General features: G+C 67.0%; 50 protein-coding genes, 1 tRNA gene and 1 pseudogene (1 of these 52 only partly in view). 31 read left to right on the top strand and 21 right to left on the bottom strand.

Translation table 11 applies throughout. The features are described from left to right. Positions 1-558: the 5' portion of a hypothetical protein gene (locus ACILRJ_RS17565; protein WP_395684511.1), read on the bottom strand. Its footprint begins 30 nt before the window's first position; the window shows 558 of its 588 coding nt (coding positions 1-558); it begins with the start codon at positions 556-558; its stop codon lies beyond the left edge, outside the window. A 188-nt stretch (positions 559-746) separates the two neighbouring features. Here ACILRJ_RS17565 and ACILRJ_RS17560 point away from each other — a divergent pair, with 188 nt between their 5' ends. Continuing rightward, positions 747-1,802, top strand: coding sequence for an NADH:flavin oxidoreductase/NADH oxidase (locus ACILRJ_RS17560; protein WP_395684510.1), 1,056 nt, complete (start codon positions 747-749; stop codon positions 1,800-1,802). 13 nt (positions 1,803-1,815) lie between these two features. On the opposite strand, the gene ACILRJ_RS17555 is transcribed toward ACILRJ_RS17560, so the two are convergent. The 5 genes from ACILRJ_RS17555 to mfd all read right to left on the bottom strand — a co-directional run bounded on the left by ACILRJ_RS17555 (position 1,816) and on the right by mfd (position 9,096). Further along, the gene (locus tag ACILRJ_RS17555; protein WP_395684509.1) at positions 1,816-3,063 is read right to left on the bottom strand and encodes an MFS transporter; all 1,248 of its coding nucleotides are present in this window, start codon (positions 3,061-3,063) and stop codon (positions 1,816-1,818) included. 180 nt (positions 3,064-3,243) lie between these two features. Continuing rightward, the gene (locus ACILRJ_RS17550) at positions 3,244-3,774 is read right to left on the bottom strand and encodes a GNAT family N-acetyltransferase (RefSeq protein WP_395684508.1); all 531 of its coding nucleotides are present in this window, start codon (positions 3,772-3,774) and stop codon (positions 3,244-3,246) included. 108 nt (positions 3,775-3,882) lie between these two features. After that, the gene (locus ACILRJ_RS17545) at positions 3,883-4,842 is read right to left on the bottom strand and encodes an Hsp33 family molecular chaperone HslO (protein ID WP_395684507.1); all 960 of its coding nucleotides are present in this window, start codon (positions 4,840-4,842) and stop codon (positions 3,883-3,885) included. A gap of 182 nt (positions 4,843-5,024) precedes the next feature. Further along, the gene (locus tag ACILRJ_RS17540; RefSeq protein WP_395684506.1) at positions 5,025-5,369 is read right to left on the bottom strand and encodes a hypothetical protein; all 345 of its coding nucleotides are present in this window, start codon (positions 5,367-5,369) and stop codon (positions 5,025-5,027) included. A 175-nt stretch (positions 5,370-5,544) separates the two neighbouring features. Further along, positions 5,545-9,096: a transcription-repair coupling factor gene (mfd, locus tag ACILRJ_RS17535; RefSeq protein WP_395684505.1), complete on the bottom strand. Its 3,552-nt coding sequence runs from the start codon at positions 9,094-9,096 to the stop codon at positions 5,545-5,547. A gap of 226 nt (positions 9,097-9,322) precedes the next feature. On the opposite strand from mfd, the gene ACILRJ_RS17530 reads away from it, so the two are divergent. Beyond that, the gene (locus ACILRJ_RS17530; RefSeq protein WP_395684504.1) at positions 9,323-10,414 is read left to right on the top strand and encodes an efflux RND transporter periplasmic adaptor subunit; all 1,092 of its coding nucleotides are present in this window, start codon (positions 9,323-9,325) and stop codon (positions 10,412-10,414) included. 24 nt (positions 10,415-10,438) lie between these two features. After that, the gene (locus ACILRJ_RS17525; protein WP_395684503.1) at positions 10,439-13,576 is read left to right on the top strand and encodes an efflux RND transporter permease subunit; all 3,138 of its coding nucleotides are present in this window, start codon (positions 10,439-10,441) and stop codon (positions 13,574-13,576) included. A 93-nt stretch (positions 13,577-13,669) separates the two neighbouring features. Here the strand turns inward: ACILRJ_RS17525 and ACILRJ_RS17520 are convergent, their stop codons facing one another. Then, positions 13,670-14,269, bottom strand: a complete 600-nt coding sequence (locus ACILRJ_RS17520; RefSeq protein WP_395684502.1) for a GNAT family N-acetyltransferase — start codon at positions 14,267-14,269, stop codon at positions 13,670-13,672. Between the two features lie 146 nt (positions 14,270-14,415). Here ACILRJ_RS17520 and ACILRJ_RS17515 point away from each other — a divergent pair, with 146 nt between their 5' ends. The 7 genes from ACILRJ_RS17515 to ACILRJ_RS17485 all read left to right on the top strand — a co-directional run bounded on the left by ACILRJ_RS17515 (position 14,416) and on the right by ACILRJ_RS17485 (position 23,324). Next, complete coding sequence (locus tag ACILRJ_RS17515; protein WP_395684501.1) at positions 14,416-14,769, top strand: MmcQ/YjbR family DNA-binding protein; 354 nt, start codon at positions 14,416-14,418, stop codon at positions 14,767-14,769. A gap of 91 nt (positions 14,770-14,860) precedes the next feature. Beyond that, the gene (locus ACILRJ_RS17510) at positions 14,861-15,433 is read left to right on the top strand and encodes an ECF-type sigma factor (RefSeq protein WP_395684500.1); all 573 of its coding nucleotides are present in this window, start codon (positions 14,861-14,863) and stop codon (positions 15,431-15,433) included. 5 nt (positions 15,434-15,438) lie between these two features. Further along, a complete protein-coding gene (locus ACILRJ_RS17505; protein ID WP_395684499.1) occupies positions 15,439-18,279 on the top strand; it encodes a protein kinase domain-containing protein in 2,841 nt (946 codons plus the stop codon). 59 nt (positions 18,280-18,338) lie between these two features. Continuing rightward, positions 18,339-19,247, top strand: coding sequence for a cation diffusion facilitator family transporter (locus ACILRJ_RS17500; protein ID WP_395684498.1), 909 nt, complete (start codon positions 18,339-18,341; stop codon positions 19,245-19,247). Next, positions 19,214-20,371, top strand: coding sequence for a sensor histidine kinase (locus ACILRJ_RS17495; RefSeq protein ID WP_395684497.1), 1,158 nt, complete (start codon positions 19,214-19,216; stop codon positions 20,369-20,371). Before ACILRJ_RS17500 ends, ACILRJ_RS17495 begins: the two co-directional genes overlap by 34 nt. Continuing rightward, complete coding sequence (locus tag ACILRJ_RS17490) at positions 20,368-21,138, top strand: LytR/AlgR family response regulator transcription factor (protein WP_395684496.1); 771 nt, start codon at positions 20,368-20,370, stop codon at positions 21,136-21,138. The genes ACILRJ_RS17495 and ACILRJ_RS17490 overlap by 4 nt, the downstream gene beginning before the upstream one ends. Positions 21,139-21,368: 230 nt before the next feature. Continuing rightward, positions 21,369-23,324, top strand: coding sequence for a pyrroloquinoline quinone-dependent dehydrogenase (locus ACILRJ_RS17485; RefSeq protein WP_395684495.1), 1,956 nt, complete (start codon positions 21,369-21,371; stop codon positions 23,322-23,324). A 135-nt stretch (positions 23,325-23,459) separates the two neighbouring features. Here the strand turns inward: ACILRJ_RS17485 and ACILRJ_RS17480 are convergent, their stop codons facing one another. Then, entirely contained in the window at positions 23,460-23,951 is a 492-nt protein-coding gene (locus ACILRJ_RS17480; protein WP_395684494.1) for a Slp family lipoprotein, read from the bottom strand. Between ACILRJ_RS17480 and ACILRJ_RS17475 the strand changes: the two genes are divergently transcribed. Continuing rightward, positions 23,950-24,399, top strand: coding sequence for a GNAT family N-acetyltransferase (locus ACILRJ_RS17475; protein WP_395684493.1), 450 nt, complete (start codon positions 23,950-23,952; stop codon positions 24,397-24,399). The genes ACILRJ_RS17480 and ACILRJ_RS17475 overlap by 2 nt on opposite strands. Here ACILRJ_RS17475 and ACILRJ_RS17470 read toward each other — a convergent pair. After that, positions 24,372-27,068 (bottom strand): protein kinase domain-containing protein, encoded by a 2,697-nt coding sequence (locus ACILRJ_RS17470; RefSeq protein ID WP_395684492.1) that lies wholly within the window; start codon positions 27,066-27,068, stop codon positions 24,372-24,374. The genes ACILRJ_RS17475 and ACILRJ_RS17470 overlap by 28 nt on opposite strands. A 1-nt stretch (position 27,069) precedes the next feature. Beyond that, the gene (locus ACILRJ_RS17465; RefSeq protein WP_395684491.1) at positions 27,070-27,660 is read right to left on the bottom strand and encodes an ECF-type sigma factor; all 591 of its coding nucleotides are present in this window, start codon (positions 27,658-27,660) and stop codon (positions 27,070-27,072) included. A 127-nt stretch (positions 27,661-27,787) separates the two neighbouring features. Here ACILRJ_RS17465 and ACILRJ_RS17460 point away from each other — a divergent pair, with 127 nt between their 5' ends. Further along, positions 27,788-29,911 carry a choice-of-anchor Q domain-containing protein gene (locus ACILRJ_RS17460; protein WP_395684490.1) on the top strand — a complete coding sequence of 708 codons (2,124 nt, stop codon included), beginning with the start codon at positions 27,788-27,790 and terminating at the stop codon, positions 29,909-29,911. Here the strand turns inward: ACILRJ_RS17460 and ACILRJ_RS17455 are convergent. Further along, entirely contained in the window at positions 29,908-31,116 is a 1,209-nt protein-coding gene (locus ACILRJ_RS17455; RefSeq protein WP_395684489.1) for a cation:proton antiporter, read from the bottom strand. The genes ACILRJ_RS17460 and ACILRJ_RS17455 overlap by 4 nt on opposite strands. A gap of 282 nt (positions 31,117-31,398) precedes the next feature. Here ACILRJ_RS17455 and ACILRJ_RS17450 point away from each other — a divergent pair, with 282 nt between their 5' ends. The 9 genes from ACILRJ_RS17450 (at position 31,399) to ACILRJ_RS17410 (ending at position 38,612) form a co-directional block, all read left to right on the top strand. Further along, complete coding sequence (locus ACILRJ_RS17450; RefSeq protein ID WP_395684488.1) at positions 31,399-32,931, top strand: wax ester/triacylglycerol synthase family O-acyltransferase; 1,533 nt, start codon at positions 31,399-31,401, stop codon at positions 32,929-32,931. 128 nt (positions 32,932-33,059) lie between these two features. Then, a complete protein-coding gene (locus ACILRJ_RS17445; protein WP_395684487.1) occupies positions 33,060-33,377 on the top strand; it encodes a hypothetical protein in 318 nt (105 codons plus the stop codon). 130 nt (positions 33,378-33,507) lie between these two features. Further along, positions 33,508-35,133, top strand: a complete 1,626-nt coding sequence (locus ACILRJ_RS17440; RefSeq protein WP_395684486.1) for a hypothetical protein — start codon at positions 33,508-33,510, stop codon at positions 35,131-35,133. 98 nt (positions 35,134-35,231) lie between these two features. Continuing rightward, complete coding sequence (locus tag ACILRJ_RS17435) at positions 35,232-35,726, top strand: cupin domain-containing protein (RefSeq protein WP_395684485.1); 495 nt, start codon at positions 35,232-35,234, stop codon at positions 35,724-35,726. Positions 35,727-35,833: 107 nt separating this feature from the next. Further along, a complete protein-coding gene (locus ACILRJ_RS17430; protein ID WP_395684484.1) occupies positions 35,834-36,340 on the top strand; it encodes a hypothetical protein in 507 nt (168 codons plus the stop codon). A 97-nt stretch (positions 36,341-36,437) separates the two neighbouring features. Next, positions 36,438-36,710: a hypothetical protein gene (locus tag ACILRJ_RS17425; protein WP_395684483.1), complete on the top strand. Its 273-nt coding sequence runs from the start codon at positions 36,438-36,440 to the stop codon at positions 36,708-36,710. Between the two features lie 226 nt (positions 36,711-36,936). Beyond that, a complete protein-coding gene (locus ACILRJ_RS17420) occupies positions 36,937-37,308 on the top strand; it encodes a DUF4398 domain-containing protein (protein ID WP_395684482.1) in 372 nt (123 codons plus the stop codon). Continuing rightward, complete coding sequence (locus ACILRJ_RS17415; RefSeq protein WP_395684481.1) at positions 37,305-38,090, top strand: hypothetical protein; 786 nt, start codon at positions 37,305-37,307, stop codon at positions 38,088-38,090. The genes ACILRJ_RS17420 and ACILRJ_RS17415 overlap by 4 nt, the downstream gene beginning before the upstream one ends. Before the next feature lie 42 nt (positions 38,091-38,132). After that, positions 38,133-38,612 carry a hypothetical protein gene (locus ACILRJ_RS17410; protein ID WP_395684480.1) on the top strand — a complete coding sequence of 160 codons (480 nt, stop codon included), beginning with the start codon at positions 38,133-38,135 and terminating at the stop codon, positions 38,610-38,612. Between the two features lie 22 nt (positions 38,613-38,634). Here ACILRJ_RS17410 and ACILRJ_RS17405 read toward each other — a convergent pair whose 3' ends face one another. Next, complete coding sequence (locus tag ACILRJ_RS17405; RefSeq protein ID WP_395684479.1) at positions 38,635-39,120, bottom strand: putative metal-binding motif-containing protein; 486 nt, start codon at positions 39,118-39,120, stop codon at positions 38,635-38,637. A gap of 224 nt (positions 39,121-39,344) precedes the next feature. Here ACILRJ_RS17405 and ACILRJ_RS17400 point away from each other — a divergent pair, with 224 nt between their 5' ends. Together ACILRJ_RS17400 and ACILRJ_RS17395 are read left to right on the top strand one after the other, a co-directional pair. Further along, positions 39,345-40,163 carry a sel1 repeat family protein gene (locus ACILRJ_RS17400; RefSeq protein ID WP_395684478.1) on the top strand — a complete coding sequence of 273 codons (819 nt, stop codon included), beginning with the start codon at positions 39,345-39,347 and terminating at the stop codon, positions 40,161-40,163. A gap of 113 nt (positions 40,164-40,276) precedes the next feature. After that, positions 40,277-42,097 (top strand): DUF885 domain-containing protein, encoded by a 1,821-nt coding sequence (locus ACILRJ_RS17395; protein ID WP_395684477.1) that lies wholly within the window; start codon positions 40,277-40,279, stop codon positions 42,095-42,097. 100 nt (positions 42,098-42,197) lie between these two features. Here ACILRJ_RS17395 and ACILRJ_RS17390 read toward each other — a convergent pair whose 3' ends face one another. Next, on the bottom strand, positions 42,198-42,569 hold the full coding sequence (locus tag ACILRJ_RS17390; protein WP_395684476.1) for a YciI family protein: 372 nt from the start codon (positions 42,567-42,569) through the stop codon (positions 42,198-42,200). A gap of 209 nt (positions 42,570-42,778) precedes the next feature. Here ACILRJ_RS17390 and ACILRJ_RS17385 point away from each other — a divergent pair, with 209 nt between their 5' ends. Both ACILRJ_RS17385 and serS read left to right on the top strand, forming a co-directional pair. After that, the gene (locus tag ACILRJ_RS17385; RefSeq protein ID WP_395684475.1) at positions 42,779-43,687 is read left to right on the top strand and encodes an acyltransferase; all 909 of its coding nucleotides are present in this window, start codon (positions 42,779-42,781) and stop codon (positions 43,685-43,687) included. 187 nt (positions 43,688-43,874) lie between these two features. Beyond that, complete coding sequence (serS, locus tag ACILRJ_RS17380; RefSeq protein ID WP_395684474.1) at positions 43,875-45,152, top strand: serine--tRNA ligase; 1,278 nt, start codon at positions 43,875-43,877, stop codon at positions 45,150-45,152. Between the two features lie 29 nt (positions 45,153-45,181). On the opposite strand, the gene ACILRJ_RS17375 is transcribed toward serS, so the two are convergent. Continuing rightward, complete coding sequence (locus ACILRJ_RS17375) at positions 45,182-46,438, bottom strand: RNA polymerase sigma factor (RefSeq protein ID WP_395684473.1); 1,257 nt, start codon at positions 46,436-46,438, stop codon at positions 45,182-45,184. A 97-nt stretch (positions 46,439-46,535) separates the two neighbouring features. Then, positions 46,536-46,964, bottom strand: coding sequence for a YciI family protein (locus ACILRJ_RS17370; protein ID WP_395684472.1), 429 nt, complete (start codon positions 46,962-46,964; stop codon positions 46,536-46,538). 244 nt (positions 46,965-47,208) lie between these two features. On the opposite strand from ACILRJ_RS17370, the gene ACILRJ_RS17365 reads away from it, so the two are divergent. Further along, a complete protein-coding gene (locus tag ACILRJ_RS17365) occupies positions 47,209-48,141 on the top strand; it encodes a hypothetical protein (RefSeq protein WP_395684471.1) in 933 nt (310 codons plus the stop codon). A gap of 11 nt (positions 48,142-48,152) precedes the next feature. On the opposite strand, the gene ACILRJ_RS17360 is transcribed toward ACILRJ_RS17365, so the two are convergent. The 6 genes and pseudogenes from ACILRJ_RS17360 to ACILRJ_RS17335 all read right to left on the bottom strand — a co-directional run bounded on the left by ACILRJ_RS17360 (position 48,153) and on the right by ACILRJ_RS17335 (position 51,303). After that, the gene (locus ACILRJ_RS17360) at positions 48,153-48,521 is read right to left on the bottom strand and encodes a hypothetical protein (RefSeq protein ID WP_395684531.1); all 369 of its coding nucleotides are present in this window, start codon (positions 48,519-48,521) and stop codon (positions 48,153-48,155) included. A 120-nt stretch (positions 48,522-48,641) separates the two neighbouring features. After that, positions 48,642-48,854 (bottom strand): annotated as a pseudogene (locus ACILRJ_RS17355) (DUF924 family protein); the annotation flags it as partial. Beyond that, positions 48,788-49,066 (bottom strand): DUF2188 domain-containing protein, encoded by a 279-nt coding sequence (locus tag ACILRJ_RS17350; protein ID WP_395684470.1) that lies wholly within the window; start codon positions 49,064-49,066, stop codon positions 48,788-48,790. The gene ACILRJ_RS17350 and the pseudogene ACILRJ_RS17355, both read right to left, overlap by 67 nt. Before the next feature lie 229 nt (positions 49,067-49,295). Continuing rightward, positions 49,296-49,382 (bottom strand) — tRNA-Leu (locus tag ACILRJ_RS17345). Positions 49,383-49,463: 81 nt separating this feature from the next. Next, entirely contained in the window at positions 49,464-50,042 is a 579-nt protein-coding gene (locus tag ACILRJ_RS17340; protein ID WP_395684469.1) for a cysteine dioxygenase, read from the bottom strand. Between the two features lie 160 nt (positions 50,043-50,202). Next, a complete protein-coding gene (locus tag ACILRJ_RS17335) occupies positions 50,203-51,303 on the bottom strand; it encodes a homoserine O-acetyltransferase (protein ID WP_395684468.1) in 1,101 nt (366 codons plus the stop codon). Between the two features lie 464 nt (positions 51,304-51,767). Between ACILRJ_RS17335 and ACILRJ_RS17330 the strand changes: the two genes are divergently transcribed. The 5 genes from ACILRJ_RS17330 (at position 51,768) to ACILRJ_RS17310 (ending at position 55,358) form a co-directional block, all read left to right on the top strand. After that, on the top strand, positions 51,768-52,385 hold the full coding sequence (locus ACILRJ_RS17330; RefSeq protein ID WP_395684467.1) for a CDP-alcohol phosphatidyltransferase family protein: 618 nt from the start codon (positions 51,768-51,770) through the stop codon (positions 52,383-52,385). Beyond that, on the top strand, positions 52,382-53,335 hold the full coding sequence (locus ACILRJ_RS17325; protein ID WP_395684466.1) for a phosphatidate cytidylyltransferase: 954 nt from the start codon (positions 52,382-52,384) through the stop codon (positions 53,333-53,335). The genes ACILRJ_RS17330 and ACILRJ_RS17325 overlap by 4 nt, the downstream gene beginning before the upstream one ends. Before the next feature lie 51 nt (positions 53,336-53,386). Next, on the top strand, positions 53,387-54,028 hold the full coding sequence (locus ACILRJ_RS17320; RefSeq protein ID WP_395684465.1) for a lysophospholipid acyltransferase family protein: 642 nt from the start codon (positions 53,387-53,389) through the stop codon (positions 54,026-54,028). 379 nt (positions 54,029-54,407) lie between these two features. Beyond that, on the top strand, positions 54,408-54,818 hold the full coding sequence (locus ACILRJ_RS17315; RefSeq protein WP_395684464.1) for a hypothetical protein: 411 nt from the start codon (positions 54,408-54,410) through the stop codon (positions 54,816-54,818). A 120-nt stretch (positions 54,819-54,938) separates the two neighbouring features. After that, a complete protein-coding gene (locus ACILRJ_RS17310) occupies positions 54,939-55,358 on the top strand; it encodes an SHOCT domain-containing protein (RefSeq protein ID WP_395684528.1) in 420 nt (139 codons plus the stop codon). Positions 55,359-55,518 lie beyond the last annotated feature (160 nt).

The following is a 55,518-nucleotide window of genomic DNA, read 5'->3' as shown; positions in this document are numbered from 1 at the left end:
GCCGTCGACCTGGGCGAGCGCCGGCGACGCCACGCAGCGACCGTCGCGACGAAGCTCGAAGTTGCGATAGCGCTCGAGCATGCCGCCGTACACGTGCAGTGTCACCGCTGCGCGGCGCGCGGACAGGTTGGTGCAGCGATGCGCGTGGCCTTCGGTGCCGAGGAACGCGCACGACTGTCCTTCCTCGAGCACGCTGGTGCCGACATGGTGCAATCCTGCATCCTCTACGAGTGCGTAGTCCTCGACGCTCAGCGCACCCTGCAACACCATCTCGATGCCCCACAGTCCGGAATGATCGTGGATCGGGGTCGAGTAGCCGGCCGGCCAGACCATGATCAGGCCGGTGTAGCGGCCATCGCGTTCGCGCTCGTACAGCCAACGCGTGAACTGCTGCGGATGCTCGTCGCAGATCGCGCGCAGCAGGCGCCGATCCTTGGCCGAATACCACGCCGCGTCGCGCAAGCCCTCATGCACGCGCTCGAGCGAGAACTCGCCGTCGAGACAGGTCGCCATGTAGGCGCGGATGCTGCGGGTGACGTCCAGATCGATCGGCAACATAGGTGGCGCTTCCCGTGGTCCAGCCCTGTGCGCGAACTGCATCACAGTTTCCGTTAATTCCGTGCTAAGAAGAGCCGATGGAGTCGGCCCGTTCACAGAGTCGACTTCAAGACAACGTCGCATCCCGTTGAACGTAATGCACACTTGGCGATCGAACATTTCGACCGCGTTGACCCGGAGCGTATCCGATGCATCTGTTCGACCCGTTGGCCATCGGCAATGTCGTCCTGCGCAATCGCATCGCGATATCACCGATGTGCGAGTACTCGTCGGTCGACGGCCTGCCGAACGACTGGCATCTCGTGCATCTGGGCAGTCGCGCCGTCGGTGGCGCCGGCCTGGTATTCACCGAAGCGACCGCGATTTCGCCCGAAGGGCGCATCTCGCCGGCCGACACCGGCATCTGGAACGATGTGCAGCGCGATGCGTGGTCGCGCATCGCCGCATTCGTCGCGGCGCAGGGAGCCGTGCCCGGCATCCAGCTCGCGCATGCGGGACGCAAGGCGAGCACCGATGCGCCGTGGCGCGGTGGCAAACCGCTGCACGCCGAGCACGGGTGGACGCCGCTGGCGCCGAGTGCGCTCGCGTTCGACACCGGACATCCGATCCCGCACATGCTCGATGCGCGCGGCATCGACGCGGTGGTCGCGGATTTCCGGGCGGCGGCTCGGCGTGCCGCCGCCGCCGGTTTCGAGCTCATCGAGATCCACGCCGCGCACGGCTATCTGCTGCACGAGTTCCTGTCGCCGCTTTGCAACCTGCGTGACGACGACTGGGGCGGTTCGCTTGCCAACCGTGCACGCCTGCTGCGGCGCGTGGTCGGTGCCGTGCGCGATGCATGGCCGCGCCCGCGCCCATTGTTCGTGCGCGTGTCGGCGACCGACTGGGCGCTCGGCGGGTGGGACATCGACGAATGCGTCGAACTCGCGCGCTGGCTGAAGCAGGACGGTGTCGACCTGATCGACTGCTCCTCCGGCGGCGCGGTCCCGCATGCGAAAGTGCCGGTCGCGCCGGGCTACCAGGTGCCGTTCGCGGAGCGCATCCGGCGCGAAGCCGGTATTGCCACGGGTGCAGTCGGCCTCATCACCGATGCGCGCCAGGCAGACGCGATCATCGCACGTGGCGATGCCGACCTTGTGCTGCTCGCACGCGAAACCCTGCGCGATCCGTACTTCGCGCGGCGCGCTGCAGCGGAGCTCGGCGTGAAGATCGAACCGCCGCCGCAGTACGCACGCGCCTGGTAGCCGGGCGCCCCCGCTAGGCGTGGGCGCGCTTCCCGACCGGCGGGAGGAACCATGCGAGCAGGCCGATCGCAGGCAACCACGCGCACAGCGCGTATACCGCCTCGATGCCGATGTGATCGGCGAGTTCGCCGAGCACGGCGGCACCGAGGCCGCCCATGCCGAACGCGAAGCCGAAGAACAGGCCGGCGATGACGCCGGTGCGCCCGGGTACCAGTTCCTGTGCGTACACGATGATCGCGGAGAACGCGGAGGACAGGATCAGGCCGATCACGATGGTCAGCACCGTCGTCCACAACAGGTTCGCGTGCGGCAGCAGCAGGGTGAACGGCAGCACGCCGAGGATCGAACCCCAGATCACGTAGCGGCGACCGATGCGATCGCCCAGCGGGCCACCGATCAGCGTACCGGCCGCGACCGCGCCGAGGAATGCGAACAGGTGCAGCTGCGCATTGCTGGCGTCGAGCTGGAATTTCTGCATCAGGTAAAAGGTGTAGTAGCTGCTGATGCTGGCCAGGTAGAAATACTTCGAGAAAATCAGAACGCCGAGCACGAGCAGGGTCACGACGACGGTGCGGCGTGGCAGGCCGCTGCCGCGCTGCGCCCTCGCAGCGACGCGGTGCGCGCCGATGTGCGCGCCATACCAGCTGCCGATGCGCGTCAGCAGCGCTATCGCGACCAGCGCTGCGGTTGCGAACCATGCGATGCTGCCTTGCCCGCGCGGCATCACGATGAAGGCGGCGAGCAGCGGGCCGCTGGCCGAACCGATGTTGCCGCCGACCTGGAACACCGATTGCGCGAAGCCGTGGCGGCCGCCGGACGCCATGCGCGCGACGCGCGAGGATTCGGGGTGGAACACCGACGAACCGGAACCGATCAACGCCGCCGCGCACAGCAGCAGCGGGAAGCTGTCCGCATGCGCGAGCAGGAGCAGCCCGCACAGCGTGAAGCCCATGCCGGTTGCGAGCGACCATGGCATCGGATGGCGATCGGTCCAGATTCCGACGACCGGCTGCAGCAGCGACGCGGTGAGCTGGAAGGTCAGGGTGATCAGTCCGATCTGGCCGAAGTCGAGCGAAAAGTTCTGCTTCAGCAGCGGATAGATCGCCGGCAGCAACGACTGCATCAGGTCGTTGAGCAGATGGCAGACGCTCAGCATCACGAGGATCGGCAACGCGGTCTGCGTGGTCGATGCGACGGTCGAAGGTGTCGTCGGCAGCGCCGAGGGTGCGTCGACAGCGCGGGAGGCGAGGGTGTCGGTCATTCGGGTCGGCAGTCAAAGGGGAGCGCGTCCGTCATTGTCGATCCGTTGATGCTGCGGTGCAACGCGCGACGGGGATGGTTGCGGTTGCGCAGGCGCCGGACGGCGCAATGCCTTGATCGAGGGCCGGGCGATGGCGGGCCCGCGGCCGCGTTTCGACCCGCCTGTGCCGACTCGCGTCCGTCAGGCGCCGAGCGGCGCGATCATCACGCGGTCGGTCTGGCGGTCGCCACCGACATCAAACAAATGGGCGCCGACATCGACGAAGCCGGCCTTTCGGTAGAACGCGATCGCGCGCGGGTTGCGTTCCCACACGCCGAGCCACAGATGGCGCGCGCCGAATTCGCGTGCAACGGCGCGAACCTGCTCCATCATGCGCTGGGCGATGCCGAGGCCATGCGCCGGTCGGTCGACGTAGAAGCGATGCAGCTCGATGGCATCCGCCTCCATGACGCATGCGGGCGCTGATCCCTGCCTTACCTGTGCGTAGGCGACGAGCGTGTCATCGAGGGTCGCGAGCAGGGTGGCGAAGTCGGGATCGCGCAGTTCGGCCGACTGCTGCGCGATTCCGTACGCCTCCGCGAGGTGTGCCTGCATGTGCGTGGGGTCGTTGTCGGCGCCGAATGTCTCGAAAAACGTGCGTGCGGCGAATTCAGCGAGCGCAGGCGCGTCGCCCGCGAGGCCGCGACGAAATTGCAGGTGGGTGGTTCGCATCAAAGTCCGTCCGGGTTGTCGGCGGGATGAAGTTTCGGCCTCGTGCCACCCGCATCACAGGTCCAATCAGCGTCGCTGCGATGGGACTTGCGCGCCGAAGTCCTTCGCTCAATGTCGCGTCGACGAAGGGTCGGCGGGCTCGCCCGCGAAAACATCCGCAATGTCCTTGTCGTCGAATACGTAGCGGCGATTGCAGAACTCGCAATGCACTTCGACCGAACCCTGTTCGGCGAGTGTCTCGTCGCTTTCGGCGCGCCCGAGCGAACGCAGCATCGTCTCGACCCGTTCGCGCGAACACGTGCAGGCGAACGCGATTGGTTGCGCCGGCTGCAGCCGCACCTCTTCCTCGTGGAACAGGCGCAGCAACAGCACTTCGGGCGGCAGCTCCAGCAGTTCGCGTTCGCTCATCGTCGCGAGCAGATGGCCGACGCGGTTCCATCCGTCTTCGTCGGCCGCTCCTGCGCATCCTGCGCCCGCGGCACTAGCGCCTCCATGCGCGTCGGTCAGGCCAGCACCGCCTTCGCGCGCGACCTTCTGCAGCAGCAGGCCGCCGCAGCGTCCGCCGGACTCGGCCAGCACGATGCGCGTCGGCAACTGTTCGGAGCGCTCGAAGTAGTGTTCGAACGCACTGGCGAGATCGTTACCTTCGAGAGGCACCATGCCCTGGTAGCGCGTGTCGGTGATGCTGTTTTCGATCGTGATCGCGAGGTGTGCGTCGGGCTCGAGGCGGACGCGCGTACCCGGCACCGCTTCGTCGCAGCGCGCGATGCCGCGCACGAAGCCGTCGTGGGTGCATTCGGCGAACAGCAGGCGCAGGCTGCCGCTGCCCTGCAACTGCACCGATAGCCGGCCATCGAACTTGATGCCGCTGGTGAACAGCGCGCTCGCCGCGACGGCCTGGCCGAGCAATTCAGCGAGCGCGCCTTCGTAGTCGCCGTTCGAGCGCAGGTCCTGCCAACTGCGTGCGAGGCGCACGAAGGCGCCCCGCACGCCTGCGCGTCCGAGCTGGAAGGTGTGGAGGACATCGAGGGCAAGCGGCTGCCCGGGGGCGTGGGAGGTCTGGTCCATGCGTGAATGATCCGCTAGTTCGGACCCTGCATGGAAGCGCATGCGGCCGGACGCCCGATCGGGCCTCCATTCGCATTGCTGCACATCGGCCAGATGCGCTCACCGCACGCGTCGGCGTTCCAGAATGATTCCAAAGAAGACGGCGGCCGCTGGGCCGCCGTCGTTGCAGTCCTCATGCCGCATCAATCGCGGTCGTGGTGCTTGTAGTGCTTGATGACCCATTCGTTGCGCTCGTACGGCTGTTCGGTGTCGAGTTCGATGTCGACGCCACCGTTGGTGATGTAGGAGCGGAACGTTTCCGGCAGCTCGGCGCCGGATGTCCAGGTGTCGCCGTCGCGCCAGTAGTACACCTTGGTCTCGGGAGCGAAATAGATGTCGTGATCGCCGTAATAGACGTAGCGATGGTTGCCCTTCTTGACCACGGTCGTGGTCGTGGTCTCCGTCGTTTCGGTCTGCTGGGCGACCGCCGGCAGCGCGGTCAGCGCGATCGAAGCAGTCGCAATGATCAAGCTGGTACGAAGGTTCATGTGTGCTCCTCGTTGGCAATCGGAAGAACTCCAGTGGCAAACCACCGTTGTCCGTCGATCGAGCCTACGCCGCGCGGCTGAACGCGGACGGCGATGCGGCATGAACGGGACAGGCCGCATTCACGCGCCTGAACCGACGCAAGGGTTGCGCGGCGGTGCGCGGCGCGCCCGCCTGCTAGGCCGCGACCCGCGCGCCGAGCGCGCGCAGGAGGTCGTTCGCCGCGCGAAGGCGTTCGTCCGCGCCTTCAAGCGGCATCTTGAACTTCAGCTTGTCCTGGCCGTCGAGCGCATACACACGCGGCTGCGACTGGATCAGCTTGATGATCGTCAGCGGCTCGACCGTCGGCTGCGGACGGAAGATCACGCGTCCGCCGTTCGCTCCGAGTTCGAGCTTGCGGATGCCGAGTGGCGTCGCCGCGAGCTTGAGCGCGGTCACCGCGAACAGGTTCCGGACCGGATCGGGCAGCAGGCCGAAGCGGTCGATCATCTCGACCTGCAACTCCCCGAGTTCATCGGCATTGCGCGCGCTGGCAATGCGCTTGTACAGGGTCAGGCGCGTGTTGACGTCGGGGAGGTAGTCGTCAGGGATCAGCGCCGGGATGTTCATCACGACCTCTGCTTCGTGCTCGCTGGTCAGCTCGAAGTCGGGCACCTTGCCCTGCTTGAGCGCGCGCACCGCGCGATCGAGCATCTCGCTGTAGAGCGAGAAGCCGACTTCCTCGATCTGCCCGCTCTGGTCCTCGCCGAGCAGTTCGCCGGCACCGCGGATCTCTAGGTCGTGGGTGGCCAGCGTGAAGCCGGCGCCGAGTTCGTCGAGCGAGGCGAGTGCTTCGAGGCGCTTCTCCGCGTCGGCGGTGATCGTGCGGCCTTCCGGCAGCATCAGGTAGGCATAGGCGCGATGGTGCGAACGCCCGACGCGCCCGCGCAGCTGATGCAGCTGGGCAAGGCCGAAGCGGTCGGCGCGGTTGATGACGATCGTGTTCGCGCTCGGCACGTCGATGCCGGATTCGATGATCGTGGTCGCGACGAGCACGTTGAAGCGCTGGCGATAGAAGTCGAGCATGATCAGCTCGAGTTCGCGGTCCGGCATCTGCCCGTGCGCGATGCGGATGCGCGCCTCCGGCATCAGTTCGGCGAGTTCGCGGGCGGTCTTCTCGATCGTCTCGACGTCGTTGTGCAGGAAATAGACCTGGCCGCCGCGCGCGTGCTCGCGCTGCATCGCCTCACGGATGGTGGCCGTGTCGTACGGCCCGATGAATGTCTGCACGGCGAGCCGATGCGCCGGTGGCGTGGCGATGATCGAGAGGTCGCGCAGCCCGGCCATCGCCATGTTCAAGGTGCGCGGGATCGGCGTCGCAGTCAGGGTCAGCACGTCGACCTCGGCGCGCAGTTTCTTCAGCGCTTCCTTCTGGCGCACGCCGAAGCGCTGTTCCTCGTCGATGATGACGAGGCCGAGGTCCTTGAAGCGCACGTCGGGCTGGACCAGCTTGTGGGTGCCGATGATGACGTCGATCTGGCCGTCGGCGAGCTTGGCCAACGCCGCGTCGATTTCCTTCTTCGACTTGAAGCGCGACAGCACCTCGACGCGGATCGGCCAGTCCGCATAGCGGTCGCGGAAATTCTGGTAGTGCTGCTGCGCGAGCAGCGTGGTCGGCGCGAGCACCGCGACCTGCTTGCCGGCGGTTGCCGCCACGAACGCGGCGCGCAGCGCGACTTCGGTCTTGCCGAAGCCGACGTCGCCGCAGACCACGCGATCCATCGGTCTCGCGGCGGCGAGGTCGGCGATCACCGCCTCGATCGCGCTTTCCTGGTCCGGTGTTTCCTCGAACGGGAACGCGGCGGCGAACTGCTCGGCCATCTCGTGGTCGACCGCGATCGCAGTGCCGCGGCGTGCTTCGCGCTGCGCGTAGATCGCGAGCAGTTCGGCAGCGACGTCGCGCACCTTCTGCGCCGCCTTCTTCTTTGCGCGTTCCCACGCATCGCCGCCGAGCGCGTGCAGCGGCGCGAGCTCGGGCGCGGTGCCGGAGTAGCGCGAGACGAGGTGCAATTGCGCCACCGGCACGTACAGCTTGTCGCCCTTGGCGTACTCGATCGCGAGGAATTCGGACGGTTCCTCGCCGTATTGGGCCCGACCACCGACATCGAGCTTGACGAGGCCCTGGTAGCGGCCGACGCCATGGTCGATATGCACGATCGGCGCGCCCGGCACGAGTTCGGAGAGATCGCGCAGCACCGCTTCCGGATCGCGCGCGGCGCGCTTGCGCCGGCGCACCTGCTGCGCGCGCTCGCCGTACAGCTCGCGCTCGGTCAGCACGGTCAGCGCGGGTTCGGTCAGCGCGAAACCCTGTTCGAGCGGCGCGACGGTTATCCCGAACCGATTCGTGTCGGAAGCGAACTGCTGCCAGTCGACGTAGGTCTGTGGGCGCAGGCGCGCCGCTGCGAGCTGTTCGATCAATCCCTCGCGCCGACCGGCGGAATCGGTCGCGATCAGCACACGCCCGGGATAGGTCGTGAGGAAGTGGCGGAGGGCGTCGCCGGATTCTTCGCCCTTGCGGTTGAGTGGAAGGTTCGGCGCGGGCTGCGTACCGATGTCGACCGCGTGATCCATCCGGCGATCAGCGGCCGCAGGCCGCTCGATACTTCCCTCTACCGCCTGCGGGAGAGGGTGGCGCGCAGCGCCGCGTGAGGGAGACGTGCCCTTCGCGACCACCTCGACGCGCAGGGCGACATTGAGGTGTTCGCGCAACTGCTGTGGCGGCAGGTACAGCTCGGTCGGTGGCAATACCGGCCGTTCGACGTCGTGCGCGCGCTGTTCGTAGCGTGCGCCGGTCTGCGTCCAGAACGCGTCGGCTGCGTCCAGCGCGCCCTCGGCGAGCACGAACAGCGCATCGCCGGAGAGATAGTCGAACAGCGTCTCGGTCTGCTTGAAGAACATCGGCAGGTAGTACTCGATGCCGGCGGGCGTCGCGCCTTCCTTGATGTCCTGGTACAGCGGGCAACGGCGCGGGTCGATCGGGAAGCGCTCGCGCAACGCGTTGCGGAAAGCCTTCGCCGATTCCTCGGTCAGCGGGAATTCGCGCGCCGGCAGCAGGCGCACCGAATCGACCTTGTGGTCCGAACGCTGCGTCTCGGGATCGAACGTGCGGATCGATTCGATCTCGTCGTCGAACAGCTCGATCCGGTACGGCGTCGGGCTGCCCATCGGGAAGATGTCGAGCAGGGCGCCGCGCACGGCGAAGTCGCCGGGTTCCTGCACCTGCGGCACGTTGCGGTAGCCGGCCGCTTCGAGGCGGCGCTGCTCGCTGGCGAAATCGAGCTTCTGCCGCAACTCCAGCACGAGGCCGGAGCCGCTGATGTAGCTGCGCGGAGCGAGACGCTGCATCAGTGTCGCGACCGGCACGACCAGCACGCCGCGCTTCAGCGACGGCAGTCGATACAGCGCGGCGACGCGCTGGGAAATGATGTCGGGATGGGGCGAGAACAGGTCGTAGGGCAGGGTTTCCCAGTCCGGGAACTGCAACACTTCGAGGTCGTCGCCGGCGAACACCGCAAGTTCGCTTTCGAGCGCGTGCGCCGCATGCGTGTCGCGCGCGACCGCGACCACCAGGCCCGCGTGCGTGCGCCCGGCCTCGGCCAGCGCCAGTGCGAGCGCCGCGCCGTGCGGGGTCGTCCAGTAGCGCCGCTGGCGGTTCGAGGTCGGCAGCGGCGGGGAGATCAATCGATTCATGCGGTTCCGGAAACGACGGCAGCGCCGAGGCGGCGAAAACCGGCCCAGCGCGAGGCCGCGCAGTGTAGCGATGCGCACCCCGGTTCGGTAGGCCGGAGGTCATGTGGCGTCTTTACCCGGTGTTTACCAGCCCCGGTCGGAACCCGCGCGCCGCGATCGGTCAAACTACGCACTGTGGCGGGCGCTGAAGGAGTGATGCGTGGTCGAGGAAAGCAGGCGCGGTTGGATGCCGTCGGTCGCGTTTCGCGCGGTCGCCCTGGTGACGCTCGCCTTGGTGTCCGCCTGCTCGCGCGAACAGGCGCCGCCGAAGCGTGCGCCGGTTCCGGTCACCGCCGTCACGGCCGCGACGCGCGACATGCCGGTACTGGTGAGCGCGCCGGGCAGCGTGGAGGCGATCAACAGCGTCGCGGTCAAGTCCCTCGTCGATGGCCAGTTGCTCGAAGTGCGGATCAGGGACGGCGCCGACGTCCACGCCGGCGAATTGCTGTTCCGCATCGATCCGCGTCCCGCACAGGCCGCGCTGCAACAGGCGCTGTCGGCGCAGGCGAAGGACCAGGCGGCGCTCGAACAGGCGCGCTCGCAGGTCAAGCGCTACCAGGATCTCGCCGCGAAGGGCTATCTCTCGGCCGACCAGATGGAGCAATACCGCACCAACCTGCAGGCGGCGATCGCGAGCGTGAAGGTCGACGAGGCGAACGTCGCCGCGGCGCGAGTCACGCTCTCCTACACCGACATCCATGCGCCGATCAGCGGTCGCATCGGGCGCATCCTGATCCAGGCGGGCAATGTGGTGAAGGCGAACGACACCAACCCGCTCGTCACGATCAACCAGATCGAACCGATCTACGTGTCGTTCTCGTTGCCTTCGGCTTTGCTCGGTCGCATGCAGGTGGCGCAGAAGGGAGGTGCGCTTGCGGCGCAGGCGCGCGTGATCGGCATCGACCAGCCGGTCGAGGGCAAGGTCGCTTTCATCGACAACGCAGTCGATGGCGCGACCGGTACGGTCAAGCTGCGCGCCGAGTTCGCCAACGACGGCCATGTGCTGTGGCCGGGCCAGCTCGTCAACGTGAACCTAACGCTCGGCCATGACGCAAACGCGGTGGTGGTGCCGCAGCAGACGATCCAGAACGGCCCGGACGGGTCCTATGTATTCGTCGTGCGCGCGGATCACACGGCGGAACAACGCGCGGTTGCGGTGGCGCGGGTGGTGGCCGGCGAGGCGGTCGTGGCACAGGGACTCGCCGCTGGCGAGACCGTCGTGCTCGATGGCCAGTCGCGCGTCGAGGACAAGACGCCGCTCGCCGTTGCTGCGCCATGAGGCCCTCGCGATGAGGTCGCCGCCATGAACGTGTCCGAAGTTTTCGTCCGCCGTCCGGTCATGACCACCCTGGTCATGATCGGCATCCTCGTGTTCGGCATCGTCGGCTATCGCCAGCTTCCGGTGGCCGCATTGCCGAACGTGGACTTCCCGACCATCCAGGTGTCGGCGAACCTGCCGGGCGCATCGCCCGAAACGATGGCGTCGGCGGTCGCGACGCCGCTCGAAAAGCAGTTCTCGACCATTCCCGCGCTCGATTCGATGACCTCCTCGAGTGCACTCGGCTCGACCAGCATCACGCTGCAGTTCGCGCTCGATCGCAGCATCGACGCCGCCGCGCAGGACGTGCAGGCGGCGATCTCGTCGGCGTTGCGCCAGCTGCCGACGCAGATGACGACGCCGCCGACGTTCAAGAAGGTGAATCCGGCCGACTCGCCGGTGTTCTACGTCGCGTTCACCTCGAAGACGCTGCGCCTGTCGACGCTCGACGAGTACGCCGAGAACACGCTCGCGCAGCGCATCTCGACCGTCAACGGCGTGGCCCAGGTCAATGTCTACGGTTCGCAGAAATACGCGGTGCGCATCGACCTCGATCCGGATGCGCTCGCGGCGCGCGGGCTGGGTATCGATACCGTGGCTGGCGCGATCGGCAAGGGCAACGTGAACCTGCCGACCGGCACGCTGTACGGGCCGAACCGCATCTACAACGTGATGGTCGGCGGACAGCTGTACGACGCCGCCGCATTCGGCGAGCTCATCGTCAGCTACCAGAACGGCGCGCCGGTGCGCCTGAAGGACGTCGCCCGAGTCTACGACGGCGTGCAGAACGACAAGGGCGGCGCGATCATCAACGGTGAGCAAGGCGTCGTGCTGGCGATCCAGAAGCAGCCGGGCACGAACACCATCCAGGTCGTCGAGGACATCCGCAAGATGCTGCCGTCGTTCCAGCGCTCGTTGCCGGCCGGGGCGCAGCTCGACGTCATCTACGATCGTTCGCAGAGCATCCGCGAATCGGTTTCCGACGTGAAGTTCAGCCTGCTGCTCGCATTGTGCCTGGTCGTGCTGGTGATCTTCGTGTTCCTGCGCAACCTGCCGGCGACGTTGATCCCGTCGCTCGCGTTGCCGATGTCGATCGTCGGCACCTTCGCAGTCATGTACGCACTCGGCTTCAGCATCGACAACCTGTCGCTGATGGCGCTCACGCTCGCGGTCGGCTTCGTCGTCGATGACGCGATCGTGATGCTGGAAAACGTTTCGCGCCATCTCGAGATGGGCAAGGACCGCCTGACCGCGACGCTCGACGGCGCGCGCGAAATCGGCTTCACGATCGTCTCGATGACCCTGTCGCTTGCCGCGGTATTCATCCCGGTCATGTTCATGGGCGGCATCATCGGTCGCCTGCTGAAGGAGTTCGCGGTCACGATCGTCGCCGCGGTGCTCGTTTCCGGCTTCGTCTCGCTGAGCCTGACCCCGATGTTGTGCAGCCGCATGCTCAAGCCGTTGCATGGCGGCACGCACGGGCGCCTGTATCAGTCGTTCGAGCGCGCGTTCGACGCGATGCAGGCGTTCTATGCGCGTACGGTTCGCGCCGGCGTGCGCCATCGGCGCTTCGTGCTGGGCGTGTTCTTCGCGCTGGTGGTCGCGACCGGCGTGCTGGCGGTGCATGTTCCCAAGGGTTTCCTGCCGAACGACGACACCGGGCAGTTGTTCGTGTTCACCCAGGCCGCGCAGGACATCGGCTTCGACGCGATGCTGGAAAAGCAGCGCAAGGCGGCAGAGATTCTGCGCAACGACCCCAATGTCGAGAACGTGATGGCGTTCGTCGGCGCCGGCGGCAGCAGCGCGACGCTGAATCTCGGGCGCATGATCGTGAACCTGAAACCGCCGCATGAGCGCAAGAGCGCCGACGAGGTGGTGCAGGAGATCCGCCCGAAACTCCAGCAGATCGCCGGCTTGCAGGCTTTCGCGCAGAACCTGCCGCTGATCCGCATCGGCGGCAAGCTCACCAACAGCACCTACCAGTTCGTGCTGCAGGATACCGACACGAAGCGCTTGTTCGAGTGGACGCCGAAACTGGTGGCGGCGCTCGCCAAGCTGCCCGGTTTCCTCGACGTCAACAGCGACATGCAGATCGCGAATCCGCAGCTCGATGTCAGCATCGACCGCGACGCCGCTGCCGCGTACGGCGTCACGCCGGACGCGATCGAGAGCGCGCTCTACTACGCGTTCGGTCCGGCGCAGGTGTCGACGATCTATACCGCGTCGGACCAGTTCTGGGTGCTGCTGCAGGTCGATCCGGCTCGCCAGGCCGACACCTCGGTGCTGTCCTCGATCTACGTCACGCCGAACTTGCCACCGAAGGCGCTGGCGGGCGACTCGACATCCAGTCCCTCATCGCGGCTGGTGCCGTTGTCGGCGGTGACGCAGACCGGTCATTCGGTCGGACCGGCGACCATCAACCATCTCGGCCAGGTCTCGGCGGTGACCGTGTCGTTCAACCTTGGCCCGGGCATGTCGCTCAGTGATGCGGTGTCCGGCGTCGACCGCGCGGTCGCCGATCTGCGCATGCCGGACACGATCACGGCGTCGTTCCAGGGTACCGCGCAGCAATTCCAGGATTCGCTGTCGGGCATGGGCATGCTGCTGCTGCTCGCCGTGTTCGTGATCTACCTCGTGCTCGGCATCCTGTACGAGAGCTTCATCCATCCGCTGACGATCCTGTCCGGGCTGCCGACCGCGGTGTTCGGCGCATTGCTGACCCTGATGGTGTTCGGCAAGGACCTTGACCTCTACGGTGCCGTCGGCCTGATCATGCTCATCGGCATCGTGAAGAAGAACGCGATCATGATGATCGACTTCGCGCTCGAGAAGCAGCGCGAGGGCGAGGATGCGGAACGCGCGATCCTCGATGCCTGCGTGGTCCGCTTCCGCCCGATCATGATGACGACGTTCGCGGCGCTGATGGGCACGCTGCCGATCGCGCTCGGTTTCGGGGCCGGCGCTGAAGCGCGCCGCCCGCTCGGACTCGCGGTGGTCGGCGGCCTCGTCACGTCGCAGTTGCTGACCCTGTACATCACGCCGGTGATCTTTCTGTACTTCGAGCGCCTGCGGCAGCGCATGCGGCGTGGCGACGAAAAACACGGCGAGGCAGTGGCAGGCTAGGAGCGCACCCCGTGCGCGACCGCCATTGCCAATGCGCATCGCGGGCCGGTCGCTCGCAGGAGATGGATCCTGCGGTCCCGGCGCGCGCGGGCGTCATGCCGTGGGCGATTGCCGGCGACTGCCGCGCGCGCGCCGCGCAAGGTCGAAACGCACACGCACGAGATCGGGTTCGTCGGCGATCATCTCGCGTCGCGCGCCGAGCTGGCTGGAGAAATCGAGCATCAACGAGTTGTCCGCCAGCACGGTACCCCACAGTTCGCGCAAACCACGCCGACGCGCCTCGGTGAACAGGCGACGCATGAGCGCGCCGCCGATGCCGATGCCGAGCATCTGCGGATCGACGATGAGGGCGAACTCGGCCGACTCGCCCGTGGGCGTCACGTGCAGCCGCGCCTCGCCATGCAATTCACCGTCGTCGTCGACCACGACATAGGCGGCTGCCGTCGCGGCATCGACATGCGCGAAGCGCTGGGCCGCCTCGTCGGTAAGTTCGTTCATGCGATGGAACGTGCGCTGGCGCACCTGATCCGGCGTCAGGCGCGCGAAGCCGCGCTTGAGCGCCTCGACGTCGTCGGGTCGCAGCGGCCGCAGGCGCAGGCGGCGGCCGTCGCGGGTCGTGAATGCGCGGCCGCGCGCACGTGCGGCCGGAGCCGGTGTCTGCGCGGGAGCGTGAGGGGGCGAAGGTTCGTTCATCCTGCACAGCATGCCACGGGCGCGTTGCGCATGGCGCCGGCTCGCGCATCCATGCATCGGCGCCGCGCTCGGTATCATAGCCACCCGGCTCCGGTTACGATTGCGACTTTTGCGGGCGGTGCGCGATGACAGCGAAGGTGACCGGGATGCGCGACACCGACCTCGACGCGCTGTGCGCGCGCTGGCCCGGCGCGACGCGCTCGATCAAGTGGGAAGTCGACCTCGTCTGGAGCGTCGCCAGCAAGATGTTCGTGGTAATGTGCGCGCTCGGCCCGGATCGGGGTCGCCTGTCGTTCAAGGTCGACTCCGACCGTTTCCTCGAACTGACCGAACAACCGGGCATGGCGCCCGCACACTACATGGCGCGCGCGTTCTGGGTCAGCGTGACCGAGCCGGAGCGCTTCACCCAGGACGAACTGGCCGGATTCGTGCGGCGTTCGTACGAACTGGTGCGCGCGAACCTGCCGAAGAAGACCCAGGCGGCACTCGGGGAGCCGTGATGCCGGTGGCGGCGCGCGCCCTGCGTTGTCGGCGCAAGCGCGTGTCCTATACTCGTGCCCGGGGGACCCGGGTGGCAACGCGGACGTAGCCGTGGACGAGTCGATCGATGCGCTACTGGCCAGCGCGAACGACCGCGATACGCAGGCGCTGAAGGCGCTGTTCGCGCGCGTCTACGCTGAGCTCAAGCTGCTCGCGCGCAAGCAGCTGGCCATTGCGCCGGGCGCCACGCTGAACACCACCGGACTCGTCCACGAGGTTTACCTCAAGCTCGCGCAGCCCGAGCGTCTGTCCCTGCTGCAGGGACGCCGGCATTTCTTCGCGCTTGCCGCCCGCGCGATGCGCCAGATCGTGATCGATCGCGCGCGTGCGCGCATCGCCGACAAGCGCGGTGGCGGGCAGGTCCAGTTCGTCGTCCTCGAAGAAGCAGGCGATGTCGTCGGCGGCAGCGAACTCGCGCCCGATCAGTTGCTGCGCCTGGACCATGCGCTGACCGAGCTCGCAGCCGACGAGCCGCGCCTCGCCGAACTGGTCGAACTGCGCTTCTTCGCCGGCATGGACGTTGCCGAGATCGCCGTGCTGCAAGGAGTCAGCGAGCGCACGCTGAACCGCGATTGGCGGCGGGCGCGGGCGCAGCTGCATACGTCGCTGTTCCCGGATACCTGAGCGCCATGCGTCGCAGCCTCGCCGAGCTGTTCGATCGCTGCGTCGAGTTGCCGCCCGCCGCGCGCAGCGGCTATCTCGATGTCGCATGCGCCGATGACGCGACGTTGCGCGCGGAGGTCGAGCGCCTGTTGCGCGCCGACGCGCGCGCCGAGGGTTTCATGGAACATCCGCCGGCCGATACCCAGCAATGGCGCGAAGGCGCCGATGGCGCGCAGCCGTCGCGCTTCGGCGCATGGCGCGTCGTGCGCCGCCTCGGCGCCGGCGGCATGGGCGAGGTCTGGCTGGCCGAACGCGGCGACGGCGAGTTCGAGCAACGCGTCGCGGTCAAGCAGGTCGCGTGGCCGACGCCCGGGCTGCTGCTGCGGTTTCGTCGCGAGCGGCAGATCCTCGCGCGGCTGGAACACCCGTCCATCGCGCGCCTCATTGACGGCGGGGTCGGCGAGGACGGCACGCCGTACCTCGTCATGGAATACGTCGAGGGCATGCCGATCACGGATCATGCGCGCGAGCGCGCGCTTGACATACCCGCGCGCCTGCGCCTGTTCCTGCGCGTGTGCGAGGCGGTGCAGTTCGCGCATCGCAACCTCGTCGTGCATCGCGACCTGAAGCCTTCGAACATCCTCGTCGACGCGGACGGCGCGCCGAAGCTGCTGGATTTCGGCATCGCCAAGGTGCTCGATGACACCGACGCGCAAGCGCCGACGCGAACGGCCGCGCGCCTGCTCACGCCCGACTACGCCGCGCCGGAGCAGGTCGCGGGCGCGGCGGTGACGACCGCGACCGACGTTTATGCGCTGGGCGTCGTGCTGTTCGAACTGCTCACCGGTGTGCGGCCCGCGCGCGACGGCGCGGGCGAGATGAAGGCGCCGGGTGCCGTCGTCGACGCGGCTACCCGGCGCGCGCTGCGCGGCGACCTCGACCGCATCGTGCTGACCGCACTCGCGTCCGAGCCGGAGCGGCGCTACTCCTCGGTCGAGGCGCTCTCGTCCGACCTCCGCAGTCACCTCGGTGGCCGTCCGATCGCGGCGCGCAGCGGGGCCGGCTATCGATTTGCGAAGTTCGCGCGGCGGCATCGTTACGCGCTCGCTGGCGCACTGATCGCGTTCGCGTTCTGCATCGGCGCGACGCTGGTCAGCCTGCATCAGGCGGCACTGGCGCGCGAGCAGGCCGATCGGGCCGAGGCCGCGCGCGGTTTTCTCGCCGGCGTGTTCGAGCAGGCGGCGCCCGACGAGAACGAGGGTCGGCCATTCACCGCGCAGCAACTGCTCGAAAAGGGGGAGGCGCGCCTCGCCGACGAAGCCGCCAACGCGTCGATCGCGGCCGACATGACCGGCCTCATCGGCAGCCTGTACTGGAACATAGGCAATTACGAGCGCGCGACCCCGCTGCTGGAGAAGGCGGTCGCGCTCGGCGAGAACGGGGGCGTCGCCGCCGAAGTGCGCGCGCGCAATCTCGTGCGGCTGGCCTCGAGCGAGGCCGAGCGCAGCCTGTACGAGCCGGCGACCACGCATGTCGAGCGCGCACTCGCGCTCGCCGCCGGTGCCGGCGCGCCAAAAGACCTGTCCGATGCGCGTCGCCTGCAGGTGCGCGTGCTGACCGAGCGGGGCGAAACCGCGCGAGCCGAATCGGTCGCGCGCGAACTGCTGGCCGGGGATATTGCCCGCCTCGGCGAGGGGGCGCGCGAGGTGGCACTGGACTGGGCCTTGCTCGCGCACGCGCTCGACGAGCTGTCGCGCTACGACGACTCGATTGCCGCCGAGCGGGCGGCGCTCGCGATCGACCGCCAGCGACTGGGCGGCCGCAGCACGACGGTCGCCGCCGATCTCAACGATCTCGGGTTCGCACTGTCGCACAAAGGCGACTACGTCGGCGCCGAGCAGGCGCTGCGCGAAGCGCTCGACATCAAGATCGAACGCTACGGCAACGATCATCGCGAAACGCTGGGCGCGCGCGCGAACCTGTTCATGGCGATCGAGAAGCAGGGGCGCTACGAAGAGGGTCTGCGCGGTCGGGTGGCGCTTCTCGACGACCAGCGCCGGGTACTCGGCGCGCGCCATGCCGACGAGATTGCACGCGCGCAGAACATGATCGGTCTCGATCGCATCATGCTGGGCCGATTCGCCGAAGCGCAGGCCGCGTTCCGCGAATCGATTTCCACCTGGAGCGGCATCGAAGGCGCGACCGAGGAAGCACGCGTCGGTCCGCTCGGCAATCTCGCCCTCGCGCTGCAGTACGGCGGCGACTATGCGTCGGCCGAAGAGGCGCTGCGCGAGACGCTGGCGATCGACCGTCGCAGCTATCCCGCCGACTCCGAATGGCTGAACCAGGATCGTGGCTACCTTGGCAATCTGCTTCGGCTGCGCCACCGTCCTGCCGAAGCGCTCGATGAATTGCGCGCGGCGCTGGCGGCAGTGAAGGGCGCGAGTCGCGGTGCTGATCCGGTCGTCGCCTTGTTGCACGCGCAGCTCGCCGAAGCCGAGCTCGATGCGGGTGACGCGGTGAAGGCGCAGGCGACGGCGTCCAAAGCGCTCGAGCTCGCGCGCACAGCGCTGCCTGCGCACAACATCGGACTCGCCAATGCGCTGTTCGCACTGGCGCGTGCGGAACTCGCGCTCGAACGCGGCGCCATTGCGGAGCCGTTGTTGCGCGAGGCGCTCGCCGTTCGCAGTCCGTTGGCGCCCCACGATCCGCGCGTGCTCGAAATCAAGGTGGCGCTGGCCCGCGCCATCGAGGCGCGCGGTGCCGACGTCGAGGCGGCGGCGTTGCGCGCGGAGCTGGAACCCTTGCTCGGTGCATCCGGTTCGCTCTACGCTGCCGACCTGCGCAAGCGCCTGGCCGTGCGCTGAGAGGCTGTGCAGCCCTCCGCGCCGGGCGTTTTCCGCGTCCCCCGATCACGGAAACCTGCATGTCCGGCAAGGCCGATTCCCTCAAGACCATCTTTCTCGCGCTCGGCGCGAATTTCGCGATCTTCGTGACCAAGCTCGGCGCCGCGATCGTCACCGGTTCCGGTGCGATGGCCGCCGAGGCGGTGCATTCACTCGCCGATTGCGGCAACCAGGGCCTGCTGCTGATTGGTCTCAAGAACACCAAGCGCCTGCCGTCGCCGGACTATCCGCTCGGTCACGGCAAGGCGATCTATTTCTGGTCGTTCCTGGTCGCGCTGCTGCTGTTCTCGGTCGGCGGCGCGTTCTCGCTGTACGAGGGCCTGCACAAGCTGAACGAGCCCGAGCCGCTGCGCTGGCCGTGGCTGGCGGTCGGTGTGCTCGCGTTCGGCATCGTCGCCGAGAGTATTTCGATGTGGGGTTGCCTGCGCGAGGTGAACAAGGCGCGCGGCGAACACAGCCTGTGGTACTGGTTTCGCGAGAGCCGCCAGAGCGAGCTGATCGTCGTTTTTGGCGAGGATCTCGCCGCGCTGCTCGGCCTGGTGATCGCACTTGCCGCGGTGTTGCTGACCATGATCACCGGCAATCCGGTGTTCGATGCGCTCGGCACGCTCGCGATCGGTGTGCTGCTGGTGCTGGTTGCGATCTTCGTCGCGGTCGAGGTCAAGGCGCTGCTGATCGGGCAGAGCGCCGAGCCGGAGCTGAAAGCGGCAATCAACGAATTCCTCGAACAGCGACCGGAGATCGCGCGTCTGTTCAATGTCATCACCATGCAGCTTGGCCCCGACGTGATGGTCGCGATCAAGGCCGAGATGCGCGGCGATCTCGCTGCGCGGGAACTGGTCGCGGCGATCAACGCTGTCGAGGGTGATCTGAAGGCCAGGTTCCCGGAGATTCGATGGTCGTTCTTCGAGCCGGACGTGGCGGATTGATGACCGCGCAGGCCGGATCGACCATCGCCGCCTCCAAGGCCGGGGACGCATGCGCGCCGCAGGCACCGACGGGTCGCGCGTGGCCGTGGCTGGGTTACGTCCTTGCCTGGCTCGGCATCGGCCTGTGGCTCGGCATCAATGTCGTGATCGGCCAGCGCAACAGCGGCAGCCGCGTTCCCGCGTGGGAGCCGATGACGTGGGAACTCAGCAGCGCGCTGGTGATGGCGGTGCTGGCGATCGCGGTTTTCCGCTTCGAGCGGCGCCACCCGCTTTCCGGCAGCGACTGGTTGCGGCGCATTCCCGTGCACGTACCCGCCGCGATCGTGTTCTCGCTGCTGCATACGTTCGGCATGGTCGGCATTCGCAAGCTCGTCTACGCGCTGATGGGCGAACGCTACGACTTTGGTGATCCGCTGCTCGGTATCGCCTACGAACTCCAGAAGGACCTGATCACCTATGCATTGATCGTCGGTTTCTGCGTGGCCTGGCGCGCGCTGCGCGCGCGACGCGAACGCGAGCTGACCCTGGTGCAGCTCGAGCGCGATCTCGGCCAGGCGCGCCTGGCCCAGCTGACCGCGCAGATCGAGCCGCATTTCATCTTCAACACGCTCAATGCGATCTCCAACCGCATGCACGAGGACGTCGAGGCGGCCGACCGCATGATCGCCGCGCTCGCCGTGCTGATGCGCGTGGCGCTGAGCGAAACCGGCGAGGCGCGCGTGCGCGTCGTCGACGACGTGGTCTGGCTGGAGCGCTACTTCGAGCTCATGCGTGAACGCTTTCGCGGCAAGCTCGAAACCGCCGTGCGGGTCGATCCGGCCGCGCGCAACGCGCGCATTCCGCGCCTGTTGTTGCAGCCGCTGGTCGAGAACGCGTTCGAGCACGGCCTCGCTTCCGGGCGCGGACGGGTCGACGTCAGCATCGACGTCGACGGCGAGCGCCTGCGCTGCGTCGTCGCCGACGATGGTCGCGGCCTTGCGCCCGGCTACACGCCGGGTGTCGGCCTCGCCAACGTGCGCCATCGCCTCGAACTGCTGTATCCGGGCCAGCACCGCTTCTCGATCGCGCCCGGCAATGTTGCCGGCACCTGCATCGAGATCGAGTTGCCGCTGCTGCTCGAATGAGCGAGGTGCGCGTCGCGATCGTCGAGGACGAGCCGCCCGCGCGTGCGAAGCTGCGTCGCCTGCTCGCCGACCAGCCGGGCTATCGCATCGTCGGCGAAGCCGACGACGTCGTCGGCGGCCTCGCGCTGCTGCGCCGGGAGAAGCCCGATCTGCTGTTCCTCGACATCCGGCTTGGCGACGGAAACGGCTTCGACGTTCTTGCGCGCGCCGCGCCGCCGTACCCGCTGGTCGTCTTCACGACCGCTTACCATGAACATGCGCTGCGCGCATTCGAGGTCGCCGCACTCGACTACCTCTTGAAGCCGTTCGACCGCGAACGCTTCGCGCGGGCGCTCGCACGCGTCGATGAACGCATGGCCGAGCGCAGGAACGGAGATGGCGAGGCTGCCGACGAGGAGCGCCTGCGCCGGATCGGTGGCGCGGGCGGCGTGGCGAGGCTCGCCCGCATCGTCGTGCACGAGCGCGGTCGCTCGCTGATCGTGCCGATCGCGGACGTGCATCGGCTCAGTGCCGCGGGCAACTACGTCGAAGTGCACACCGCGACGCGCCGCCACCTCGTGCGCGCGACCCTGTCGCGCCTCGCCCAGCGGCTCGATCCGGCCGAGTTCCTGCGCGTGCACCGATCGCACCTCGTGCGTGCGGATTTCATCGCGGCGGTCGAACCCCGGGCGCATGGCGACCTCAGGCTGACCCTGCGCGATGGTGCCGAGCTGATGTTGAGTCGGCGTTGTCGCGCCCTGTTGCCGGAAGGGTGGTTCGGTTCGTGACGGGTGCAGGCGGGCGGTAACCCGACTGCAAACGATGCGACGACGTTCGACAAGCCAATGGCGGCTGCATCGGGTCGTGCGGCATTTGACGATGCGCGCGGCCCGGAACACCTGCCTCGCTTCCCGCTGCTTGCTCCGCCCGCCTGCGGCACCGATGGTCCATTTCGTCACACGGTCGTTGCCAAGGGCGTCGTGGTCGACTTCAATCGACTATCGAACGGGAGGCTACGATGCGGATGCTGGTATGGATGGGGCTTGCTTGCGCAGCGACGGCGACGGCCGCGCCGTTCGAATGGACCGCCTACGGCGGCGACGGCCATGGCCAGCGACATGCGCCGCTGGCCCAGATCACGCCGGGGAATGTCGCGCAACTCGAAGCGGCGTGGACGTTCCGCACCGGCGAGCTGGGCGACGGCTTCGCGCGCGGGCACGATGCGCTGACGTTCGAGGCGACGCCGCTGATGGTCGGCGGCACGCTGTATTTCAACACCGCGACCGGCAAGGTGTTCGCGCTGGACGCGGCGAGCGGCGCGCAACGCTGGCAGTTCGACGCGAAGGTTCCACGCGAGCACGACTATTCCGAGATGGCGACGCGCGGCGTGAGCTACTGGCGCGACGCGCAGGCCGACCCGCATGGTGCGTGCGCGCAACGCATCCTGTTCGCGACGATCGATGCGCGCCTGATCGCGCTCGATGCCGCGAACGGTGCGCGCTGCAGCGCGTTCGGCAAGGATGGCGAAGTCGATCTCTCCAGGGGCGTGCGTCTGTCCGAACGGCGTGTCGGTCAGTATTCGGTCACCTCGCCGGCCGCGATCGCAGGCGATGTTGCGATCGTCGGTTCGTCGATCGGCGACAACGGCGGCACCGACCTCGAGCTCGGTGTGGTGCGCGCATTCGATCTGCGCAACGGCCGCGAACTGTGGCACTGGGATCCGATCCCGCGCGCGGCGAAGGTGCCGGCGGACGCGGCGAATCCGGATTTCGGTGAAGTCGATGCGCAGCAGGCGCACTGGACCGGCGCGGCGAACGCGTGGGCGCCACTCGCGGTCGATGCCGAACGCGGACTCGTGTTCATCCCGACCGGATCGGCCAGCCCCGATTTCTTCGGCGGTGTTCGCCCGGGCGAAACGAAATGGGCAAATTCGGTCGTTGCGTTGAAGGCGGCGACAGGCGAGTTCGTGTGGGGACGCCAGCTCGTGCACCACGACCTGTGGGACTACGACGTCGCCTCGCAACCGATGCTGATTGACCTGGAGCGCGACGGCCGCACGATCCCGGCGTTGGTGCAACTGCACAAGACCGGGCAGGTGTTCGTGCTCAACCGCGAGACCGGCGAGCCGCTGTTTCCGATCGAGGAACGCGCGGTGCCGCAGGATGCAGTGCCCGGCGAGGTGCCGTCGCCGACGCAACCGTTCTCGTCGATCCCGCCGCTCGTTTCGCATGCGCCGGTCACGCCGGACGACGCGTGGGGACTCACGTTCTGGGATCGCGGCCGCTGCCGCGAACAGATCGCCGCGCTGCACAGCGAAGGCATCTACACGCCTCCGGCTACGAGCGGGTCGATCGAGCGTCCCGGTTACGCGGGTGGCTCGAACTGGGGTAGCGGTGCGTTCGATCCGCAGCGCAAGCTGCTGGTCGCGAACGTGATGGACATTCCATTCGTCGTGGCGTTGATTCCGCGCGCGGAGCTGGACCAGCAGTACGACTCGGGCAAATACGCGGACTGGGAATTCGCCTCGCAGCGCGGCACGCCGTACGGCATGCGCCGCACGCTGCTTAAATCGCCGCTCGGCGCGCCCTGCACGGCGCCGCCCTGGGGCAGGCTCGTCGCCGTCGATCTCGCCAAGGGCACGATTGCGTGGACGAAGCCGCTCGGCACCTCGCGCGACCGAGCGCCGTGGCCGTTCTGGGACACAGAAGGCGCACCGAACATGGGTGGACCGTTGACGACCGCCGGCGGACTTACCTTCATCGGCGCAACCAGCGACAACTTCCTTCGCGCATTCGACACCGCGAGCGGCAAGGAAGTCTGGACGATGCGCTTGCCCGCGGGCGCGCAGGCAACGCCGATGAGCTACGAGATCGGCGGGCGGCAATTCATCGTCATCTGCGCCGGCGGCCACGCCAAGATGGGCACGACGCGTGGCGACTACGTGATCGCGTTCGCGCTGCCGCGCGCGTCCTGACGTGAGTCCTTGCGGGCGGCCTTTTCCTTGTGGGAGCGGCGGAAGCCGCGATGCAGTTCAGCCGTCGAGCCACGAAAAGCATCGCGCCTTCCGGCGCTCCCACACGTCGGTTTCCCTTGGCATTGCGGCACCCGATCAGCGGATCACGCCACCGATGCCGACACCGAAGCTCCAGTGCCCGTGCTCATCGGGGAATTCGCGCGGCCAGCGATGCACCTCTTCGGGCGCGATGCGCGGATGCACGACGTCGCGTTCCTGGATGCGGTGCACTTCGCTGCCGACGATGTGCCCGCGTACGCTCAGCCAGCGACCCGGCGGATAGTCCGCTGCCTCGACATAGCCGGGCATCGCGAGCACGAAGCGCCCGATCGACGGCGCGCGCGTGTCCGGGCGCTGGTTGCGGTCGAGTGGATAGGCGACGACCTGCACCGCGGTCGTTTCCGCGAGATTGTCGATCGCGAGGATCTTTCCGCCCCAGACGACCGTCGCATCGTGGTAGCGTTCGGGGGCCGCGGCGACCTCGGCCGGCGGCGGTCCCGGAGGCGGGGCGCCCTTGAACGCGGGCGTGGCGCAGCCGGAGAGCGCCACCAAGGCGCAGGCAAGGGCGATCGAGACGGAGCGGGCCATGGGCGGACACGAAGATCGGATGGTGGATGGCATCCTATTCTCCTGCGATCGCGCGCGCCTGGATGTCGCTGCGATCCATGAATTCCTGAGTCGCGATTCGTACTGGGTGCCCGGTATCCACCGCAATCTGGTCGAACGCAGCATCGCCAATTCGACCTGCTTCGGCGCCTATGATGGAACGCGCCAGGTCGCGTTCGCACGCGTCGTCACCGACGGCGTCGGCTTCGCCTACCTGTGCGACGTGTTCGTGTTGCCCGATGTGCGCGGTCGCGGCCTGTCGAAACACCTGATGGATTACGTGATGGCGCATCCGGACCTGCAGCGCATCCGTCGGTTCGTGCTCGCGACCCGCGACGCGCACGAGCTCTACGCGAAGTACGGCTTCACGCCGCTCACGCATCCGCACCGTTTCATGGAGCGCTACGACCCGGATGCGTTGTCGCGCTGAGGCGCCCACGCACCGGTTCCGGACGGCGACAGCCATGCGCGCGCCTGCCGCGCGCGCCAATGCTCGTGGCCGAGCGCATCCTCGATGCGCGCGAGGGCATTCGCCAGGCGCGCGCGGCCGTCCGTGCCGCGGCCGAGACGGATCGACGCCGCTCCCAGCAGCGCGTCATCGAATGCAAGCTGCCAGGCGTGGGGGTCCAGGTCGGCGAGATCGCGTGTGCGTGCCGCGAGCGCGCTGGTTGCCGCGCCGGCCGCATCACCGCGGTCGAGGGCGAGTTCGGCTTCGCTGCGCAGGATGCTGCCGGGCAGTTCGGTTGCTCCGCCGGCGTGTACGCGTGCAATCGCGGCGTCGATCTGCGCGCCTGCACGATCGAGGTCGGCGGGCGTGCGCGGCATGCGCATCCACAATGCAGCACGCCCGAGTTCGACGTTGTTGCGCGTCGTGCTTTGCGGTTTGAGCACTTGCGCATACACCCGTTCCGTCTGGTCGTATTCGCGCTCGGCATCATCGCGCCGCTGCAGCAACGCATAGGCGCCCGCGCGGCGCAGGTGGACGTGCGCGATGCGCAGTCCCGGCGGCTCGTTGTTCGCCGCAAGCATCGCTGCGGCCTGATCAAGCATGGACAGCGCCTGCACCGGGCGGTCGAGATCGAGGAGCACGCTTGCATGCAGGCTCATCTGCTGTGCAAGCCCGATCGATTCGCCGCTGACTTCTCGCCGCAAGGCGATTGCCTTGCTGTATTCGGCGTCGGCCTCGCGTGCGAGGCCGACGTCGGCCAGCACGCTCGCCAGGTTGCCTTCGGCGGTCGAGTAGTCGGCGCTGCGGCTGCGCCCGGCTTCGGCCAGCAGTGCGAGCGCGCGCCTGAATTCCGGGATCGCTGCCGGCGCATTCCCGGCGGCGGCCAGCACGTTGGCGTAGTTGTTGTGCAGCGCCGACTGCCGGCTCGGATAGCGCACGCCAAGGTGGTCGATCACGTCGATCGCTTCGCGCGCCAGTGCCAGCGAGAGCGCACGATCGGCATGCTCGTGCGAACGCATGCTGGCATACGAGAGGCAGGAAGCAAGGCTTGCGCGCCGGCTGCCTTCCAGCCGGCGCGCATGCAGGAGGCCGCGGTCCAGCCACCGTTGCGCCTCGGCCTGGTGATCGAGTGCGATTTCCGCCGCGCCAAGTCCGCACATCGCGTCGATGGCCAGCTCGTCGGGTGCGTCGCCGGCCGCTTCGGCGAGGCCACGGAACGTACCCGCGGCACCCGCGTAGTCGCGCCGTTCCAGCTGCAATTCGGCGATCACGTTCTGCGTCATCGCCCGGACATCGGCGCGCATGGCCGGTTCCTGCGCGAGCAGCCTTGCCGCGCGTTCGATCATCTCGTGTGGGCGCAACGGCGCGTCGGCCCTGCTCTCGCTGAGCAGGCGCACGAGGAAGTCCCTGGCTGCATCGCTGCGTTCCGCCAGATCGAGCGCGCTGTCGCGTTCGTGCATGGCGACGCGGGCTTGCCAGAGCGTCCCGCCCGCGCCGAGCAGCAGCGTTGCCGCGAGGCCGACGGCGACGCCCACGCCGACGCGGTGTCGACGCAGGAAGCGATGCGTCCGGTAGAGCGCGGATCCGCGGCGCGCCGACACCGGACGCAGGGCGCGTGCGTCGTCGAGATCCGCGAGCATTGCTTCGACCGTCGCGTAGCGTTCCTGCGGGTCTTTCGACAGGGCCTTCAGGGCGATCGCATCGAGATCCTTCGAGCGCTGTCGCAGCGGTGTGCCGCCTTGCTCCAGCGCAACCGCGCTGGGTGGCAACGGCATCAGGTCGCAGACCCGGCGCACCACATCCGCCAAAGGCAGGTTCGAATCGCCGAGCGGCGTGCGCCCGGTCAGGAGCTGGTAGAGCAGGGCGCCGAGCGCGTAGATGTCGGTGCGCGTCGTGATCGGCGCCCCGGTCACCTGCTCCGGCGCGGCGCAGTCGGGCGAGAGGGCGTGTTCAGCGGTGGCGCCGGCCTCCTCGTCGAGCAACTTGGCGATGCCGAAGTCGAGCAGCTTGGCGTGGCCTTGCGCATCGACGATGGTGTTCGCGGCCTTCAGGTCGCGATGCACGACGAGGTTTGCGTGCGCGTACGCGACCGCCTCGGCAATCTGGCGGAACACGGCGAGGCGCGCATCGAGCGGGGGCGTGCGCTCGACGCACCAGCGATCCAGTGCAAGGCCGTCGATGAACTCGGCGACCAGGTACGGACGTCCGAGCGCATCGATACCGCCGTCGAGCAGGCGTGCGATGTTGGGATGCTCGAGTCGGGCGAGCACCTGGCGTTCCTGCACCAGGCGTTCGCGCATCCGCGGCCGATCGACGCGTATGAACTTGACCGCGACGTTTTTCTGGAACGCACCGTCATCGCGCATGCCCAGCCACACTTCGCCCATGCCGCCGCGACCGAGCGGATGCCGCAACCGCCACGCGCCGACCTGCTGGCCACGGGCGGGTGCCGCCGGATCCTCACGCGGTTCCATGAAGCCCGTGGATCCCTCGATGCTTTCGAGCCAACTGGCGAGCACGCGCGCGGCTTCGGGATCCTGCCTCGCCACGTCGGCCAGTGCGGCCACGCGTTCGTGCGTGTCGAGATCGAGCAGGCCGTCGAGCCGGCTTTCGAGCCCGCCCCAGCGCAGCGCGTCGGCTTCGGGGGCCATATCAGGCGCTTCCGAGGTGCTGGTAGAGCCAGCCGCGTGCCTTCAGCCAGTCGCGGCGCACGGTGCTTTCATCGACATCGAGCACGTTGCCGATCTCGGCGTCGCTGAGGCCGGCGTAGAAGCGCAGGTAGACCACCTGGGCAAGACGCGGCCGAACGGCATCCAGTTGGTCGAGTGCGGCATTGATTTCGAACAGGCGTTCGGCGTCGCGATGATTCGAATCGACCTCGCGGTCGACGGCGCCGAGGGTGTCGTGTGCTGCACCGGCGCCCCGCTTGTCGGCGAGGTGCGCACGCGCGTGATCGACCAGCACCTGGCGCATCGCACGCGCTGCGACGCCGTAGAAGTGCCTGCGGTCGGCGAATTGCGGCAGGGCGGTGCGCTCGAACTTGAGGAAGGCCTCGTGCACCAGCGCCGTCGTCGACAAGGTATCGCTCGCGCGCACCGACATTCGTTCGCGGTGCGCGACCCGGCGCAGGTCGTGCTGCATCTGCTCGAACAGGCGCGACACCCCGTCGCCGCGACCGGCCAGGTCGTGCAGCAGTGCAGTGACTGCCGTCAGTGCGTCCCCGTTGATGGATGTTCCGTTCACGGCCGATCCGCGCTGGAAGCCGATGTACGGCAAGGCTAACTCATGCCGTGGCGGTGCGTGCACGGAATCGGCGCGATTCCCCGTATGGAGGAGATCGGCGCCAGCGGGTGCCGAAACAGGAGCAAACATGAACAGCCATTCGAAGGTCATCGCGCGAAAGCTCGCGTCAGCCCTCGTCGTTGCAGCGTTCGGCGCCTTCGGGCCGCGAGCGCACGCGGCCACCACCTACCTATGGCCAAACCTGAGCGGCATCGGCGCCTGCCAGGCGACCCTGCAGGCCTGCATCGACGCCGCGGCGCCGGGCGATACCGTACTCATCGGCAACGACGAGCTGCTGCTTCCCGACGGCTACACCGCAGTGGACGAAAGTCTTTCCATCTCCAAATCGTTGACCCTGGCCGGTGCCGCCGGAATCGACGCCGTGTTCGCGCCGGGACGCCGTATCGACGTCGATTCTCCGACCAGCGGCGCGGTGAACATCGACATCGAGCACCTGGTCCTGCGCCATGGGCAGCTGAGGGTGACCCATCGCAGCGACACCGACAGTTCCTACACGCTGAGCCGGTTGCGCTTCGAGGAAACGAGCACCAGCACGGGCGAGGGAGCCATCCAGGTGGGCGACGCGGGTACCGGCCCGGCGCACGTCGCAATCGGCGACAACGTCATCGAGCTTGGCGGCGCGACGACCACCTTGTCGGGCGGCGTCGGCGCTTACAGCCTCGGGGGCGAATGGCACATCAACGTGTTCCGCAACCGCGTGCATCTTCGCAACGTTCCGGCCACCGCGATCGCGCTCTCCGCGAACGGCTTCGGCAGCATGGCCATCAACGACAACGTCATCGATGGCGGCGGCTACCAGAAGGGCATCCGCGCGGCATGGAACCCGGGCAGTACGGCCAACACCATGGACGTGCTCGACAACGTCGTCGTCGGCGCGCGCGGACCGGCCGGTGGTGAAGCATCCCTGATGGTCGCGCTGACGAACACGGCGCTGCGCCTCGTCAACAACACCGTGGTCGGCAACATTCTCGGCGTGGAGGTGAGCCGCTTCGGCGCCGATTCGAGTTCCGGACGCGTGGCGAACAACCTCGTGGCCTTCAATGTGGCGACCGGCCTCGCCATCGACAGCGGCCTGGCTGGCGCAGTGAGCAACGGTTACAACCTCGTCCACGGCAACGGCGGCGACAGCTTCACGCCGGGTCCGGGCACCGTGAACGGTGACCCGTTGCTCGCCAGCCTGGTCAATCCGCGCCCGTCAAGCCTCGCTTCTCCGGCGGTGGACACCGGCAACACGGCCGACGTGCCGACAACGCTGTTCGGTTACGGCTTCGATGCGGATGGCGAGTCGCGCGTGGTGGCCGGTGTCGACATCGGCGCCTATGAACTGAGCGTCGATCGCAGCGGCACGCATCGTTCCACCACCGCGAACACCATTCCAGGCGGCGACTACACCCGGATCGACGAACCCATGTGGACGCTGGCGACCAATGCCGTCCTGCTGGCGACGCCCGTGCGCGCATCTTCGGCGGGCGCGGAGTCGGCCAACACACTCGGTGTATTCGAGGACGACGGCTCGCCGTCGCACTGGTCGATCTTCCATGAGAATGCTTCCCCGCTGAGCGTCGGTCGAGGTTTCAACGTGTTTGCGCCGATCGACAGCCGTGCTCACTACGTGCACACGAGCACAGCCGGCAATTCGAGCGCCAACTACACCATGCTCGACGATGCCGGGTTGAACGGCCATCCGGAGGCCGTTGCGTTCGTCACGCACAACTGGAACCCCGGCGGAATCGGCGGCACCTACCACGACCACCGCATCGGCCTCGAGTACTTCGGAGCCCACTGGTACGTCCGCAACGAGGACCTCGCCGACATGGCGATCGGCGTCTCGTTCAACGTCATCGTCACCGACCTGTTCACGAGCCAGAACTGGATGGTCGCCGAGGTTGGTGCCGCAGCGGCGACTGAAGTCAGGCTGGAACATCCCCTGCTCGACGACAATCCGTGCGTGGCGGTGCAGGTCACGCGCGCCGACGGCAACTACAGCGCCGGCACGGTGCTCGACGACGTCCCCTTCGTGGTCGGCTATCGCGCCGGGCTCGCCGGTGCGCCTGGTCACTGGTACATCGAGGCAGTCGGGGCGGGTTCGCCGATGTTCCCCGCCCATGCCGCGTTCAACGTGATGGCGCAGGGCGCGCAGGGTGATGCATGCCGAGACGACCGCATCTTCACGGATGGCTTCGACGGCTAGAGACGCGCTGCCGGTCCGGGCGGGGGCGTGCCAGCGTCCCTGTCCCGCGCGAGCAGCAGCGACAGCACCGGCGGCGTAACGATGGAGGTCAGCAGCGACATCGCGACGATGACCGCATAGGTCTGGTTGGAGAACACGCCCGCGGCAAGGCCGAGGCTCGCGATGACGACGCCGACTTCGCCGCGTGGCACCATGCCGACGCCGACGATCAGGGCGCTGCGTGCTCCCAGCGACAACGCGCCGAGGAAACCGCCGACGAGCTTGGACACGATCGCGATGAGGGTCGCGATCGCGAGCATCCACAGCGCGTCCGCGCTCGCGAATACCGACAGGTCGATCTTCGCCCCGGTCACGACGAAGAAGAAGGGCGTCAGCAGCGCGAGCAGCGGCTGCATCTGGTGTTCGAGCTCCTCGCGCTGCGGTACTTCCGACGCGATCATGCCGGCGAGGAAGGCGCCGATGATCGCGGCGAGGCCGAATTCGGTCGACAGATACGCAAGCCCGAGGCAGATCGCGAGCGCGATCGTCAACGGCGACAGCGGATTGATCGGTCGGTCGAGCCAATGCGCGCGCCGGCGCATCACGCGGCTGCCGACCCAGCCGATCACCACGACGAAGCCGACGGCCTGCGCGAGCACGAACAGGAGGCCCTTCACGTTGATGCCTTCGCCACCCTGCAGCGAGGTGACCACGCCGAGCAGCAGCATCGCGAGGATGTCGTCGATCACCGCGGCGCCGAGGATCACCCGCGCCTCGATGCGGGTCAGCACGCCGAGTTCCTGCAGCACGCGCGCGGTGATGCCGGCCGACGTCGCGACGAACGCGGCGGCGACGAACAACGACCGGGTCCATTCGAAGCCGTTGCCGTGCGCCCACAGGGCCCCGAGCGCGAACGGCACGACGACCCCGAGCACGCCGACCAGCAATGCACTCCTGCCGACCTTCTTGAGGTCGTCGAGGCGCGTCTCGAGGCCGACCGCGAACAGCAGCAGCACCACGCCGATCTCGGCCAGCACGTCCAGCGGGGTGCCCGCGGCTATCTGCTCGGGCCGGACCAGTCCGAGCGCGGAAGGCCCGATCGCGCAGCCGGCGACGATCTCTCCGACCACGCCGGGCAGTTTCAGGCGCTGCGCAATCTCGGCGCCGACTTGTGCCGCGACGAAGATCGCGAACAGGCTGAGCAGGATTTCGGCGCCGTGCTGCATGTCGTCCTGGTCTGGTTGGTCGGAAGGGAAGTGGTTGAACGGCGGAGTCGAAGGATCGCGGGCGTATCGACTTCGCTCGCCATCGCTTGCGGCGTTCAACGCGAACGGAGGAAACAGGTCGATCGCCGTTTGAAACCCGTTCGCCCCGAGCGCAGGCCCGCAAGCGCGGAGTCGAGGGTTTCGCTGCGAGCAAGTTCCCGCGTTGCGTTTTTTTCGCCTTCCACCGATGCTACACGAAGCGCCTGGTGGCACCTACGCTGCCGCGCTGCGGGGAGACCGACGGTGCCCGAACAGGAACAGGCTGCGCGCGAGTCGATGGCCAAGGTTGATACGGCCTGGTTGCGCATGGAGCGGCCGACCAACCGCATGATGATCACCGGCGTGCTGATGTTCGCCGGACCGCTCGATTCCTCGCGGATCAAGGCATTGCTGTGCGAACGGTTCCTCGCGTTCCGCCGTTTTCGCCAGAAGGCCGTGATGTCGGTGAACAGCGCGTGCTGGGAGACCGATGCGGACTTCGACATCGATGCGCACGTGCGCGTCGCGCGCCTGCCCGGCGCGGCGGGCAAGGCCGAGCTGCAAGCGTTCGTCAGCGAGCTCGCGTCGACCTCGCTCGACATGTCGCGGCCGCTGTGGCAATTCCATGTCATCGAGGACTACGCCTCGGCGGAGGGAAGCGGCGGCGTGCTCGTCGCGCGCATCCATCATTGTTACGCCGACGGCCTCGCCCTGGTGCAGGTGCTGCTGTCGCTGACCGACACGGCGCCGCAGCCGGAAGCGCGCGCCGAACTGGCGAAGACCTGGCTCAAGCGCGAACGCGGCGGCGTGCTCGAACGCCTGCTCGAACCGATGCAGGGCGGCCTGCACAAGGTGGTCGCGATCGGCGAAAGAACCTGGGCCAAGCTCGCCCAGATGATGGCCGATCCGGCCGTCGCCGCGGAGTTCGCGCACGAAGGCAGCGAGATCACGCGTGAACTCGCGATTGCGCTGACCCTCGCCGATGATCCCGTCACCGCGCTCAAGGGCGAGCTGGGCGTCGCCAAGCGCGTGGCGTGGGCCGAACCATTGCAGCTCGAAGAGGTGAAGACGCTCGGAAAGGCGCTGTTCTGCACGGTCAACGACGTGCTGCTCGCGTGCGCTGCCGGTGCGATCCGCGGCTATCTGCGCGACACCGGCGAGGACGTCGACGGCCTGACCATCCGCGCGACCGTGCCGGTGAACCTGCGCCCGCTCGAACACGCGAAGAAGCTCGGCAATCATTTCGGCCTCGTGTTCCTCGACCTGCCGATCGGCGAACCGAATCCCCTGCGCCGCCTCGAACGCGTCGCCGCATCGATGCGCGACCTGAAGGGGCGTCGCCAGGCCGTCGTCGCGTTCGGCCTGCTCGCCGCGCTCGGCATGGCGCCCGCCGCGCTGCAGGGTCCCGCGCTCGAGTTGTTCAGCCGCAAGGCGACCGCCGTCGCAACCAATGTTCCCGGTCCGCAGCAGCCGCTGTTCATGGCCGGCGTCGAGGTGCGCGAGCTGATGTTCTGGGTACCGCAGACCGGCTCGATCGGACTCGGTCTGTCGATACTCAGCTACAACGGCCGCGTGCATTTCGGCGTGATCGGCGACCACAAACGCGTGAAGGACCCTGACGCGATTGTGCAGCGCTTTGACGCCGAGTTCGAGAAGCTGATGCTGTTGGCGCTGATGGAGGACTGGAGCGACGACTTCGGCGCAGCCGATGCGGCGGCGACGCTCGGTCGCTACATGAGCGGTTCGGCCCGGCCGGACGATGCGCCAGCGCCAACGGAGCAAACGGCGCCGGAGTGACGCAGTGAAACCGTCCACTGGCAGCCGGCGCGCGGCCCGCTTGCGTGCACGTTCTTGACCCTGCAACAAGCCGGCATGACAATCGCCGGCACGGCGGCGTGGGGTCCGCCGTTTTTGGGGGAATGTCCATGTCGAAGCAGTACTGGATGCCGGCGCTCGCGTTGGCACTCGCCGCTTGTTCGTCCGGGGGCGATCGGGCGCCGACCGCCGAAGAGCTCGAGCACGCCGACGCCGTCGCGAAGGAAGCCGAGGCGCAGCTGCAGAAGAACGAAGCCGAAATCAGGAAGGGCATGCGCGACATGCTCGCCGCGCTCGGCAAATCGTGCGATCGGGTCAAGGAATTCGAACAGGTCTCCGACACGCGCCTCAACATCACCTGCAGCTACAACGGTGACACCTTGCACTACGTCGTCGACCAGACGACCAAGACGGTCGAGGAACGATAGCGCCGGCTGGCGCCCTTCCGGACTCCGCCAGGCGCCAGATTCCGGCCAGAATTCCGGCTGCTCGCGGACAGTCGCGCGCGCCACGCTGCTGGCGCCTGGGGGACCGCGGTCGCCTTGTTCGGAGTAGCGCATGGAATCGAGCTGGATCATGGCGGCGATCGCCGTGTGCGCGTCGGCCGTCGGGGTGCCTGCCGACGTACCGAAACCGGCGGCGCGTTCCTACAAGCCCGTGGCGGTGGTGGATGCGCGCGGGCTCATCGACGTGTGGGCGCTGCGCCGCGATGTGGCCGAGGCCGAGACGCACTTCGCCTACGACGACACCGATCACTGCTACCCGGAAGGCGACGAGGGCGACGGCAGCGATGCGCCGCCGGACCCCGCGGCGAGCGCGCGCGCGGAAGCGGCATCGAAAGCCTGCATCGCGACAACGCAAGCGGCGTACGCCGAGTACGACCGCTATCGCACCGCGTTCAACGCGGCGTGGCTCATTCCAATGCGCAAGGCGATGCAGCACGGCGACATGATCGCGGAAGTCATCCTGCGCCAGTGCGCGACGACGCCGGTGCTCGATCGCAGCGGCATCGAATCGACCTGCGACGAGGATGCGGCGCGCAAGGCGATCGCCTACGCGCGCCTCGAACAGATCGGCTTCGTGCCGGCGACGGATCCGGCGCGGCGTATCGTCAACTGGCAGCAGCAGGCAGACGGCAAGGGCGCGTTGCGCGAGAACCAGAGGCACGTCCTCGATGCGCTGCGCCATGGCGCGATGGGTTTCGACTTCATGGACATCCGCGCCAGCGGAAACGTTGCGCGCGACGCGCAGGAGCTCGATGCGTTCCGGCGCTGGGCGGTCATCCAGGCCGTGATGCAGGATGCGCCGCGTGCGTTCACGATCGTTCCCTACACCACCAGTGCGTCCTGGGCGACTGCGACGTTCGGTGACCTGCGGCTCAACCGCAAGCCGCTCACGCCCGGTTACCTCACTTGGGGGCGGCAGCTTTACTACGGCGGCTCGCCATCGACGTGGAGCGGTCCCGACTACTGGCGTTTCGGCCCGACGATGATCTACCAGAACAACATCCAGATCGCCGTTTCCGGGCCGGACGTCGCCGAATTCCGGCGTGACCTCGCCGACACGCTCGCCCAGGCCGAGGCGGAGATCGACCGCACGCTCAAGCAGGATCCGCGCTGGGCGGTGTTCCTGCTGCATCGCCTCGGCCATCACGAATGGGTACCTGAAGGCATGCAGAGCGAGACCGGTCGGCTTGACGCGAGCTGGGATGGCGAGTGGGATCTCAAGCGGGAGGCGAGCAACTGGATCGGCCCGATGCCGGCCACACGCGGCCGCGCACGGATTCGTCGCGATGGCGACGGCAATGCGAGGATCGATATCCATGCGGAGAACGCCGCCGAGCCGATGCGCGACGTCGAATCCTGCGCGTTGCGTTACAGCGGCGGGCTCACCTACACGCCGCAGTTGACCCCGGCCGGGCAGAGCCCGCAGCTGACGACGCTCGGCTACTTCTACAGCCGCGCTACGGGCGGTTTCAGCGTCGACGGTGCGAACGCCGCGGCGGTCGCCCCGTTCGATCCGCGCAAGCGCTATCGCCAGGTACTGATGCAATGCGCCAACGCGGAATCGGACGACAGCGAGCGCGTGCGCTTCCTCCTCCTCGCCGGCGACGTGCTGGTCGAATTCGCGGTGGCGCCGTCCGATACAGGCCTGCATGTGCGCCACTACGAGCGCGTGCGCTGATCCAGGCTTTCGATCTGGCGCGCGGGCGTCGCGTCGCATGACGGTGCTGCCTTGCTAGACTCCGCCGCGATTCCCGAGTTGCGGAGTGCGAATTCCCCATGACCGATTCCAAGCCACCGCTCGCCATCGACGCACTCGATGTCCCCGAGCCCGCCATCCGGACCAGCTACCCCGAGCCGTTCGCGACACTCGTGCGCGGACGCAGCAAGCGTCGACTCGGCGAGGTGTTCGGCCTCACCACGTTCGGCGTCAATCGCCTGACGTTGGCGCCGCACTCGACCTCGGCGGTGCGCCACCATCACTCGCGCGAAGACGAGTTCGTCTACGTGCTCAGCGGCAGCGTCGTGCTGGTGTGCGACGAGCGCGAGATGGTGCTCGGCCCCGGCATGTGTGCCGGCTTCAAGGCCGGCAGCGGCGTCGCCCACCAGTTGCAGAACCGTGGCGAGGAAGAGGCGGTGTTGCTGGAAGTCGGTTCGCGCATCGACGGCGACGAATGCGTCTATCCTTTCGACGACCTCGCCCTTGCGTGCGCGGACGGGCAGTGGGTGTATACGCACAAGGACGGCACGCCGTATCCGCGGCACGTCGATTGACCGGTGCGGTGGTTCCGCCGCGCCGATTGCGCTATGTTGCCCAACGTCCGGCCAGCCTGTGGCGGGCGCCACATGTGCTGTCGCCGGCAGACGTGGAGGAGCGGCCCATGAATTCCTTCCTCAAGGTGCTTGCTTGCGCCGGCATCGGTTTGTTGTTGTGCCGATCGATCGCGCTCGCGGACGAAGACAAGGGTGAGAGCAAGTCGGAGATGGCGGCAAAGAACCGCCATGCGACGCCGACGACCGCGCAGATCGATGAACATGCCACGTTGGCGGCATTGCTCGACAAATCCTCCGTGGACGCGTGGTCGAGCGAAAAAGCCGCGCGTCTCGAAGGCGTGCTCGTGCAGGTCGAAAACGAAGAGGATGGCGACACGCACATCGTGCTCGCCCCGATGGGCGAGGAGAAGAACACCGCGCGCTGGGTGATTGCCGAGGTGACGCGGGCTTCGCGCGCGCATCACAAGGACCTCGGCCTGGCCAAGCTGAAGGGCCTGCGCGGCAAGAAGGTCGCGGTGACGGGATGGTTGTATTACGAGCCCGACACCGACTCGGAGGATCCGCGCGGCACGCGTTGGGAGATCCATCCGGTCACGTCGATCACGGCTTTGTAGCGCAGGCGGATTGCGCCGCGCACGCGCGGCGCTCCCTGCGGCGGAACGGCCTTCGCGGAAAGGGCGCATACTGGACCCCTTCCGCGGAGCCGTGTACATGAAGCAACAGCCTGTCGTCATCTTCCGCTTCAAGCTCGGCAAGGGCGAGAGCATCGGCCCCGCCGCGTTGCGCACGTTGTGGGAGCGCGCAAGCCAGTGCACGAACGTCAGCGTCGGTCGCCAGTCGATCGGCACCGATGAGACCGCCAAGCCTATCTATTCGCTGTATGCATCGCAGCCGCTCGGCGACCTGCCGCAGGTCGAGCGTCGCCTGCTCGACCTGCTCGAGGCATCCCGCCTGACCGCGGCGATGATGCTGACGCCGCACTGACCCGCGGACGCTGACGCGCCCGCGCGGCGGACACGTTGCCTCCACTGCTCGTCAGGCGGTCAAGCCGCCGTGCGATCCTTTTTTCGCCGATCTGCCGCGTCGACGATGAGCGGCGTTTGTTGCGAAACGGAAGCTGAAGTGGGCGCACGCCCATTTCATGGTGGTTCAAGCAGTCGAACGCACAGTCGCGGCACGACTGACCTGCATCAGTCGACCGGGAGACGCCATGAACATCGTGCGCAGCCTGCTGTTGGCCACCCTGATTCCGATCTGCGGATCGGCCCAGGCGATCGATCGGGACGGTGCGCAATTGGAGCTCGCGCAGGCCACAACGTCCGTTCAGGCCGCTGAACGGGATGACGCCGCGAGATACGCGCCCGCCGATCTCGCCGAAGCCCATGTGATGCTCGACCAGGCGCTGCACGCCGCGGATGACCGCGCATGGATGGAAGTCGCGATCTATTCCGAGCGAGCGAAAGTGAACGGCGATCTCGCTTCGGCGCGCTCGCGCCAGCAGCGGGCGGAAGCGGCGACTGCTGAAATCCAGCGAGGCCTCGACGCATTGCAGGCCGGAACTGTCAATGGAGATGCGCCATGATCGCCTTGATGTGGCCCCGGATCGCTCACGCAGCGTTTGCCGTCGTGCTGCTCGCTCTCGGCGCCTGTGCCGCCACGCCACACGGACCGCCTGCGGACGTCGTGCGCCTGCAGGCCGAACAGGACCGCCTGCATGCCGATCCGCGCGTCGCCGCGAACGGCGGCGCCGAGCTCGCCAATGCAGATGCCGCCGTGGCGACGCTCGCCAGCAACGCACGCGCGCTGTCGCCCCGCGATTACGAGCAGGGCCTTTACCTCGCCGACAAGCTGCTGCAGATCGCCGAAGCCAGCGCCCTCGCGCGTGACGCCGAGCGTCGCGGGGAACAGCTGGCGATGGAGCGCGAGCGCGTCGGTGCGCGCACCTCGGTTGCATTGGCGACAGGAGAGCTTCGGCGCCGAGACGTGCGCGGGCCGATGCAGGACGATCGTGAGCGCTTGTTCGAAATGCAACGTCGCCTGCCGAACAGCGAGTCTGCGGTCGACGAGCGCGGACTCGTGGTGCGCCTGGCGGACTTCAACTTCCGCAATGGCGACGTTGGCCTGACCGCAACCGGGGAACGCTCGCTGGAATCGCTCGCAAGGGTGCTCGACGATGAGCCGCAGATGATCGCCAGGGTTGTCGCTTTCGGTGGCCGTGGGGATCAGCGTGATCGCGCGCTTGCCGTGCGCGACTACCTCGCCGCGCGCGGAGTCGAGCCGACGCGCATCGACATTCGCGCCGCGACGAGCGAGGCACCTGCTGGCGGGTCTCCCGGCGACGTGCTGATCGTCGTGCGCGAATGATGCGATTGCCCGGTCGATCCGGGTCACTGCGGAGGAAAGACCATGAAGACCACCATGCTTTGCGTTTCTCTCGCCTCGTTGCTCGGTTGCGGCCTCGTGTCGGCGCAGTCCTCCGCTCCGACCGCGCCCGCATCCGCTCCCCCCGTCGGCACCTCGATGCCGCCACCGCCGGGCACTCCGCCCGTGAACACCAGCGCGCCGCCCGTGAACACCACGCCGCCACCGATCGGCACGGCGCAGAACAACGGGCAACCGAATCGGGACACGCAACGGGATGTGCCGCGCGACGCCAACGGCAATCCGCTGCCTTCCACGGGCACCATCACCGGTGCGCGCCAGAATGGTCAGCCGGCGGCGCCGCAGCCGCTCGATTTCGGCATGCTCGACACCGACAAGGCGGGTGCGCTCAAGATCGAACAGGCGCGCAACGACGCGTGGCTGAGCCAGCATTTCGCGGATTGCGACGCGAACCACAACGAGGAAGTCACGAAGAGCGAATACGAGAAGTGCACGGGTCGCTGATGCGGCGCTGTGTTTCGCGCACCTAGAACGGATCGAAGCCCCACGCGAAGATCGCGTCCGGTGCGATGATCACGTGGTCGCCGTCGCGATCGGCCGAATCGTTCGATGGATGGTTGGCCGCATCCTCGTCGGCGAGTCCGTCGCAATCGTCGTCGACGTAATTGCCGACGATTTCCGTCGCGCCGGGGTGGATGCTCGGCACATGATCGTTGCAGTCGCCGTTCGCGAGCGAAAAGGTGTCGCCGTCCAAGTCGGACACATCGCCGGACGGGTTGTTGTTGGCATCCTCGTCGGCGAGTCCGTCGCAGTCATCGTCGTACCCGTTGCCGACGACCTCGGCGTGGCCGGGGTAAACCGCGGCATCGAGGTCATTGCAGTCGCCGCCACCGCCAATGGATCCGAGCAACGCGGCAGGCGCGAGCACGTGGACCGTCGGCGATGCCTGCACGGACGCCGCGATGGCGATGGCGAACGCGCCGAGCAGTATCGCGAGTTGCTTTCGAAGCATGCGGCGGTTTCCGCCAATGCGCACGCTGGAAGGCGCGCTGCCGAACGCCGGCACCGTGGATCGCATCGAAACCATCACGGACTCCCCTCCCTGATTGGCGTGCGTAGTATGCGCCGTTCCGGACGCGCGGCACAGGCCGCGGGCGAAGCGCGGGGCAGGAGTTGCATGGACTCATCGTCAAGGGTAGTTTTCACGGACAGCACGCGATTGCGAGGTCGTTCATCATGCGCACCGTCCATCTCTCCGTCCTGATAGGCTGCACGGTCGCCGCCACGCTGCCGCTCGTGGCTTCAGCGTTCGACCCGATGCTCAACAACGGTGCGACCTCGCAGGTGCGCGGTTCGCAGCCACGCGACAGTGCGCGACCCGGCGAGGTGTTTTTTGCCAAGGGTGTCACCGCCGTGCGCAAGGACGACTACGCATTCGCGATCAACATGTACGAAGTATCGGCGTCGTGGGCGTACAAGCCGGCGCAGTACAACCTCGGCGTCATCTACACCAAGGGCGAGGGCGTTCCCGAGGACAAGCCGCTCGGACTCGCCTGGCTCGCGCTCGCGGCGGAGCGTGGCGACAAGGATTACGTCGCGGCGCGCGATCTTGCCTATTCGCGCATGACCGATGAGGAATACGAACGCGCGAACGCGATCTGGCGCGATCTGAAGAAGAAATATGCGGACGATGTCGCGCTTAAGCGCGCCAAGCAGAGGTGGGTACAGGTGCGCAACGAGGCGACCGGTTCGCATATCGGCGGTGGCACCGGTCCGGTCCAGGTCGGGGGGCGCGACGCGACCGGCATGACCGTGGTTTCGAATCCGGAGAACCCGCACTCTGCGAAGGCGAACAGCAGCACCCAGAACGCCTTCGGCATCACCGGTGCCGGCGCCGTCGATGGCTCGATCGCGTACCGCCAACTGCGCGAGAGCGACAACCCCTACGATCCGAAGTTCAGGGAACCGGAAGGCCGCGTCGATGTCGGCGACGTGATTCCGATCGGCGACGACGTGCGACGCAGTCCCGCGGGCGGACCCAGGCGCTATCTCTGAGGCCGTCCGCTACCCGGACGCCGGCATGAGGCATCGATACCGTGTCTTCCGGCGCATGACGCAAGCCCGCGACGCAGGGTAGGCTTCCCCTTTTTGCGGATCGGGGAAGGGCAATGCGTACGCTTCTGAAGTGGCTGCTAAGGCTGGTCCTGCTGGTGCTCGTGCTCGGCGGTGCGCTGTTCGTGCACGTCTGGTACTTCAAGCCGTATTCGATCGACTGGTTCTACGGCCGCGTATTCGCCCAATTCGCGTTGCAGAGTCCGGAGTTGCTGAGCAACCTGCGCGTGTTGCCGCCGTGGGCGGACTTCTACAGCAGCAAGTTCGATGACGCCTCGCCCGCGCACGAGGCCGAAATGGCCGAAATGGTGCGCAACGATGTCGAGACGCTGCACCGCTACGACCGCTCTGCGCTCGATCGCGAAGGCCAGCTTTCCTACGACGTGCTCGACTACTTCCTGACCATGCAGGTCGAGGGCGACACATTCCGCGACCACGATTTCCCGGTCAACCAGTTGTTCGGCGTGCAGTCGACGCTGCCGGACTTCATGGCCCAGACGCACCAGGTCAACAACCGCCACGATGCCGACGCCTACATCGCGCGGCTGGACCTGTTCCCGCACAAGTTCGCGCAGGTGCTCGAAGGCCTGCGCCTGCGAGAGGCGAACAAGGTGGTGCCGCCGAAGTTCACGGTGGACGAAGTGCTCGCGCAGATGAAGGCGTTCGTCGCGACGCCCGCGAAGCAGCACACGCTGTACACGAATTTCAAGGAGAAGCTCGACAAGATCGCACCGGATGCGATGAGCCAGGCCGATCGCGATGCGCTGCTCGGCAGGGTCGAGTCGTCGATCGAGCGCAACGTGTACCCGGCCTACAGCACGCTGATCGACTATTTCGCCGCGCTGCAGCCGAAGGTCACGCGCAACGACGGCGCCTGGAGCCTGCCGGACGGCGATGCGTACTACGCCTATCTGGTGCGCATGCACACCACGACCGACATGACGCCGGAGCAGGTGCACACGCTCGGCCTCGCGGAAGTCGCGCGCGTCACGACCGAGATGGATGCGATCCTCCGGGACAAGGGGCTCGTCGACGGCCCGATCGGGCCGCGCGTGCAGCAGCTCGCAAGGATGCCCGATGCGACCTATCCGAACACGCCGGAAGGCAAGAAGGCGATGCTTGAGCAGTATCAGTCGATCCTCGACGACGTGAACGCCCATCTCGGCGACGCGTTCCACGTGCGGCCCAAGCTCGGCGTGCAGGTCAAGGCGGTGCCCGAGTTCTCCGAGAAGACCGCGCCGGGCGCGTACTACCAGCCCGGCTCGTTCGACGGAACGCGCCCCGGCACGTTCTTCGCGAACATGCGCAACACCGAGGAGAACCCGAAGTTCGCGATGCGCACGCTGGCCTACCATGAAGGCATACCGGGCCATCACTTCCAGATCTCGATCGCGCAGGAACTGCAGGGCGTGCCGTTCTTCCGTCGCGTGCTGCCGTTCACCGCGTACGCGGAAGGCTGGGCGCTGTACGCGGAACGCCTCGCTTGGGAGCTCGGTTTCGAGAAGGACCCGCTCGACAACCTGGGCCGACTGCGCGACGAAATGATGCGCGCGGTGCGCCTGGTGGTCGATTCCGGCATCCACTACAAGCATTGGACGCGCGAGCAGGCGATCACCTACATGATGGACAACACCGGCATGTCGGAGACCGACGTCACCGCCGAGATCGAGCGCTACTTCGTCGACCCGGGCCAGGCGCTCGCGTACAAGGCCGGCATGCTGAAGATTCTCGAATTGCGCGAGAAGGCGAAACAGGCGCTCGGACCGAAGTTCGTGCTGAGTGAATTCCACGACCAGGTGCTGGTGCACGGCTCGCTGCCGCTTGCCCTGCTCGAGCGCGTGGTCGACGACTGGATCGCGGCGAAGAAGGCGGGATAGAGGGAGCCGATCGGTTGCGGTCGTTGCCGTCGGAGGAACTGAACGAACTGGGTCCCGGCTTGTGCCGGGACGACGAAGATGAGGCGCCCGGGCGCAAGCGTCAGCTGCCCCGCCCCGCGCAATCGGGATGCCATTCGAGTTGGCGCACCTCGCATTCCACGTTCCATTCGTCGCCGTGGACTGCGAGGAAGCGCCGGGTCAGTTCGAGTGCTTCCTCCATCGACTCTGCTTCGAGCATGGCGTAGCCGCCGATCACTTCCTTGCTCTCGCTGAACGGGCCATCGGTCGTACTGAGCTTGCCGTGCTCGAAGCGCACGCGCTTGCCTTCCGCGGTCGGACGCAACCCGGCCGTGTCGACGAGCTTGCCGGCCCTGGTCATTTCCTCCATCAGCTTGCCCATGTCGGCCATGAGCTCGGCGCTCGGCACCACGCCCGAGTTTTCGTTGATTCGTACCATCGACAGGAATCGCATCGTGCTGCTTCCTCCAGGGTGAAGTGCAGGAGTCGGATTCGCCGACCCGCGGCGGGCCGACTGGCCGGCTCGCGTCGATGACGACGAACGGCGGAGACGGAAATCGACATCGCGGTCGGGTCGTCGCCAGGCCGCGACCGCGCCGATGGACGCTCGCTTGCGGGCGCGATCACCGTTACCCTGCATGGACGTACCCGTCCTGGAATCGCATGCATCACCTGCCGGCTGGCCTGCGCATCGTCCTCGCCGCGATCCTGATCGGTTCGAGCACCGTGCTGCACGTGCTGCCGCTGTTCGCGGTCGCCTTGTTCAAGGCCCTGCTGCCGTTCAGGGCGGTGCGGGTCGCCTGCAATCCGCTGCTGACCGGGATAGCGGAGAGCTGGATCGGCTTCAACAGCCGCATGATCGACCTGTTCACGCAGACGCGCTTCGTCGTCGACGAGGGTGATGTGGACTTGCGCCGCGATGGCCACTACCTCGTGCTCGCCAACCACCAGAGCTGGGTCGACATCCCGGTGTTGCAGAAGGTGTTCAACCGGCGAATTCCGCTGCTGCGGTTCTTCCTCAAGAGCCAGCTGTTCTGGATTCCGCTCATGGGCCTCGCATGGTGGGCGCTGGATTTCCCGTTCATGAAACGCTACACGCGCGAGCAGGTCGAGCGGCGACCGGAGCTGGCCGGCCGCGATATCGCCTCGACCCGGCGCGCGTGCGAGAAATTCCGCTCGATCCCGGTTTCGGTGATGAACTTCGTCGAGGGAACCCGCTTCACGGTTGCCAAGCATGCCGCGCAGCAATCGCCGCACCGGCACCTGTTGAAGCCGAAGTCCGGCGGCGTCGCGTTCGTGCTCGACGCGATGGGCGAGGGGTTGCAGGCGATCCTCGACGTCACGATCGTCTATCCGCAAGGGCGTCCGACGATGCTCGACCTGTTCGGCGACAAGGTCAGGGAAGTACGCCTGCAAGTGCGCGAGCGACCGATCCCGCGCGAGTTCGTCGGCGGCGACTACCAGGGCGACGCGGCATTCCGCGAGCGCTTCCAGGCATGGATGAGCGCGCTGTGGGAAGAAAAGGACGCGACGATCGGGCGCATCGCCAGCGGCGCCGGGCCGGCGGTGTAGGAGCGCCTCGTGTGGGAGCGGCGGACGCCGCGATGCGCCTGGCCTGTCTCGCGAAGATGGCGCGGCTTCCGCGGCTCCCACAGAGGTCGCAATCCCGTGCATGGGATGTGGATTCGCAAGGCGGTTTGCGCATGCCTCGGCCAAGCCGCGATAATCCGCGATCCATCCACGTTTCCGCGGAATTCCCATGCTCGATCCGGCCCTCCTGCGCGGCCATCTCGCCGACACCGCCCAGCGCCTCGCGACGCGCGGCTACACGCTCGATACCGCCGCGCTGGAGGCGATCGAGTCCGAGCGCAAGCGCGTGCAGACCGAGACGCAGGAGCTGCAGAACCTGCGCAACACGCGCTCGAAGGCGATCGGCATGGCCAAGGCCAAGGGCGAGGACACCGCCGCGCTGATGGCCGAAGTCGCGGGCATCGGCGACCAGTTGAAAGCGAATGAGCAGGCGCTCGCCGAGGTGCAGGAGCGCCTCGCGACAGCGTCGCTCGGCATCCCGAACCTGCCGCACGAGTCCGTGCCCGTCGGAAATGACGAGGGCGGCAATGCCGAGCAGCACCGCTGGGGCACGCCGCGCGCGTTCGATTTCGCGGTCAAGGATCATGTCGAACTCGGCGCGCACAATGGCTGGCTCGACGGCGACACCGGCGCGAAGCTTTCCGGCGCGCGCTTCACCGTGCTGCGTGGCGGACTCGCGCGACTGCATCGCGCGCTCGCGCAGTTCATGCTCGACCTGCACACGGGCGAGCATGGTTACCTCGAATGCAACGTGCCATTGATCGTCAACGCCGATGCGATGCGCGGCACCGGCCAGTTGCCGAAGTTCGAGGAGGACCTGTTCGCGACCGAGGTCGGCGAGACGAAACGCTACCTGATCCCGACCGCGGAAGTGTCGCTCACCAACATCGTGCGCGACGAGATTGTCGAAGCCGACGCGCTGCCGTTGCGCATGGCCGCGCACTCGCTGTGCTTCCGCGCCGAAGCCGGCTCGCACGGGCGCGACACGCGCGGCATGATCCGCCAGCACCAGTTCGAGAAGGTCGAGCTGGTGAGCATCAGCAAGCCCGCCGACAGCTTCGACGAGCACGAGCGCATGACGCGCTGCGCGGAGGTCGTGCTGGAAAGACTCGGCCTGCCGTACCGACGCATGCTGCTGTGCACGGGCGACATGGGCTTCACCGCAACCAAGACGTTCGATCTCGAAGTCTGGTTGCCCTCGCAGAACACCTATCGCGAAATCTCCTCGTGCTCGAACTGCACGGATTTCCAGGCGCGCCGCATGCAGGCGCGCTGGCGCAATCCGGAAGCCGGCAAGACCGAGCTCGTGCACACCCTCAACGGTTCCGGCGTCGCGGTCGGCCGCGCGCTGATCGCGGTGATGGAGAACTACCAGAACGCGGATGGCTCGATCGGCGTGCCGGAAGCGCTGCGCCGGTACATGGGCGGCGTCGAGAGCATTGCCTAGGACGTGCCTCTGAAGCGCGCGCCCAGGCCTCAGCCCAGCGCCTCGGCGCGCGAGCGCAGCAGCACGCGTTCGCGTTCGTTGCGGGTCAGGGCGGCGGCGCGCTCGAACTCGCTGCGCGCCTCGTCGTTGCGACCCAGGCGGGCGAGGAGATCGCCGCGTACGCTCGGCAGCAGGTGGTAGTTCTGCAACGACGGCTCGTTGGCGAGGGTGTCGATGATCGCGAGCCCGTCGGCCGGCCCGTTTGCCATTGCAACCGCGACGGCACGGTTGAGTTCGACGATCGGCGAGGGCGAGACACGCGCGAGCAGCGAGTAAAGCGCGGCAATGCGCGGCCATTCGGTGTCGCCGGCGCTGCGCGCGCGCGCATGGCATGCGGCGATCGCAGCCTGCAGCGCGTATGGGCCGAGCGAGCCGCCGAGCTTCTCCGCGCGGTCGAGTTCTTCGAGGCCGCGTCGGATCGCGAGCTGGTCCCATAGCGCGCGGTTCTGCTCCAGCAGCAGGATCGGTTCGCCGGAGGAGCCGATGCGGGCGCGTGCGCGCGAGGCCTGGATTTCCATCAGCGCGACGAGCCCGTGTACTTCGGCGTGCTCCGGCATCAGGCCTGCGAGCACGCGCCCGAGGCGCAGGGCGTCCTCGCACAGCGCCGGTCGCATCCAGTCGTCACCGGCGGTCGCCGAGTAGCCTTCGTTGAAGATCAGGTAGATGACTTCGAGCACGGCCGCGAGCCGGTCGACCAGCTCGTCGCCGCGTGGAACCTCGAAAGGCACGTTCGCGGCGGCGAGGGTCTTCTTCGCGCGCACGATGCGCTGCGCGACGGTCGCTTCGGGCACGAGGAATGCGCGCGCGATTTCATCGGTGGTCAGTCCGCCGAGCAGGCGCAGGGTCAGCGCGACGCGCGCTTCCTTCGACAGTACCGGGTGGCAGGACGTGAACACGAGACGCAGCAGGTCGTCGCCGATATCGTCATCAAGAGATTCGATGAGCGTGGCGTCGCCACCCTCCTGGTGCAGTTCGATTTCGTGGCCGAGCTGCTCGAACTTGCGATCGGCGAGCTTGTGCCGGCGCAGGGTGTCGATCGCGCGATGCTTGGCGGTCGCCATCAGCCAGGCGCCGGGGTTGTCCGGTACGCCCGACTGCGGCCAGCGCTCCAGCGCACTGACCAGCGCATCCTGCGCCAGCTCCTCGGCGAGGCCGACGTCGCGGACCATGCGCACGAGGCCGGCGATCAGGCGCGGAGACTCGATGCGCCAGACAGCGTCGATCGTGCGATGGATGGCGGTTGTCATGGGCGGGGATGAGACCATCCCCGCCGGCGTCGCACAAGCTGCAACTGCGGGCAAGCGATGTTGCGCCGGTTGCGCCTGCGCAACTCATGGTCGGACGTCAGTTGCGCGCCGCGATCTCGGCGCGCAGGCGCTCTTCCTGTTCGCGCAGTTCCGGGGTGAACTCGGCGCCGAAGTCCTCCGCTTCGTACAACGGGCGGATTTCCAGTTCGGACTCGCCGCTGTCGAACGGATTCGGGCATCGACGCGCCCATTCGATCGCTTCTTCGAGCGAGCGCACCTGCCACAGCCAGAACCCCGCGACGAGCTCCTTCGTTTCCGCGAACGGGCCGTCGATGACCGTGCGCGTCTTGCCGGCGAAGCGCACACGCGCACCTTCGGCGCTCGGCTTGAGCCCTTCACCGGCGAGCATTACCCCGGCCTTGACCAGTTCCTCGTTGAACGCCCCCATCGCTTCCATCAGGGCCTGGCTCGGCATCTCGCCGGCTTCCGAAGCGCGTGTCGCGCGGACCATCACCATGCAGCGCATCGTCGTCTCCTCGTTTGCGAACCGGCGTCCGTTCGGTCGAACGGCTCGGCCGTGTTCCTGTCCTGGACGACGAACGGGCAGGGCCGGTTTCGACATTCGGGCCGGAGATGTCGGGAACGGCCCGACGCGCCGTTTTCCTACATACATGGGCGATGGGAGCGCCCAGAGTAGCGGCAGCCGGAACCGGCCATCCAGCGCGGATCGGGAGCGGCGATTCAGTCTCAACCAACCGGGGGAAAAACGCATGAAACGCTTTGCATGGATAGTGGCACTCGGGCTTGCATTCGGCAGCCTCCAGGCAGTCGCCTTTACCACGATCGGTGGTCCCGCCACCGGGTTGTGGGCTCACGCAGGCGACGGCGGACGCGGCTTCAACATCGACATCCAGGGCAGCACGATGATCGTCACGACGTTCATCTATACCCAGAACGGGGCGCCGATCTGGTACCTGTCGTCGGGGACCTACAACCACGCGACAGGCCGCTTCCAGAGTTCCTACGACAGTTATTCCGATGGCCAGTGCTTCGGTTGCCCGGCGTACCAGCCGACGGCGCACAGTGGTGCGGCGGGCCCGATGTCGATCCAGTTCCACACCAACCAGACGGCGACATTGACCACGCCGAACGGCCCGCTCGAGATCTCCAAGTTCAACTACGGGTTCGCATCGCCGCGCGATCTGCTCTACGGAGAATGGGTATTCACCATCAACGCTGGCGGGCTCGTCACGGGTGACTGGATCGTGTTCGACCACCAGTACACCGGCAACGACGGCACGGTCTACGCTGCCGGCCATGCGGACGGTTCGTCAACCCACGTCGCGCTCGGTTCCTATTCGAGTTCTCTCGGCGAGTACATCATTACCGCGCTGCAGTCGGGCAGCTACGTGCATTCGTATGCGCTCGGCATGGATGATCATCGCGGCCTTGGTGCTGGCTGGGTCCACTTGCTGAGCAGCAACCCGACCGGCAACGGCTCCGGCGCAACGGCTTCGCGAGTTCTCTACGAGGGCGAGCTCACGTCGATCAATGCCAATGCGCCGGCGAATCCGGCCGCCGCAACCACGGACCAGCAGGCTCTGGTGGCAAGCGACAAGCAAGCGTTGGCGCCGGAGTTGGCGTCCGAGGTCAGCCGGCAGCAGGCTGCATTGCGCGAATTCCTCGAATCGTCGCAACGCTGATCCGGGTATCGTCAGTTCGCGACGATGTTGTAGCCACGGCCGGCCATGCAGCGCGAGACGATCTCGCGCTGCTCGTCCGAACCCCAGGCGGCGCCGTTGATGCCGCCGCTCGCGGCACCCCAGGCGGCGACATGGGCAACGTCGTCGCCGCGCAGGCCGACGGCGAGGCCGAAGAGGGCGCCGAGTACCGCGCCGGCGGTCGCGCCGCCGACGGCTTGCGCCGCCGCTGGCCGCTGGTCCGCGAGGTGTTGGCAGTCGGCGACGTCATCGTCGTAGTTGCCGCGGCTGACGCCGGAATCGACCAGCGGCCGGTACTGCGTGGAGGCGCAACCGCTGCACAGGGCGAGGGTGAGCAGCGAGGCCGCGAGGGTCGGTTTCATCGACATTCCAGTGGGCGAGTGGTGCCGAAGGCGAAGCAGGATTCGTGCCCTGTGCTGGCTCTTTACGCCCGATTCGCATTGCAGGCCCCGCCAATGTTCAGCCAAACCCGCCGCCGTGTCGAGCCAGGCCCGTTCTTCGGGCGCAGGGGTGCGACCGAGCACGGCATTGCGATGCGGGAAGCGTCCGAAGCGCACCATCGCATCGCGATGCGCCCATCGGTCGCGAACGCATGCCGCCGTCTGTCGGCCTGGATGAGCGGATCGCGCTAGAGGACGGTCACTGCCCCCGGACTCTTGTCGCGGGGAGTGAGGGCGAGCCGACGGTGGTCGCACCGATAGCGGTATTCGGTTTCGATCGAACCGTCTTCCCGATGCAGGACCAGCAGCGCGTTGCCGCCCTCTGACGCCAGTTTGCGGCCATGAAGCTGGCCGGCCACGACCGCATCGGCCTTCGTGTTGAACGCAACCAGCGATCGTCCGTCGCGCTGGATATGCCACGCGGCAGGCAATGTCTCATAGACGACATGCATAACGAAGTGAGCCATGCGTTTCCCCGCTACCGATACGACGTTCCCGACCATGCATCGCGATGGCCACTGCATGCTGGTGTTCGTGGGAATCTGAGGGGGATCCACTCAACAGGCCCTGAACGGTCCCGCGAATACGGTGCCTCGGGTTCAGTTGCGAACCGCGTGCCCGAGCGCTCCGGGTGCGAGCCTGTCTTGAGCCGCGGCCGACGTCGTATCCGCAGAGGTCGCGACGAGGATCGATGTGTGGTGCCGAAGGCGGGACTCGAACCCGCACGCTTTTAAGGGCGGTGGATTTTGAGTCCACTGCGTCTACCAATTCCGCCACTTCGGCAAGGGCGCGCGCGGACCGTGGGCCGCGCGGGTCGCGCAGTATACGGCAAGCGCGCGTATTGCTGCATGTGGTCGCAGGAGATCAGTGCGTGCTGTCCAGCACCAACTGGCACTGGTCGCATCGGTACCAGCCCGATCCGGTCGGGTAGAACTTCGAGCAGTTTTCCAGCGCGCGCCGGTAGATGTGCAGCGAGACCGCGTTCGCGTCCTCGCTCGGATTGAGGATGGTGTGGTACTCGTGCGGCGGGATCAGGCTGCCGGCGGAACCCGCGCCTGCGTTCATCGTGCCGCGCGGCTCGAAGCGGTACTGGCCATCCTTCGATTCGACCAGTTCGTACGGCGTGATTTCGAGGAACCCCTGCCAGACGCCCTCTACGCACCACTGCCCGGCATGGTCGTGGATCGGAGTGCCCTGTCCAGGGCCCCAGGTCATCGCGACCACGCTGTAGCCGTGTTCCTCGCTGAGGTACAGCTCGCGTCGCGCATAGTGGTCGTCCTCGCGCTCGAACACACACGCGGGGAGTTGCACGTCCGGGCTGCGGATCAGCCTGCACAACGCGTGGCGCAGCGCGTCGGTGGTCGCTGCCTCGTCGGGCAGCACGACCGCGGCGTCGATCGCGGCGATCAACTGGCGCGCACCGGGGAATTCGAGCGAGAGCATGGCTGACCACAGATCGTTGCGATCCCGCCATTCTACCCCGTGCCGGAGACGCGCGCAGGCACTGCATCGCAGCGCTCGGTGCTTCGCCAGGAATCCAATCTCCGCACGCTCGCACGAGCGGCGCAGCGCCTCGACCCGTTTCGCGAATGCGGAAGGTCTCTCAGCGGGTGCCCAGGAAGCGGGCAATGGCCGCGCCGAAGCGCGCGATGTCGACCAGGAACGCGTCGTGTCCCTGCGGACTGTCGAGCGCGACGAACTCGACCTCGGCGCCGGCGGCGCGCAGGCCATCGGCGATCTGTTCCTGCTGCGTCAGCGGAAACAGGATGTCGGTTTCCACGCCGATCACCAGCGCACGCTCGACATCGATGCGTTTCAGCGCCGCATCCACCTTGCCGCCGCCATGTTCGGCGATGTCGAACCAGTCGCTCGCGCGCGACAGGTACAGGTAGCAGTTGGGATCGAAGCTGCGCACGAAGCGGCGCGCATGCCCGGCCAGATACGATTCGACCTGGAATTCGACCGCGAACGGGTCTTCCTCGCGCTGTTCGGAATCGAGGCGGATGCGTGCGAAACGGCCGACCCATTCCATCGCGGAGCGATAGGTGATGACGCCGAGCTTGCGTGCGATCGACATGCCCGCTTCGGGATAGTGATCGTCGTCGTAGTGGCCCTGCTTCCAGTTCGGGTCGAGGCGGATCGCTTCGCGCTGCAGCGAGCGGATCGCGATCGCGAACGGCTGCGCCTGCGGCGCGGTCGAGATGCTGATGTGGTCGCGCGCACTGCCGGGGTGCTGCACGAGGTAGGCGAGGGCGCTCATGCCGCCCATCGAATTGCCGACCAGGCAGGCGAGGCGCTCGATGCCGAGGCCGCGCACGAGTTCGTGGCTGGAGTTGGCGACGTCCTCGAGGGTCAGCTCGGGGAAATCGAGGCGATAGACCTCGCCGGTCGCCGGGTTGACCTCGGCCGGGCCGGTCGAACCCTTGCAGCTGCCGAGCGTGTTCGCGCAGATCACGAACCAGCGGTCGGTGTCGATCGGCTTGCCCGGGCCGATCATCTCCTCCCACCAGCCCGGCGAGGGATCCTCCGCATTCGACGCCGCATGCGCGCTCGGCGACAGGCCGGTCAGGATCAGGATCGCATTGTCGCGTGCCGCGCCGAGTGTGCCCCAGGTCTCGTAGGCGAGGCGCGCACCGACGAGTTCACCGCCGCGCTTCATGCGGAATGGCGAGGATAGGTCGAACCAGCGGCGGGCGTCGGACATGGCAGCATCGGGGCGAGCGGGACGCGCAATGTAGCGGGACGCAGCGGTTGCGCCAACCGGCGCGTGTGTTGGGCTTCGCTTGGATGTTTGTTTCTCTCGCGAGGACCAACCCGCATCCGTGCGTTTTCCACTCGCATCCCTGCGAGCCGGTCACCTTTCTTTGCTTGCCCAAGAAAGGTGACCCAAAGAAAAGGCACCCGCGGCAACGCCCGCCGGACATCCTGCCCGGCGGGTCAGTGAACGTCGGCCGAGGTTCGCCGACAGCGCATCCATGCACTGACGGCGAACGCGCGCGCATCGTGCGCGCGCCCCTGCGGGCTGTTTCGTCCGCCGTTCACCGTTGCCGAAGGGGCCCCGGTAGAAGCGGCGCGCTCCTGCGCGCTCCTGCGCGCGCATCGCGTGCCGCCAATTCCTCGCCCTCAGCGCCGATCTGCTATGTTTCCCGCGCATCCATCGGGGGAACGATGCCGAGCATCTACAAGTTGAAGCCCGCGTTCCAGGCGCTGTTGCGTCCGTTGGTGAACGCGCTGGCACGCGCGGGCGTGACGGCCAACCAGGTGACGATCGCAGCGGTCGTGCTGTGCATCGCAGTCGGCACCGCCGTCGCCCTTGTGGAAGACCCGCGCATCCTGCTGGTGCTGCCGCTCGCGCTGTTCCTGCGCATGGCGCTCAACGCGGTGGACGGCATGCTCGCGCGGGAACACGCGCAGCAGTCCAGACTCGGCGCGATCCTCAACGAACTCGGCGACGTCGTCGGCGATGCCGCGATGTACCTGCCGCTTGCGCTGCGGCCCGGCTTTCCGGTAGCCGCGATCGTCGTATTCGTGCTGCTCGGCGTCATCGTCGAGATGACCGGGGTGGTCGGCGTGCAGATCGGCGCGAGCCGGCGCTACGACGGTTTCGGCAAGAGCGATCGCGCGTTCGTGATCGGCGCATCCGGCCTGGCGCTCGGTCTCGGCTGGCTGCGGGTCGAATGGTTCGGCTGGCTGCTGTGGGCGTGCGCCGCGCTCGGCGTCGCCGCCATCGTCACACGCGCGCGTCGCGCGCTGCAGGAACTACGTCCGAAAGGAGATGCCGTTTGAAGCTCGAATCGCTGCACCTGTGGATCCCGCCGAACGTGCTGTGGACATTCGGCGCGATCGTCGCGCTGCTCGTCGTCGCTACCGTCATCGTCGCGATCATGCGGCGCGGCGACGTCACGCGGCACGTCGAACTCGCCGCGCGCGTCAACTCGTGGTGGGTGCTGGTCGCGGTGTTCGCGGTCGCACTGTTGTTCCGGCGCGGCATCGCGATCGGTTTCTTCGCGATCCTGTCGTTCCTCGCGCTCAAGGAATACCTGTCGCTGATCCCGACCCGTCGCGCCGACCGCGGGGTGCTGTTCTGGGCCTACCTGTGCGTGCCGATCCAGTACTGGTGGGTGTGGAACCAGTGGTACCACATGTTCCTCATCTTCATCCCGGTGTGGGCGTTCCTGTTCATCGCGATGCGCATGGTGCTGCGTGGCGAGACGAAGGATTTCCTGCGCGCGGCCGGCACCATCCACTGGGGCCTGATGATGATGGTGTTTGGCCTCAGCCATCTCGCCTACCTGCTCGTGCTGCCCGACGGCAAGCCTTCCGTCGGCGCGCACGGTGCGGCGCTGCTGCTGTTCGTCGTGCTGCTGACCGAACTCAACGACGTGCTGCAATATGTGTGGGGCCGCACGCTCGGCAAGCGCAAGGTGATCGAGCCGGTCAGTCCGAAGAAGACGGTCGAAGGCCTCGTCGGCGGCGCGCTCACGACGACGGTCGTCGCGGTGCTGCTCGCGCCGGTGCTGACGCCGCTCACGCGCATGGATTCGGTCGCGGTCGGACTCATGATCGGCTTCGGCGGCTTCCTCGGCGACGTCACGATCTCCGCGGTCAAGCGCGACATCGGCGTGAAGGACACCGGCACGATGATTCCCGGCCACGGCGGCATCCTCGACCGCATCGACAGCCTGCTGTTCACCGCGCCGCTGTTCTTCCACTTCATGGCGTTCTTCTATTTCTGACGAAGGGCATCGCGCTTTCCGGCGCTGGACGCGAGAATCAAAGGGCACGCGATGGGCTATCTGCTGCGGCTGTTCTTCTACGGCGTGCTCGTGCGCCTGGTCGTGTTGTTCGTGCTCGGCCTCAACGTTCGCCATCGCGAACGCCTGCCGCAGAAGGGTCCGGCGATCCTCGCCGCGAACCACAACAGCCATCTCGACGCGATGGCGATGATCAGCCTGCTGCCGCTGCGCCTGCTGCCGAAGGTGCGTCCGGTCGCTGCCGCCGACTACTTCCTGCGCAACAGGCTGCTCGCGTGGTTCGCGCTCAACGTGGTCGGCATCGTGCCGCTGAATCGCCAGCGCACCCACGAGAAGGAGGACCTGCTCGCACCGATCGCGGCTGCACTCGAACGCGGCGAGATCCTCGTGTTCTTCCCGGAAGGGTCGCGCGGCGAGCCCGAGCAGATCGCCGAGTTCAAGACCGGCCTCGCGCGCATCGCCGAACGCCGTCCCGACGTGCCGGTCATCCCGGTCTACACCTATGGCCTCGGTAGGGCATTGCCAAAAGGCGAATGGATGATCGTGCCGTTCTTCGTCGACATCTTCGTCGGCGAGGCGCTGCACTTCGACGGCGACCGCGGCGCGTACATGGAACGCTACCGTAGTGCGATGGCGCAGTTGGCGTTGGAGGAGAAGCACGCGGACTGGACCTGACGTTGGCACGGCGTCGGCGGTTCGCGTGTGGGCACCAGTTCGGAACAGCCTCATTGTCGCGTGATCGCCCCGCGAGCCGCGTTCCGGGGGAATCGCGCATCGGATGAACGTGTCGGTGCATGCCGGCGCGTTTGTGTCTGGGCGAAAAGCGCCCAACCAATCTGTTCAAGCCACCGCATCGGCACCGGTGATATCTCCCGCTTCCGCGGCGATAACCGGTTACGCCCTCGATTCCGCTGGATAACACACACGAATTTCGCCGCAGCAATTGCGCGCAAGTGCACGATGCGCATCAAGTAATCGCCTTGACGGGTGCGGGATCGACGTTTCAGGATATGTGTTACGCCCCGGATCCGGGGTCTAATTGTAGTTAGAGGTCATGGACACATTCTCGGCGCGCCCAGAAAACATCATTGGCAATGTTGCCCTGGCAAGTCTTCTGGCGGGCATGCCTCTGGGCCTTTTGTTATCAGCCGTCGCTGCGATTTTCTATCAAGACCAATATTCTGGCATCGAGATAGTCAAGAACATTGCCCTTGGTGCAATTGTCGGGCCTGTTTACGTCTTTGTGTGCGGCCTTGTTATTGTCGCCCCACTACTCGCGCTGTTAAGGCTCCTCGGCTATGGCGGACCGTTCTTCGTCTATGCCATTAGCATCGCTATCGGAGTCCCATTTTTGTCCAATGGTGTTCTTTCCGGGTTGGCGGTGATTTCGATGGCGGTTGCGGCCAGTTACGTGTTCTGTCGGTTTGCTTATTCTGGTCAGCTAGAGTCACTCACTGACCTCTAACTACGCAATCAAGGCGACCTCCGTGAAAATACTGGTTTCAAGTTTTGCATCCGGTGCGTCGGCACCTTATTTTGGTTGTTAGCCCTCAGATCGGAATTCTCGGAGGCCTCAGTGAAGCTCATGGTCGCTATTGTTGTCGGGTTGTTTCCCCTGGCCGTCTTCGCCGGAAACACTGGGGTTATTCCGGATGGTCCTGACGCATACATCATCATGCGTACTGGAAAGACTGGCTTTGTTTCGTCGAGCTCTTTGCAAAAGAAGGCCTATGAGGAGGCATCAGACTTCTGCACCGAGAAATCCCAGGTGATGGAAACGATCTCGATGGACTCAAAGGCCGCAAGACCCTTTGGAGGATTTCCTGAGGCCACGCTACGCTTCCGCTGTGTGAGTAAAGGCTCGCCTCAGCCGCAGGTCGCGGATGCGCAGCTGAGTACCGACGACAAACTTGCTCAACTTGAGCGCTTGAAGCGCCTACTAGACTCTGGTGCGCTCACCCAACAAGAATTCGATCGAGAAAAGGCAAAACTGCTCGGTCAGTAACATGTCGCTGTAGGCTAACAATGAATCGCCCCGGCTTTCCCGGAGGCTCCAACCTTTGAGAGGATGGAGTCATGAAGAAGCCCAACAAGTATGCCCCGGAAGTACGAGAGCGAGCAGTTCGGATGGTGCGCGAGCACCAGGCTGAGCACACCTCGCAGTG

Origin of the sequence: Dokdonella sp. (assembly GCF_044227025.1) — a bacterium.
Taxonomy (GTDB): Bacteria; Pseudomonadota; Gammaproteobacteria; order Xanthomonadales; family Rhodanobacteraceae; genus Dokdonella_A.
The sequence above is the reverse complement of the archived record's forward strand: the minus strand, read 5'-3'. Positions and strand labels throughout refer to the sequence as shown.

What these genes read in the sequence shown, in the direction of transcription:
- ACILRJ_RS17505 (WP_395684499.1), top strand. Translation starts at nt 15,439, where the DNA reads ATGCGTCGCAGCCTCGCCGAGCTGTTCGATCGCTGCGTCGAGTTGCCG.
- ACILRJ_RS17370 (WP_395684472.1), bottom strand. Translation starts at nt 46,964, where the DNA reads ATGCGCTGCATGGTGATGGTCCGCGCGACACGCGCTTCGGAAGCCGGC.
- ACILRJ_RS17440 (WP_395684486.1), top strand. Translation starts at nt 33,508, where the DNA reads ATGGAATCGAGCTGGATCATGGCGGCGATCGCCGTGTGCGCGTCGGCC.
- mfd (WP_395684505.1), bottom strand. Translation starts at nt 9,096, where the DNA reads ATGAATCGATTGATCTCCCCGCCGCTGCCGACCTCGAACCGCCAGCGG.
- ACILRJ_RS17515 (WP_395684501.1), top strand. Translation starts at nt 14,416, where the DNA reads ATGCGCGACACCGACCTCGACGCGCTGTGCGCGCGCTGGCCCGGCGCG.
- ACILRJ_RS17520 (WP_395684502.1), bottom strand. Translation starts at nt 14,269, where the DNA reads ATGAACGAACCTTCGCCCCCTCACGCTCCCGCGCAGACACCGGCTCCG.
- ACILRJ_RS17460 (WP_395684490.1), top strand. Translation starts at nt 27,788, where the DNA reads ATGAACAGCCATTCGAAGGTCATCGCGCGAAAGCTCGCGTCAGCCCTC.
- ACILRJ_RS17340 (WP_395684469.1), bottom strand. Translation starts at nt 50,042, where the DNA reads ATGCTCTCGCTCGAATTCCCCGGTGCGCGCCAGTTGATCGCCGCGATC.
- ACILRJ_RS17480 (WP_395684494.1), bottom strand. Translation starts at nt 23,951, where the DNA reads ATGGCCCGCTCCGTCTCGATCGCCCTTGCCTGCGCCTTGGTGGCGCTC.
- ACILRJ_RS17385 (WP_395684475.1), top strand. Translation starts at nt 42,779, where the DNA reads ATGCATCACCTGCCGGCTGGCCTGCGCATCGTCCTCGCCGCGATCCTG.
- ACILRJ_RS17350 (WP_395684470.1), bottom strand. Translation starts at nt 49,066, where the DNA reads ATGGCTCACTTCGTTATGCATGTCGTCTATGAGACATTGCCTGCCGCG.
- ACILRJ_RS17425 (WP_395684483.1), top strand. Translation starts at nt 36,438, where the DNA reads ATGAAGCAACAGCCTGTCGTCATCTTCCGCTTCAAGCTCGGCAAGGGC.
- ACILRJ_RS17395 (WP_395684477.1), top strand. Translation starts at nt 40,277, where the DNA reads ATGCGTACGCTTCTGAAGTGGCTGCTAAGGCTGGTCCTGCTGGTGCTC.
- ACILRJ_RS17320 (WP_395684465.1), top strand. Translation starts at nt 53,387, where the DNA reads ATGGGCTATCTGCTGCGGCTGTTCTTCTACGGCGTGCTCGTGCGCCTG.
- ACILRJ_RS17315 (WP_395684464.1), top strand. Translation starts at nt 54,408, where the DNA reads ATGGACACATTCTCGGCGCGCCCAGAAAACATCATTGGCAATGTTGCC.
- ACILRJ_RS17525 (WP_395684503.1), top strand. Translation starts at nt 10,439, where the DNA reads ATGAACGTGTCCGAAGTTTTCGTCCGCCGTCCGGTCATGACCACCCTG.
- ACILRJ_RS17410 (WP_395684480.1), top strand. Translation starts at nt 38,133, where the DNA reads ATGAAGACCACCATGCTTTGCGTTTCTCTCGCCTCGTTGCTCGGTTGC.
- ACILRJ_RS17430 (WP_395684484.1), top strand. Translation starts at nt 35,834, where the DNA reads ATGAATTCCTTCCTCAAGGTGCTTGCTTGCGCCGGCATCGGTTTGTTG.
- ACILRJ_RS17390 (WP_395684476.1), bottom strand. Translation starts at nt 42,569, where the DNA reads ATGCGATTCCTGTCGATGGTACGAATCAACGAAAACTCGGGCGTGGTG.
- ACILRJ_RS17360 (WP_395684531.1), bottom strand. Translation starts at nt 48,521, where the DNA reads ATGAAACCGACCCTCGCGGCCTCGCTGCTCACCCTCGCCCTGTGCAGC.
- ACILRJ_RS17540 (WP_395684506.1), bottom strand. Translation starts at nt 5,369, where the DNA reads ATGAACCTTCGTACCAGCTTGATCATTGCGACTGCTTCGATCGCGCTG.
- ACILRJ_RS17530 (WP_395684504.1), top strand. Translation starts at nt 9,323, where the DNA reads ATGCCGTCGGTCGCGTTTCGCGCGGTCGCCCTGGTGACGCTCGCCTTG.
- ACILRJ_RS17490 (WP_395684496.1), top strand. Translation starts at nt 20,368, where the DNA reads ATGAGCGAGGTGCGCGTCGCGATCGTCGAGGACGAGCCGCCCGCGCGT.
- ACILRJ_RS17400 (WP_395684478.1), top strand. Translation starts at nt 39,345, where the DNA reads ATGCGCACCGTCCATCTCTCCGTCCTGATAGGCTGCACGGTCGCCGCC.
- ACILRJ_RS17365 (WP_395684471.1), top strand. Translation starts at nt 47,209, where the DNA reads ATGAAACGCTTTGCATGGATAGTGGCACTCGGGCTTGCATTCGGCAGC.
- ACILRJ_RS17485 (WP_395684495.1), top strand. Translation starts at nt 21,369, where the DNA reads ATGCGGATGCTGGTATGGATGGGGCTTGCTTGCGCAGCGACGGCGACG.
- ACILRJ_RS17545 (WP_395684507.1), bottom strand. Translation starts at nt 4,842, where the DNA reads ATGGACCAGACCTCCCACGCCCCCGGGCAGCCGCTTGCCCTCGATGTC.
- ACILRJ_RS17405 (WP_395684479.1), bottom strand. Translation starts at nt 39,120, where the DNA reads ATGCTTCGAAAGCAACTCGCGATACTGCTCGGCGCGTTCGCCATCGCC.
- ACILRJ_RS17310 (WP_395684528.1), top strand. Translation starts at nt 54,939, where the DNA reads ATGGTCGCTATTGTTGTCGGGTTGTTTCCCCTGGCCGTCTTCGCCGGA.
- ACILRJ_RS17555 (WP_395684509.1), bottom strand. Translation starts at nt 3,063, where the DNA reads ATGACCGACACCCTCGCCTCCCGCGCTGTCGACGCACCCTCGGCGCTG.
- ACILRJ_RS17445 (WP_395684487.1), top strand. Translation starts at nt 33,060, where the DNA reads ATGTCGAAGCAGTACTGGATGCCGGCGCTCGCGTTGGCACTCGCCGCT.
- ACILRJ_RS17495 (WP_395684497.1), top strand. Translation starts at nt 19,214, where the DNA reads ATGGTCGTTCTTCGAGCCGGACGTGGCGGATTGATGACCGCGCAGGCC.
- ACILRJ_RS17475 (WP_395684493.1), top strand. Translation starts at nt 23,950, where the DNA reads ATGGGCGGACACGAAGATCGGATGGTGGATGGCATCCTATTCTCCTGC.
- ACILRJ_RS17330 (WP_395684467.1), top strand. Translation starts at nt 51,768, where the DNA reads ATGCCGAGCATCTACAAGTTGAAGCCCGCGTTCCAGGCGCTGTTGCGT.
- ACILRJ_RS17335 (WP_395684468.1), bottom strand. Translation starts at nt 51,303, where the DNA reads ATGTCCGACGCCCGCCGCTGGTTCGACCTATCCTCGCCATTCCGCATG.
- ACILRJ_RS17415 (WP_395684481.1), top strand. Translation starts at nt 37,305, where the DNA reads ATGATCGCCTTGATGTGGCCCCGGATCGCTCACGCAGCGTTTGCCGTC.
- ACILRJ_RS17470 (WP_395684492.1), bottom strand. Translation starts at nt 27,068, where the DNA reads ATGGCCCCCGAAGCCGACGCGCTGCGCTGGGGCGGGCTCGAAAGCCGG.
- ACILRJ_RS17420 (WP_395684482.1), top strand. Translation starts at nt 36,937, where the DNA reads ATGAACATCGTGCGCAGCCTGCTGTTGGCCACCCTGATTCCGATCTGC.
- ACILRJ_RS17550 (WP_395684508.1), bottom strand. Translation starts at nt 3,774, where the DNA reads ATGCGAACCACCCACCTGCAATTTCGTCGCGGCCTCGCGGGCGACGCG.
- ACILRJ_RS17500 (WP_395684498.1), top strand. Translation starts at nt 18,339, where the DNA reads ATGTCCGGCAAGGCCGATTCCCTCAAGACCATCTTTCTCGCGCTCGGC.
- ACILRJ_RS17560 (WP_395684510.1), top strand. Translation starts at nt 747, where the DNA reads ATGCATCTGTTCGACCCGTTGGCCATCGGCAATGTCGTCCTGCGCAAT.
- ACILRJ_RS17375 (WP_395684473.1), bottom strand. Translation starts at nt 46,438, where the DNA reads ATGACAACCGCCATCCATCGCACGATCGACGCTGTCTGGCGCATCGAG.
- ACILRJ_RS17455 (WP_395684489.1), bottom strand. Translation starts at nt 31,116, where the DNA reads ATGCAGCACGGCGCCGAAATCCTGCTCAGCCTGTTCGCGATCTTCGTC.
- ACILRJ_RS17435 (WP_395684485.1), top strand. Translation starts at nt 35,232, where the DNA reads ATGACCGATTCCAAGCCACCGCTCGCCATCGACGCACTCGATGTCCCC.
- serS (WP_395684474.1), top strand. Translation starts at nt 43,875, where the DNA reads ATGCTCGATCCGGCCCTCCTGCGCGGCCATCTCGCCGACACCGCCCAG.